Source organism: Idiomarina sp. OT37-5b (assembly GCF_002968395.1).
GTDB lineage: Bacteria > Pseudomonadota > Gammaproteobacteria > Enterobacterales > Alteromonadaceae > Idiomarina > Idiomarina aquatica.
Genome location: NZ_CP027188.1, coordinates 2,453,874 through 2,511,544 on the forward strand (window position 1 = coordinate 2,453,874; position 57,671 = coordinate 2,511,544).

54 protein-coding genes (2 of these 54 cut by a window edge) are annotated in these 57,671 nt (G+C 51.3%); 34 read left to right on the forward strand and 20 right to left on the reverse strand.

Going from position 1 to position 57,671, the window contains the following annotated elements; translation table 11 throughout:
- Positions 1 to 1,031, reverse strand: the 5' portion of a protein-coding gene (gene tkt / locus C5610_RS11555) for a transketolase (RefSeq protein ID WP_105307281.1). It extends 967 nt beyond the left edge of the window; the window shows 1,031 of its 1,998 coding nt (coding positions 1-1,031); its start codon is at positions 1,029 to 1,031; the stop codon falls past the left edge of the window.
- 102 nt (positions 1,032 to 1,133) lie between these two features.
- Positions 1,134 to 2,279, reverse strand: a complete 1,146-nt coding sequence (metK, locus tag C5610_RS11560; protein ID WP_105307282.1) for a methionine adenosyltransferase — start codon at positions 2,277 to 2,279, stop codon at positions 1,134 to 1,136.
- Between the two features lie 120 nt (positions 2,280 to 2,399).
- On the opposite strand from metK, the gene C5610_RS11565 reads away from it, so the two are divergent.
- The 6 genes from C5610_RS11565 (at position 2,400) to C5610_RS11590 (ending at position 6,545) form a co-directional block, all read left to right on the forward strand.
- Positions 2,400 to 3,137: a 16S rRNA (uracil(1498)-N(3))-methyltransferase gene (locus tag C5610_RS11565; RefSeq protein WP_105307283.1), complete on the forward strand. Its 738-nt coding sequence runs from the start codon at positions 2,400 to 2,402 to the stop codon at positions 3,135 to 3,137.
- Positions 3,138 to 3,159: 22 nt separating this feature from the next.
- On the forward strand, positions 3,160 to 4,113 hold the full coding sequence (gshB, locus tag C5610_RS11570; RefSeq protein WP_105307284.1) for a glutathione synthase: 954 nt from the start codon (positions 3,160 to 3,162) through the stop codon (positions 4,111 to 4,113).
- A 52-nt stretch (positions 4,114 to 4,165) separates the two neighbouring features.
- Entirely contained in the window at positions 4,166 to 4,723 is a 558-nt protein-coding gene (locus C5610_RS11575) for a YqgE/AlgH family protein (protein ID WP_105307285.1), read from the forward strand.
- Entirely contained in the window at positions 4,720 to 5,133 is a 414-nt protein-coding gene (gene ruvX, locus C5610_RS11580) for a Holliday junction resolvase RuvX (protein ID WP_105307286.1), read from the forward strand. The genes C5610_RS11575 and ruvX overlap by 4 nt, the downstream gene beginning before the upstream one ends.
- A gap of 122 nt (positions 5,134 to 5,255) precedes the next feature.
- Positions 5,256 to 5,546 (forward strand): hypothetical protein, encoded by a 291-nt coding sequence (locus C5610_RS11585; protein WP_105307287.1) that lies wholly within the window; start codon positions 5,256 to 5,258, stop codon positions 5,544 to 5,546.
- Positions 5,547 to 5,555: 9 nt separating this feature from the next.
- Positions 5,556 to 6,545: a transglutaminase-like domain-containing protein gene (locus tag C5610_RS11590; protein WP_105307288.1), complete on the forward strand. Its 990-nt coding sequence runs from the start codon at positions 5,556 to 5,558 to the stop codon at positions 6,543 to 6,545.
- A 2-nt stretch (positions 6,546 to 6,547) separates the two neighbouring features.
- Here the strand turns inward: C5610_RS11590 and C5610_RS11595 are convergent, their stop codons facing one another.
- Positions 6,548 to 7,948, reverse strand: a complete 1,401-nt coding sequence (locus tag C5610_RS11595; protein WP_105307289.1) for a PhoH family protein — start codon at positions 7,946 to 7,948, stop codon at positions 6,548 to 6,550.
- A 148-nt stretch (positions 7,949 to 8,096) separates the two neighbouring features.
- Between C5610_RS11595 and rapA the strand changes: the two genes are divergently transcribed.
- From rapA to C5610_RS11610, 3 genes are read left to right on the forward strand one after another with little or no spacing between them, the layout of a single operon-like run.
- Positions 8,097 to 10,754 (forward strand): RNA polymerase-associated protein RapA, encoded by a 2,658-nt coding sequence (gene rapA / locus C5610_RS11600; protein WP_105307290.1) that lies wholly within the window; start codon positions 8,097 to 8,099, stop codon positions 10,752 to 10,754.
- A complete protein-coding gene (gene rluA, locus C5610_RS11605; RefSeq protein WP_105307291.1) occupies positions 10,755 to 11,414 on the forward strand; it encodes a bifunctional tRNA pseudouridine(32) synthase/23S rRNA pseudouridine(746) synthase RluA in 660 nt (219 codons plus the stop codon).
- A gap of 50 nt (positions 11,415 to 11,464) precedes the next feature.
- Positions 11,465 to 12,268 (forward strand): DUF3530 family protein, encoded by an 804-nt coding sequence (locus C5610_RS11610; protein WP_105307292.1) that lies wholly within the window; start codon positions 11,465 to 11,467, stop codon positions 12,266 to 12,268.
- Here C5610_RS11610 and djlA read toward each other — a convergent pair.
- From djlA to C5610_RS11625, 3 genes are read right to left on the reverse strand one after another with little or no spacing between them, the layout of a single operon-like run.
- Positions 12,265 to 13,101 carry a co-chaperone DjlA gene (gene djlA / locus C5610_RS11615; RefSeq protein WP_105307293.1) on the reverse strand — a complete coding sequence of 279 codons (837 nt, stop codon included), beginning with the start codon at positions 13,099 to 13,101 and terminating at the stop codon, positions 12,265 to 12,267. The two genes, C5610_RS11610 and djlA, sit on opposite strands and share 4 nt — an antisense overlap.
- Complete coding sequence (gene murU / locus C5610_RS11620; RefSeq protein ID WP_105307294.1) at positions 13,088 to 13,780, reverse strand: N-acetylmuramate alpha-1-phosphate uridylyltransferase MurU; 693 nt, start codon at positions 13,778 to 13,780, stop codon at positions 13,088 to 13,090. Before murU ends, djlA begins: the two co-directional genes overlap by 14 nt.
- Positions 13,777 to 14,781: an aminoglycoside phosphotransferase family protein gene (locus C5610_RS11625; RefSeq protein WP_105307295.1), complete on the reverse strand. Its 1,005-nt coding sequence runs from the start codon at positions 14,779 to 14,781 to the stop codon at positions 13,777 to 13,779. Before C5610_RS11625 ends, murU begins: the two co-directional genes overlap by 4 nt.
- A gap of 188 nt (positions 14,782 to 14,969) precedes the next feature.
- Between C5610_RS11625 and C5610_RS11630 the strand changes: the two genes are divergently transcribed.
- Genes C5610_RS11630 through C5610_RS11660 form a run of 7 tightly spaced genes read left to right on the forward strand, consistent with a single transcriptional unit; the run spans position 14,970 to position 23,542 of the window.
- Complete coding sequence (locus C5610_RS11630; protein WP_105307296.1) at positions 14,970 to 17,213, forward strand: LPS-assembly protein LptD; 2,244 nt, start codon at positions 14,970 to 14,972, stop codon at positions 17,211 to 17,213.
- Between the two features lie 11 nt (positions 17,214 to 17,224).
- Positions 17,225 to 18,523, forward strand: coding sequence for a peptidylprolyl isomerase SurA (gene surA / locus C5610_RS11635; RefSeq protein ID WP_105307297.1), 1,299 nt, complete (start codon positions 17,225 to 17,227; stop codon positions 18,521 to 18,523).
- Between the two features lie 12 nt (positions 18,524 to 18,535).
- Entirely contained in the window at positions 18,536 to 19,525 is a 990-nt protein-coding gene (gene pdxA, locus C5610_RS11640; protein WP_105307298.1) for a 4-hydroxythreonine-4-phosphate dehydrogenase PdxA, read from the forward strand.
- Complete coding sequence (rsmA, locus tag C5610_RS11645) at positions 19,518 to 20,333, forward strand: 16S rRNA (adenine(1518)-N(6)/adenine(1519)-N(6))-dimethyltransferase RsmA (RefSeq protein ID WP_105307299.1); 816 nt, start codon at positions 19,518 to 19,520, stop codon at positions 20,331 to 20,333. Before pdxA ends, rsmA begins: the two co-directional genes overlap by 8 nt.
- A complete protein-coding gene (apaG, locus tag C5610_RS11650; protein ID WP_105307300.1) occupies positions 20,326 to 20,700 on the forward strand; it encodes a Co2+/Mg2+ efflux protein ApaG in 375 nt (124 codons plus the stop codon). Before rsmA ends, apaG begins: the two co-directional genes overlap by 8 nt.
- Before the next feature lie 2 nt (positions 20,701 to 20,702).
- Positions 20,703 to 21,512, forward strand: coding sequence for a symmetrical bis(5'-nucleosyl)-tetraphosphatase (locus tag C5610_RS11655; protein WP_105307301.1), 810 nt, complete (start codon positions 20,703 to 20,705; stop codon positions 21,510 to 21,512).
- A 29-nt stretch (positions 21,513 to 21,541) separates the two neighbouring features.
- The gene (locus C5610_RS11660) at positions 21,542 to 23,542 is read left to right on the forward strand and encodes a methyl-accepting chemotaxis protein (protein WP_105307302.1); all 2,001 of its coding nucleotides are present in this window, start codon (positions 21,542 to 21,544) and stop codon (positions 23,540 to 23,542) included.
- Between the two features lie 63 nt (positions 23,543 to 23,605).
- Here C5610_RS11660 and tyrS read toward each other — a convergent pair whose 3' ends face one another.
- Positions 23,606 to 24,811, reverse strand: coding sequence for a tyrosine--tRNA ligase (tyrS, locus tag C5610_RS11665; protein ID WP_105307303.1), 1,206 nt, complete (start codon positions 24,809 to 24,811; stop codon positions 23,606 to 23,608).
- A 216-nt stretch (positions 24,812 to 25,027) separates the two neighbouring features.
- On the opposite strand from tyrS, the gene C5610_RS11670 reads away from it, so the two are divergent.
- Together C5610_RS11670 and C5610_RS11675 are read left to right on the forward strand one after the other, a co-directional pair.
- A complete protein-coding gene (locus tag C5610_RS11670) occupies positions 25,028 to 26,344 on the forward strand; it encodes an OapA family protein (RefSeq protein ID WP_105307304.1) in 1,317 nt (438 codons plus the stop codon).
- Entirely contained in the window at positions 26,344 to 27,465 is a 1,122-nt protein-coding gene (locus C5610_RS11675; RefSeq protein WP_105307305.1) for an anhydro-N-acetylmuramic acid kinase, read from the forward strand. Before C5610_RS11670 ends, C5610_RS11675 begins: the two co-directional genes overlap by 1 nt.
- Before the next feature lie 4 nt (positions 27,466 to 27,469).
- Here the strand turns inward: C5610_RS11675 and pepQ are convergent, their stop codons facing one another.
- The 3 genes from pepQ to C5610_RS11690 all read right to left on the reverse strand — a co-directional run bounded on the left by pepQ (position 27,470) and on the right by C5610_RS11690 (position 29,998).
- The gene (gene pepQ, locus C5610_RS11680; protein WP_105307306.1) at positions 27,470 to 28,789 is read right to left on the reverse strand and encodes a Xaa-Pro dipeptidase; all 1,320 of its coding nucleotides are present in this window, start codon (positions 28,787 to 28,789) and stop codon (positions 27,470 to 27,472) included.
- 73 nt (positions 28,790 to 28,862) lie between these two features.
- Positions 28,863 to 29,213, reverse strand: a complete 351-nt coding sequence (gene erpA, locus C5610_RS11685; RefSeq protein ID WP_105307307.1) for an iron-sulfur cluster insertion protein ErpA — start codon at positions 29,211 to 29,213, stop codon at positions 28,863 to 28,865.
- Between the two features lie 62 nt (positions 29,214 to 29,275).
- The gene (locus C5610_RS11690) at positions 29,276 to 29,998 is read right to left on the reverse strand and encodes a DUF6776 family protein (protein ID WP_105307308.1); all 723 of its coding nucleotides are present in this window, start codon (positions 29,996 to 29,998) and stop codon (positions 29,276 to 29,278) included.
- A 97-nt stretch (positions 29,999 to 30,095) separates the two neighbouring features.
- Here C5610_RS11690 and C5610_RS11695 point away from each other — a divergent pair, with 97 nt between their 5' ends.
- The 4 genes from C5610_RS11695 to hemL all read left to right on the forward strand — a co-directional run bounded on the left by C5610_RS11695 (position 30,096) and on the right by hemL (position 34,640).
- Positions 30,096 to 31,790 carry a chloride channel protein gene (locus tag C5610_RS11695; RefSeq protein WP_105307309.1) on the forward strand — a complete coding sequence of 565 codons (1,695 nt, stop codon included), beginning with the start codon at positions 30,096 to 30,098 and terminating at the stop codon, positions 31,788 to 31,790.
- Between the two features lie 18 nt (positions 31,791 to 31,808).
- Positions 31,809 to 32,240, forward strand: a complete 432-nt coding sequence (hemJ, locus tag C5610_RS11700) for a protoporphyrinogen oxidase HemJ (protein ID WP_105307310.1) — start codon at positions 31,809 to 31,811, stop codon at positions 32,238 to 32,240.
- Between the two features lie 71 nt (positions 32,241 to 32,311).
- Entirely contained in the window at positions 32,312 to 33,325 is a 1,014-nt protein-coding gene (locus C5610_RS11705) for an aspartate carbamoyltransferase (RefSeq protein ID WP_105307816.1), read from the forward strand.
- A gap of 25 nt (positions 33,326 to 33,350) precedes the next feature.
- Positions 33,351 to 34,640 carry a glutamate-1-semialdehyde 2,1-aminomutase gene (hemL, locus tag C5610_RS11710; RefSeq protein WP_105307311.1) on the forward strand — a complete coding sequence of 430 codons (1,290 nt, stop codon included), beginning with the start codon at positions 33,351 to 33,353 and terminating at the stop codon, positions 34,638 to 34,640.
- Here hemL and mrcB read toward each other — a convergent pair.
- Genes mrcB through pepB form a run of 3 tightly spaced genes read right to left on the reverse strand, consistent with a single transcriptional unit; the run spans position 34,626 to position 40,682 of the window.
- On the reverse strand, positions 34,626 to 36,893 hold the full coding sequence (mrcB, locus tag C5610_RS11715) for a penicillin-binding protein 1B (RefSeq protein WP_105307312.1): 2,268 nt from the start codon (positions 36,891 to 36,893) through the stop codon (positions 34,626 to 34,628). The two genes, hemL and mrcB, sit on opposite strands and share 15 nt — an antisense overlap.
- On the reverse strand, positions 36,890 to 39,361 hold the full coding sequence (hrpB, locus tag C5610_RS11720; protein WP_105307313.1) for an ATP-dependent helicase HrpB: 2,472 nt from the start codon (positions 39,359 to 39,361) through the stop codon (positions 36,890 to 36,892). The genes mrcB and hrpB overlap by 4 nt, the downstream gene beginning before the upstream one ends.
- 34 nt (positions 39,362 to 39,395) lie before the next feature.
- The gene (gene pepB, locus C5610_RS11725) at positions 39,396 to 40,682 is read right to left on the reverse strand and encodes an aminopeptidase PepB (protein ID WP_105307314.1); all 1,287 of its coding nucleotides are present in this window, start codon (positions 40,680 to 40,682) and stop codon (positions 39,396 to 39,398) included.
- Positions 40,683 to 40,739: 57 nt separating this feature from the next.
- Between pepB and sfsA the strand changes: the two genes are divergently transcribed.
- The 7 genes from sfsA (at position 40,740) to panC (ending at position 46,506) form a co-directional block, all read left to right on the forward strand.
- Entirely contained in the window at positions 40,740 to 41,447 is a 708-nt protein-coding gene (gene sfsA, locus C5610_RS11730; protein ID WP_105307315.1) for a DNA/RNA nuclease SfsA, read from the forward strand.
- A gap of 118 nt (positions 41,448 to 41,565) precedes the next feature.
- Positions 41,566 to 42,015 (forward strand): RNA polymerase-binding protein DksA, encoded by a 450-nt coding sequence (gene dksA, locus C5610_RS11735; RefSeq protein ID WP_105307316.1) that lies wholly within the window; start codon positions 41,566 to 41,568, stop codon positions 42,013 to 42,015.
- The gene (gluQRS, locus tag C5610_RS11740) at positions 42,008 to 42,880 is read left to right on the forward strand and encodes a tRNA glutamyl-Q(34) synthetase GluQRS (RefSeq protein ID WP_262339872.1); all 873 of its coding nucleotides are present in this window, start codon (positions 42,008 to 42,010) and stop codon (positions 42,878 to 42,880) included. Before dksA ends, gluQRS begins: the two co-directional genes overlap by 8 nt.
- 149 nt (positions 42,881 to 43,029) lie before the next feature.
- On the forward strand, positions 43,030 to 44,337 hold the full coding sequence (gene pcnB / locus C5610_RS11745) for a polynucleotide adenylyltransferase PcnB (protein ID WP_410054418.1): 1,308 nt from the start codon (positions 43,030 to 43,032) through the stop codon (positions 44,335 to 44,337).
- Complete coding sequence (folK, locus tag C5610_RS11750; protein ID WP_105307318.1) at positions 44,330 to 44,851, forward strand: 2-amino-4-hydroxy-6-hydroxymethyldihydropteridine diphosphokinase; 522 nt, start codon at positions 44,330 to 44,332, stop codon at positions 44,849 to 44,851. The genes pcnB and folK overlap by 8 nt, the downstream gene beginning before the upstream one ends.
- Positions 44,851 to 45,648, forward strand: a complete 798-nt coding sequence (gene panB / locus C5610_RS11755; RefSeq protein WP_105307818.1) for a 3-methyl-2-oxobutanoate hydroxymethyltransferase — start codon at positions 44,851 to 44,853, stop codon at positions 45,646 to 45,648. The genes folK and panB overlap by 1 nt, the downstream gene beginning before the upstream one ends.
- Positions 45,649 to 45,663: 15 nt before the next feature.
- The gene (panC, locus tag C5610_RS11760) at positions 45,664 to 46,506 is read left to right on the forward strand and encodes a pantoate--beta-alanine ligase (RefSeq protein WP_105307319.1); all 843 of its coding nucleotides are present in this window, start codon (positions 45,664 to 45,666) and stop codon (positions 46,504 to 46,506) included.
- Here the strand turns inward: panC and panP are convergent.
- The 6 genes from panP to mpl are packed head-to-tail and all read right to left on the reverse strand — an operon-like array spanning position 46,480 to position 52,539.
- Complete coding sequence (gene panP, locus C5610_RS11765; protein ID WP_187346270.1) at positions 46,480 to 48,159, reverse strand: pyridoxal-dependent aspartate 1-decarboxylase PanP; 1,680 nt, start codon at positions 48,157 to 48,159, stop codon at positions 46,480 to 46,482. The two genes, panC and panP, sit on opposite strands and share 27 nt — an antisense overlap.
- Before the next feature lie 12 nt (positions 48,160 to 48,171).
- Positions 48,172 to 48,849, reverse strand: coding sequence for a tRNA (guanine(46)-N(7))-methyltransferase TrmB (locus tag C5610_RS11770; protein WP_105307320.1), 678 nt, complete (start codon positions 48,847 to 48,849; stop codon positions 48,172 to 48,174).
- Positions 48,846 to 49,622 carry an ABC transporter permease gene (locus C5610_RS11775; protein ID WP_105307321.1) on the reverse strand — a complete coding sequence of 259 codons (777 nt, stop codon included), beginning with the start codon at positions 49,620 to 49,622 and terminating at the stop codon, positions 48,846 to 48,848. Before C5610_RS11775 ends, C5610_RS11770 begins: the two co-directional genes overlap by 4 nt.
- A complete protein-coding gene (locus tag C5610_RS11780) occupies positions 49,619 to 50,551 on the reverse strand; it encodes an ABC transporter ATP-binding protein (protein WP_105307322.1) in 933 nt (310 codons plus the stop codon). Before C5610_RS11780 ends, C5610_RS11775 begins: the two co-directional genes overlap by 4 nt.
- Before the next feature lie 3 nt (positions 50,552 to 50,554).
- Entirely contained in the window at positions 50,555 to 51,190 is a 636-nt protein-coding gene (locus tag C5610_RS11785) for a flavin prenyltransferase UbiX (RefSeq protein WP_105307323.1), read from the reverse strand.
- Entirely contained in the window at positions 51,187 to 52,539 is a 1,353-nt protein-coding gene (gene mpl / locus C5610_RS11790) for a UDP-N-acetylmuramate:L-alanyl-gamma-D-glutamyl-meso-diaminopimelate ligase (RefSeq protein ID WP_105307324.1), read from the reverse strand. The genes C5610_RS11785 and mpl overlap by 4 nt, the downstream gene beginning before the upstream one ends.
- Before the next feature lie 138 nt (positions 52,540 to 52,677).
- Between mpl and C5610_RS11795 the strand changes: the two genes are divergently transcribed.
- From C5610_RS11795 to C5610_RS11815, 5 genes are all read left to right on the forward strand, one after another.
- The gene (locus tag C5610_RS11795; RefSeq protein WP_105307325.1) at positions 52,678 to 53,661 is read left to right on the forward strand and encodes a class 1 fructose-bisphosphatase; all 984 of its coding nucleotides are present in this window, start codon (positions 52,678 to 52,680) and stop codon (positions 53,659 to 53,661) included.
- An 88-nt stretch (positions 53,662 to 53,749) separates the two neighbouring features.
- Positions 53,750 to 54,277 carry an inorganic diphosphatase gene (gene ppa, locus C5610_RS11800; protein ID WP_105307326.1) on the forward strand — a complete coding sequence of 176 codons (528 nt, stop codon included), beginning with the start codon at positions 53,750 to 53,752 and terminating at the stop codon, positions 54,275 to 54,277.
- Positions 54,278 to 54,283: 6 nt separating this feature from the next.
- The gene (locus C5610_RS11805; protein WP_105307327.1) at positions 54,284 to 54,994 is read left to right on the forward strand and encodes an ABC transporter ATP-binding protein; all 711 of its coding nucleotides are present in this window, start codon (positions 54,284 to 54,286) and stop codon (positions 54,992 to 54,994) included.
- On the forward strand, positions 54,987 to 56,216 hold the full coding sequence (locus tag C5610_RS11810) for an ABC transporter permease (RefSeq protein ID WP_105307328.1): 1,230 nt from the start codon (positions 54,987 to 54,989) through the stop codon (positions 56,214 to 56,216). The genes C5610_RS11805 and C5610_RS11810 overlap by 8 nt, the downstream gene beginning before the upstream one ends.
- Positions 56,217 to 56,221: 5 nt before the next feature.
- Complete coding sequence (locus C5610_RS11815; protein ID WP_105307820.1) at positions 56,222 to 56,701, forward strand: DUF3299 domain-containing protein; 480 nt, start codon at positions 56,222 to 56,224, stop codon at positions 56,699 to 56,701.
- Here the strand turns inward: C5610_RS11815 and C5610_RS11820 are convergent, their stop codons facing one another.
- Positions 56,702 to 57,671: the end of an EAL domain-containing protein gene (locus C5610_RS11820; protein ID WP_105307329.1), read on the reverse strand. It continues 1,274 nt past the right edge of the window; only the last 970 of its 2,244 coding nucleotides appear in the window; its start codon lies off the right edge, out of view — the gene reads right to left on this strand; it ends in the stop codon at positions 56,702 to 56,704. It abuts the gene before it with no gap.

Here is a 57,671-nt window from a genome sequence, read left to right on the forward strand (position 1 = left end):
TAATCGACAACCTGTTGCTCGAAGTCCGTCGGCAACTCACCATTTAGACGGCGCTTCAATTCCGCCGCCAGTTGCGGGAATTCCTGTTCGTAAGCAACCCAGCGTTTGTTCCAGCTAGCTTCAACAGCGTCACCGCGGTCTTTTGCTGACCATTGCTGATAGACATCGGCCGGAATTTCGAACGGCCCGTAGTTCCAACCCAGTTTTTCACGAGTCGCTGTAATTTCATCATCGCCCAGTGGCGCGCCGTGACAGCTCTCTTTGCCCTGTTTGTTTGGTGAGCCAAAACCAATCACGGTTTTGCAGATGATCAGGGTCGGCTGATCCTGATTTGCCTGCGCCTGCTCAATGGCATCACTGATGGCGCCGGCATCATGCCCATCAACATCACGAATAACGTGCCAGTTATAGGATTCAAAACGCTTCGCGGTGTCATCGGTAAACCAGCCTTCAACTTCACCGTCAATGGAGATGCCGTTGTCGTCGTAAAACGCGATCAGCTTACCCAGTCCCAGCGTCCCCGCCAGCGAGCACGCTTCATGCGAAATACCTTCCATCAGGCAGCCATCACCGAGAAACGCGTAGGTGTGGTGGTTAATGATTTGATGACCTTCACGGTTAAACTGGGCCGCCAGCACTTTTTCTGCCAGAGCCATACCGATGGCATTAGCAATACCCTGCCCCAGTGGTCCGGTGGTAGTTTCGATACCGGGTGTATAACCGTATTCCGGATGGCCCGGCGTCTTCGAATGCAGTTGGCGGAATTGTTTAAGATCATCAATACTGAGGTCGTAACCGCTTAAGTGCAGGAGCGAGTATATGAGCATTGAACCATGCCCGTTCGACAGGACGAAACGATCGCGGTCAGCCCAATGCGGATTATTCGGGTTGTGTTTTAGATAATCACGCCACAACACTTCGGCAATATCCGCCATGCCCATGGGCGCTCCGGGATGGCCAGACTTGGCTTTTTGTACAGCATCCATACTTAGAGCACGAATAGCATTGGCGAGATGACGACGGTCAGACATGAAAAACCCCCAAACGGTGAGATGCGAATTCAGATGCGCGTATTCTCCACATTTCGGGGGTTACAAGCAAATTTAATGCGTATTTTCTAGCCGCCGGCGCGGTTAGATATCGGCTTTAAGAATCTCCGCTTTGTCGGTCTGTTCCCACGGGAATTCATCGCGGCCAAAGTGGCCGTAAGCCGCAGTTTTACGGTATATCGGCTGTTCTAAGTTGAGCATTTGAATAAGGCCGTAAGGGCGTAGATCAAAGTGTCGGCGAACCAGCGCAATCAGCGTTTCCTCATCGTACTTAGAGGTGCCGAAGGTGTCGATGCTGATTGAGGTCGGCTCGGCCACGCCGATGGCATACGAAACCTGAATTTCACAGCGTTCAGCCAGACCGGCTGCGACCAGGTTCTTCGCCACATAACGTGCGGCATAAGCAGCACTGCGGTCTACTTTCGACGGATCCTTACCGGAGAACGCGCCGCCACCGTGGCGTGCCATACCGCCGTAGGTATCAACAATGATTTTACGGCCGGTCAAGCCACAATCACCCATCGGGCCGCCAATCACGAAGCGACCGGTCGGGTTGATATGAAACTTGGTGTCTTTGGTAATCCACTGCTGTGGCAGCACCGGCTTCAGGATCTCTTCCATCACAGCTTCTTTCAACTGATCCTGGGTAATATCTTCGCGGTGTTGGGTCGACAGTACCACGGTATCGATACCAACCGGTTTTCCGTTTTCATAGACAAACGTCAGCTGGCTTTTCGCGTCCGGACGTAACCACGGCAGGGTACCGTTCTTGCGCACCTCAGACTGACGCTGCACCACGCGGTGTGCGTAGGTAATTGGCGCCGGCATCAACACCGAGGTTTCATTCGACGCATAACCAAACATCAGACCCTGGTCGCCGGCCCCCTGCTGTTCAGGATGCTCTCGATCAACCCCTTGGTTGATGTCCATACTTTGTTTACCAATCGCATTGAGTACGGCACAAGAATTGGCATCAAAACCCATGTCTGAATGCACATAACCAACGTCTTTGATGGTATTACGGGTCAGTTCTTCAATATCAACCCAGGCGTTCGTTGAAATTTCACCGCCCACCAGTACCATACCGGTTTTTACATAAGTCTCACAGGCAACCCGAGCGCGCGGGTCATCTGTTAAAATGGCATCAAGCACCGCATCAGAAATCTGGTCGGCAATTTTATCCGGATGTCCCTCAGAAACTGACTCGGACGTGAACAGGTGACGTGACATATGTCTACCATTCCTTTATTTTGATTAAAGCTACTAGTACTAAAACGGTAATGTAACCGATCAACAATTATTTTTCTACTTCTGGACGTCTAAAAGTCCACTTCGTTATGAGAAATGTCAATGAGACTGCCAAGACTGTATCACCCTGACGCTTTGGCTATCGGCGTCGAGGTCGAGTTATCGGCCGATGCCTTTCAGCACAGCGTGAAGGCATTACGGATGAGTAGCGGACAAACGGTTTGTCTGTTTAATGGTGACGGCTTTGAGTATCAAGCCGAACTCACCGAAGTGAGCAAACGCAACGCCAGCGCCCGCCCGATTCAGAAAACCGAGAACCCAACGGAGTCGCCGTTGCAGGTGCACTTAGGACAAGTCATTTCCCGTGGCGACCGCATGGATTTTGCGTTACAGAAATCGGTCGAGCTCGGCGTCACTGAAATTACTCCGCTTTTTAGTGAGCGCTGCGGTGTTAAATTATCCGGCGAGCGACTTGAAAAGAAACGCCAGCAGTGGCAAAAAGTGGTTATCTCTGCCTGTGAACAATGTGGCCGCAGTGTGGTTCCCACCGTGCACCCGGCACAGGCTATGGAAACCTTTGTTGCCCAGGTCGAAGGGCAATTGAAGTTGACGCTCGACCCCTATGCTCCGGCGCCGTTAACGGAACTTATTGCGGGCAGAACGATGACTTCAGCGGTATTGATCATCGGCCCGGAAGGCGGCTTTAGCGACCAAGAGGTGACTCAGGCTGCCCATCATGAATTTAAACCGATACGTTTGGGGCCGCGTATACTACGCACCGAAACCGCTGCTTTGACTGCGCTGAGTGTACTGCAGTATCAAATCGGCGACCTCGCCTAAACACAGTCAAAAAGGATAAGGCATGAAAACGCTTGCTATGGTGATGGATCCCATCGCCGAGGTCAAAACGCACAAAGACACCAGTTTTCGATTGTTGCTTGAGGCTCAAGCACAGGGATATCAATGTTATTACATCGAAATGGGCGACCTGTTAATCGATAACGGCCAACCGTTTGCGCTTACCCGAACCGTTCATGTTACCGATCGCAGCAGTGATTTTTATCAGCTCGGCGAGGATGAAAAGCGGGCATTGGGCGACTTCGATGTCATTATGATGCGCAAAGATCCGCCGTTTGACAGCGAATTCCTGTATGCCACCCAGATTTTGGAGCTGGCGGAGCGTGACGGTGCGCTTGTCGTCAACAAGCCTCAAAGTTTACGTGACTGTAACGAGAAGCTTTATACCAGCTGGTTTGCGGAATTTACCACCGATACCATCGTCAGTGCTAACGCAGAGGTGTTAAAGGCATTTCATAAGCAGCACCAGGAAGTGATCATGAAACCCCTCGATGGCATGGGTGGCGCGTCCATTTTCAAAGTCGGTGCGGATGGTGCCAATTTAGGCGTCATTATCGAAACATTGACACAGAAGGGCCGCCGCTACGCCATGGCACAGAAGTACTTACCGGCCATTAAGGATGGTGACAAACGCATCCTTATCATTGACGGCGAACCGATGCCTTATGCGCTGGCTCGCGTGCCTTCGGCGGGCGAAACCCGGGGTAACTTAGCGGCCGGCGGCAGTGGCCGCGCCCAGCCGTTATCAGATTCAGACTGGGCTATTGCCAACGCCATCGGTCCGGAACTTAGTCGACGCGGACTACTCTTAGTAGGTCTGGATGTGATTGGTGATAAAGTCACGGAGATTAACGTAACCAGCCCGACCTGTATGCGCGAAATAGAGGCCGCTTACGACATCAATATTGCCGCCAAATTGTTTGCCGCAATTGACAAAAAGTTATCGCAGCAACATTGAATTTTGCACCATCGCACCGATATCTAAGGTATCGATTGTTAAGGAGTCACCGATGGAAAGCTTACAGAATCATTTTTTGATAGCCACGCCGACAATGGACGATCCGTTGTTCAAGCGCAGCGTAACCTATATCTGCGAGCATAACGAAGACGGTGCGATGGGTTTAATCATCAATCAACCCGCGAACCTCAAGGTCAACAGCTTGTTGGATAAGCTTGAAATCGTTTATCCACAAACCTCCGAGCAACTGACGGGTCCGGTTTTTACCGGTGGTCCTGTCGGCCAGGAGCGCGGCTTTGTTATCCATCCACCGCAGGATAACTGGCGCAGCAGTTTAAAGCTCAGTGACGATATTATGGTGACTACGTCGCGCGATATTTTAGAAGCGCTCGGCTCATCTGCGGCGCCACTGAAATTTTTATTGACGCTCGGTTACGCCGGCTGGGAAGCCGGACAACTGGAAAAAGAGCTCGCCGAAAACGCATGGCTGTCGATTCCTGCAGACCCGGACATTCTATTTAATACGCCCGTTGCAGAGCGCTGGCAGAAAGCCACCGAAAAACTGGGCTTTGATGTTTGGCAGCTTGGTCCAGACGTTGGTCACGCATGACCTTACTGGGCTTTGATTTTGGCACCAAAAGCATCGGCGTTGCAGTTGGACAAACCATTACTGCAACGGCATCCCCATTGGCGGCCTTAAAAGCCCGTGACGGAGTTCCTGACTGGAACCAACTGGAGCAACTGTTAAAAGAATGGCAGCCCGAGCAGGTGGTGGTTGGGTTGCCGTTAAACATGGATGGTAGCGAACAACCACTTACCCAACGAGCCCGCAAGTTTGGCAACCGAATACATGGACGCTTTGGCGTGAAGGTTGTTTTTCAGGATGAACGTCTAACCTCAACCGCTGCTCGTGAACAACTGTTCAGCGACGGCGGTTACCGAAACCTCAGTAAAGGAAAAGTCGACAGTCAGGCCGCCCTACTGATCGTTGAAGATTATATGAGCTCGCTCAGCGATTAACACTTGCGATAGTTTCGTTGACGCTGTATTGGTTAATCTTTAATAATTCGTTATAGTTGCAACGTTAACTCGTGCTCGATTAAGCATTCATTCTGATTTTGTCTTTCGATAGGAGCAAGCTCGTGTTCGGTAACGAAGAACCTTACACTGTAACCGGCAATACCATCATGCTGAAAGATGAGAACAAGAAATTGTTACTCATCACTAATGATCGTTATAAAAACATACTGGTTACACGTTTTGGCGTAGAAATGTCCGATTGGGGACCAGAGCGACGTCCGGGCGTAAAAATTATCACTCTGCAAGAGTTATTTAAACGCGATAAGACGTACTTCTTTGTCCGTGCTGGCGGGGTAGAATACCAAGTGGATCTTAAGTTTGAAGAGAATCCCATCACCGAAATGAAGTTCTGACGAGAAACAATGAACGGCCGCCGGTTGCATCATCAAAAGATTGGGTTCGCTGGCGTGTTGTTGTTGATCACACTAACGTCACTTCCGGCTTTTTCTCAGCAACAGTCCTTTGAACGCACACAGCAAGATCAACAGTTGCAGTTTTCTTACCAGTGGCAGGAAGCTACTGGCACTTCTCGCTCACTGAGCTTCAGTTCCGACCGTCAGCCATTCTTAAATTCCTTTCAACGCTTTCGTAACTATAATTTAAAAAGAGCCAATCGAGAGCTTTACCAACAACTAACTCGGTTTATTAAACAACAAAACTATCGAGGCGTAGAAGTCACCCTGTCGCCACGTCAGCAGCAGCTTTCCATTGCGGTAAAAGAAACTCGCCAACGACACTTGCAACAACAGTACCAGCAACAAGCTCAGCGTGTCCGCAGTTATTATCAACAACAGTGGCAAGACTATCTAAGCGCTAACTATTATCGTTATTTACGTTTACCGTCCGGTGAACAGGGGATCATTCCTGATGCGGTTCAGATAGCCGCTCAGCAACAAAGCCTGTTTAACCCGTTGATCGAACAAATCGGCCATGCGCTGCGCGATAACAGCCGCCGTAGCTATACCGATTATATTGCTCAGTTTATCCAGGCCATTCCTTATGACGCCCAAGAGGACGGCATCAATAATCGCGGTGACGGTTATTTGCCGCCCAATCAAGTGCTCTACTACAATCAGGGCGATTGCGACAGCAAAGCCGGATTGATGGCGGCCCTACTCAAGCCGATCATTCCACAAGCGAAAATGGCGATTGTTTACCTGCCCGGACACGCGTTGTTTGCCATCAGTATGGCCAGCACAGCGGCCGATGCGACCATTGAGGACGGTGGTACGAAGCTGGTATTGGTGGAAGTTGCCGGCCCGGCCATCATGCCTGCCGGCAACATCTCAGCGCAAAGCCAATTTTACATCGACAGCGGTCAGTACGTCGTTGTCCCGTTAAGTGGCGGTTAACGCTATAAATGCTCTTCCGCGAACTGAGCCAATTTACTGCGGACTACGCCATTCAGGTTAATCGTTGCACTGCCGGGATAATCTTTAAAGCGCTCCACAATGTAGGTTAGGCCTGACGTAACCGCTGTAAGATAATAACTGTCGATTTGCGCCAGGTTGCCGGAAACCACCAACTTGGTGTTCTCACCGCACCGCGTGATCAATGTTTTTAACTGGGATGCGGTCAGGTTTTGCGCTTCATCCAGAATTACCACCGCATTTTGAATGCTCCGTCCCCGCATAAAGTTAAGCGACTTAAACTGGATGTTCGCTTTATTCATGATGTAATTCAGACTTGAGTCCATGCTTTCGTCATGGCGATGCAGCACTTCCAATGAATCCGTAATGGCCGCCAGCCAGGGCGCCATTTTCTCTTCCTCTGTGCCCGGCAAGAAGCCAATGGATTCAGCAATTTCCGGCGTATTGCGGGTGACAATGATTTTCTCGTAGATGCCCTGCTCGACCACCATTTCCAACGCAGCCGATAACGCCAATAGGGTTTTACCGGACCCCGCCGGTCCGGTCAGTACCACCATATCCATATGCGTATCAAGCAGTGCATGCAATGCCATTGCCTGGTAGATGTTTTTAGGCCGGACGCCCCACGCATCGTAGGCCATCATCCGTTCATAGCCAAGATCCTGCAAGGTGACCGTTTTATCGTCATAGCTATCGACACGACTGGCAAAGGTATGGGTTTCATCGATGATGTACTCATTATGAAACACCTGCGGCAACACATCCCGGGACACGGTATGATAAGCATCACGCCCTTCCTGTTGTGTTGATACTTCCTTGACTTGCTGCCAGAAGTCGCCACTGAACTGATAAAAGCCTTTGCTCAACAGGCGAATATCATCGATCAGTTGGTCGGTGCGGTAATCTTCGACAAACCGCATCCCCGCACCTTTGGCCTTAAGGCGCATATTGATGTCTTTGGTCACCAGCACCACTGCCGCTGGCGACTGTTTGCGCTGAATCTCCAGTGCCGCCTGAATAATGCGGTGATCGTTTTCTTTTAACGACAACACCGAATCGTTCTGTTCCAGTTCGTAATCCGGAAAAATAGCTAAGGTGCCATTGGCCTGATGATCACCCTGCACTCGGGTTAACGGCACACCGTCGATGATTTGTTCCGGGCTTGCCTCTTTTAACACTTCCTCAAGCGATCGAATGGCTACCCGCGCTTCACGGCTCACATCCTTGTGGCGATCTTTTATGTTATCGAGTTCTTCCAGCACCACCATCGGAATGATGACATTGTGTTCGTCAAAATTAAGAAAGGCGAGTGGGTCGTGCAGAAGGATGTTGGTGTCAAGAATAAAGGATTTACGAGCGGTCGTTGAAACGGATTTTGAGGTCATCGCATCACCCTAGTCATAGTCGGCTTTATCATTATTCTTTTCTTACAGCTTAGACTAAAATTCATGACAGAGTGATGACACGATTGTTTTTTTTAGCCTCGACCATTACCATTTGCGCCCTCTTAATGGTTAGCAGTAAGGACGGATAGTGAGCGAGTTCAGTTTAGGTCAGCGTTGGTTAAGCGAAACAGAAACAAGTTTGGGGTTGGGTATCATCACCCACATCGATGGCCGTCAGGTAACGGTTATGTTTCCCAGTAACGGTGAAAGCCGAATTTACGCCAGCCATGACGCACCACTGGCTCGTCTGCAACTGTCCGAAGGTCAGCAGGCCAAACACGCTGATGACTGGTCGTTTACCATTACGGACGTGAAAGAACAAAGCGGCCTGTTAATTTACTTCGGTCAGCGTCTCGACGACCAATCCGAGGTGATGGTACCGGAGTCACAATTGTCCCATCAGATCGACATTAACCCGGCGCTGACGCGTCTGGTTGCCGGTAACGCTGACCGCCATGACCTTTACCTATTACGCAACCAGGCCAGTGAATTCTATGCGCGCTGGCAACAAAGTCCGGTCGCCGGCTTGCTCGGCGCCCGGATCGGTCTGTTACCGCATCAATTGTACGTGTCGCACACCGTCGCCGAACGCTACCATCCGCGCGTTTTGCTGGCGGATGAAGTCGGCCTGGGGAAAACCATTGAAGCCGGTATGGTCATGCAGCGCCGCCTGTTAACCGGCCGCAACCACCGGGTATTGGTGATTGTACCAGAGTCACTTCGCAATCAATGGCTGGTCGAGATGCGCCGGCGCTTTGCACTAACGTTCAGCGTGTTTGATGAAGAACGTTGCCAACAGCTGAGCGACGAAGGTGCCAACCCATTTTTTGCTGAACAGCTGATTATCGTCAGCGACCAATTTGTCGCCGCCGGTGAATGGCAATCGCAACTGCAGCAGGCAGAGTTCGATTTACTGGTTGTGGATGAGGCACACCATATGCAGGCCGGAACGGCTGGCTATGAACATACCGAAGCGTTGTGCCAAAACATCAGCGACGTTTTACTGCTGACGGCAACACCAGAGCAGGAAGGCAGTGAAGGTCATTTCCAGCGTTTACGATTGCTTGACCCAAACCGTTTTAACAGCCTTGACGATTTTCAACAGCAACAAAGCCATTACCGCGAGCTCGCCGAACAGGCCTCTCAGCTAACAGGCGAAGCCCTCGATCAGTTGCTCGACCAGCACAGTACCGGTCGTGTTATGTTCCGTAATCGCCGCAAACACATTGGCGGCTTCCCGCAACGGCATTTGCACAGCTACGCCCTACCGGAATTCATGCCGGAAAGTGGTGAACCCTGGTGGCTTGAGGACCCCCGGGTGAGCTGGCTAATGGACTTTTTAAAAGCACAAAAGCCCCATAAAACCCTATTGATTTGTCATTCGGCCGAACAGGTGCTCGATTTATCGGAGGCTCTGCGGGTAATGGCCGGCGTTCATGCCGCCGTGTTCCATGAGGGGATGTCGTTGCTGGAGCGGGATCGTGCTGCGGCCTTTTTTGCCTCGGACGAAGATGGCAGCCCAATCCTGTTGTGTTCAGAAATTGGTAGCGAAGGACGTAATTTCCAGTTTGTGCAGCATCTGGTGCTGTTTGACTTACCCGAAAACCCCGATTTACTCGAGCAGCGCATTGGCCGTCTTGACCGGATTGGCCAGCAAGGCGATGTACACATTCATGTGCCATATTTACAGCACTCCGACGAAGCGCTGCTATTGGATTGGTACCACTTGGGCATGAACGCGTTTGAGCAATGCAACCCTGTTGGGCGGCAGGTTTACGAAGCTGAGCGCGATGCTTTACAACGCGCTCTGAATAGCGCCGAGAGCCTGCCAGACGATTTATTGCAGCGAACCCGCAACTACCACCAGCAACTGGTGCAGGAAACCGAGGCTGGCCGCGATAAGTTGCAGGAACTCAACGCTTGCCGCCCAGAGGCAGCAGCACAACTGATTCAGCACATTAACAACGATGCTGATGCCGACGCACTGTATGACTTCATGGAATCATTCTGGGATCGTTTTGGCGTTAATACCGAAGTACTGGACGAGCACCGTATGTTTGTGAAGCCCAGTGAGCATATGCGAGTACCGGCGATTCCCGGCTTAGCCGAAGACGGCATGACCATCACCGTCGATCGGGACACCGCGTTGGCCTTTGAGGACATTGAATTTTTAAGCTGGGATCATCCTCATGTGCAAGCAGCAATCGAACTGCTCACGACCGAAGACTTTGGCAGTGTCTGCGTCGCACGCTTACAAAATAAGGCGTTACCGGCAGGTGCCTGGTTCCTGGAGCTGGACTACGTGACAGAGGTGCCACGCTCGGATAACATCGCAGCACAGGAATTTTATCCACAACAGCGGCTACGTATTCTGCTGGACAGCCAGGGGCGCGATTTGAGTGACAAAGTGCCACGCGATGCACTGACGCAGCAAGCCAGCTTTTTGGATAAAAAGACCGCACGCCAGATCGTTCGCCAGTTACGCGACAGCGCGCAGCAGTTTATTCAGCAACAGCAGCCTACCGCCGAAGCATGGTTGCAGCAACGTATTGAACAGGCGTGCGAGCAGGCACAACAGCGCCTTTCACAGCAGAAACAACGCCTCGTCGCGCTGAAGGAAAAAAACCCAGCCGTGCGTGATGATGAAATCAACGCAATTGATGCTCGCCAGACCGCGGTAATGCAGGCGTTGAAGCAGCCAACGTTATCGTTGTTCGCCATTCGTATCCTGGTCAACCAACCGTAAATGGCGTTATTAAACTACACACCACCACAGACACCCTATCTGACGGTGGTGTACCGTGACGAACAGCTACTGGTCATCAATAAGCCCAGCGGGCTACTCAGTGTCCCCGGGCGCGCACCGGAGCATTTCGATTCGGCGTATACCCGGGTCACGCGGGTGCTGCCGGAGGCAAAGTTGGTACACCGGCTGGATATGGCCACCTCTGGCATCATGGTTTTTGCGCTGGGTAAACCGGCACAAAGCCATCTTAGCCGGCAGTTCCAGCAGCGCCAGCCGGTGAAGCGTTATCACGCCCGTGTATTTGGAATACCGCCGGCTCAATCCGGCGTTGTTGATTTACCGCTTGCCTGTGACTGGCCCAATCGTCCGCGTCAACAAATCGATTACCAGCAAGGCAAGGCCAGCCAGACGTTGTACCGGGTCATGAACCATGATGATCACAGCACGCTGGTGGAACTAACCCCCTATACCGGACGCTCACATCAACTTCGTGTGCATATGCTGGCGCTTAACTGCCCCATTCTTGGCGACAAGTTTTACGCACACGACGAGGCCTTTAATATGGCGCCGAGGCTGTTGCTGCATGCCCATCAACTGAGCCTGTTTCATCCACAGTCCGAACAATGGTTGACGTTTACCTGCCCGACGCCGTTTGCGTAAAAAAGCTCGGCTGCGACTCAAGACTGCCGCGTTGCATCCGATAACAAAGCATGAACACAAAATCTGTCATCGCTGTAATGGCCACGCTGTGGCTCAGTTCGACATTGGTTCCTCCAGGAGCCGATGCAAACGATGATTTGCAGCGTTACCTGCCCCCGGATCAATTGCGCTGGCTCGAGCATGAGGACAATCGCTATTTGGCCTTATACCAACCGGCGCAAGTGAATTTTGTGCGTGGACGGCTGCTCAGCATGCCTGACTGGCCATTGCATCCTCTGCAGTCTCCTTGGGTTCGTCACAGCTATGAGCAGGCACCGATACTGGGCTGGCATAGCTGGGCACTGGTACCGCCCGAAATGGCATTACAGACTCACCAGTTGCAACAACATAACCCAGCGTCTGTTCACCCACAGCCGGTCGATGAGGCTTTTTTTGAACCATACATTGCGGCGTTGCAAACCCGTATTCAAAGACTGTCGACGGAGTTTTCCGATAACCCGGGTTTTACCCTTTGGGTGATGGAAGGAATTACCGCTGCGATGGCGGTCAAGTTGATTCAACAGCAACCCGAACTGATGCCGGACGCCTTAGTGGTTATCGATATGTACTTGCCGCAACCGCAGTTGAACCGGTCGTTATCCGAACAGCTGGCGAAGTTGCAACTGCCGGTGCTTGAACTCAGTACGCCGGAGGCCAACCAATGGGTGACCAGTAGCCTTGACCTGCGCCGCCAGTACAGTCAAAAACATCAACAAGTGAACTATCGTCAACGCCCCCTTCTGAGTGAAGGAACATCAGGGCAAAGAGAGCTTACCAGCACCCTAAAAGGTTGGCTTAAATACCACGGTTTTTAACGCATACCTCGTTTTTGTTTGATGGTTTCGTAAGCTGCCTGAATATCCTGAGCGCGTTCCTGAGCTTGCTTCATCACTTCTTCCGGTAAACCTTTAGAAGCCAGCTTATCCGGGTGATGCTGTGCCATCAGTTTGCGATAGGCTTTTTTGATTTCCGCGTCAGATTGATGCGCTGAGACCCCCAGAATCTCATAAGCATCTTGCACATCATCGGCACTGCGCGACGCGTTCTGAGTTCGACCCTGGCGCTGTTGCTGCTGGCGTTGATTGAAACGAAAGGCCGCTTTTTGCATCATCAGCCACTGGTCAATTTGGAACTTGGTAAAGCCCAGCGTTTTACCAACGTTTATCAGCACTTCATGCTCTGCCTTATCCAGCACACCATCATTGAGCGCCAGCGCCATCAACTGCTCCATAAACAACTGCAGGACGTCGCGGTTACCGTAAAAGGCTTGTTTAAATTCACGCACTACCTGCTGTAATGGGAAGGTGTCGTGTTTGCCTTCACGAAACGCCGATTGCGCTTCAGTGCGAGCATCACCGCTGAGTTTTAGCCGATCCATTAAGGCTGAAGCCTGTGCAATATCACGCTCGGTCACTCGTCCTTTAGCCTTAGCCAAGTGCCCCATCACCGCAAACAAGGTATACAGGAAGGTGGCATCTTCGGCCGCCGTTCCGGCCCGAAAAAGGAACTGCCCAAAACCACCTTTGCGGGTAAAGTCTTCTGCCATTCCGCGATCAAACCAATGCCCAATCAGGGCGCCCAATATGGCGCCGGGGATCCGCAGAAATAAATAGCCGGCCAGTGCACCTATCACTTTACCCCAAATCATCTTCACCTCGTAGCTGTGTATCAAGTTGCGCTAACCGCGCGGGCGTGCCTACATCTACCCAATGTCCCTCGGTGACAACCGTTGCTGCCATCTTCCGCTGCTCAATCGCTGCATCAAACAGCGGCCTTAACGGCAGTTTCTCAACCGGTCGGTGGCGAAACCAATCGGGACTGTACAAACCCATTCCCGAATAAGTGTAACTCGCTTTGCCATTATCGGCGCGGCAAAGCCGGCCCTGCTGCACGGAAAAATCACCCTCTGGGTGATGCGGCGGATTCTCGACCATCAGTAAATGAGCAAGGTCACCGTCGCCCAATTGTTTCGGTAGTCGGCTGAAGCAGATATCTGTCCAGATGTCGCCATTAATCAACCAAAACGGTTCCTGCCCAAGCAGTGGCAACGCATTTATGATGCCACCGGCGGTTTCTAAACCTCCCGCGGGTTCTGGTGAGTAATGAATGGCCAGATTCCAGCGCGACCCATCACCAAGGTTGTGCTCGATTTTTTCTCCCAGCCAGGCATGATTAATAACGACCTCCCGAATCCCCTGCTGCGCCAGTTTCTCCAGATGATACTCGATCAACGGCTTGCCATTAACCGCCAGCAACGGCTTCGGCGTGTGGTCCGTTAAAGGGCGCATTCGCTCGCCCCGTCCTGCGGCGAGAATCATTGCTTTCATAGCGACTGCTGCCACGCTGGCATGACCCGTTGTTGTAACCACTCGCGATACTCACTCAAGTCGGCATAACCGGCGCTAACTCGGCTCAGATAACCGAGCGTTCGTGGCACATCCTTAAGATATCCCGGTTTATCGTCGCGATGCGCCAGCCGCGCAAAAATGCCGGCCGCTTTGGTGTGGCGTTGCAATCCCATCCAGTCAAACCAATGTTGCCACTGTTGCTCGTTCACGTTGGCGGCCAATTGCTGGCTATCGATCAATCGCTGGCGCAATTGTTGTGACAATTCCAGCACCAGTTCGTCCGGCCACTCAACATAGCAGTCGCGTAACAACGAAACCGCATCATAGGTCACCGGACCGCGCACAGCGTCTTGAAAATCAATCACACCTAACTCGTCATCACCCAGCACCATCAAGTTGCGCGAATGATAGTCGCGATGCACCCCGACCTGCGGCTGTTGCAGCGCGTTATTCACCATTTTTTGCGTAAACTGCGACCATACCTGCTGATCATCATCCGTCCACTCCAGCTTTAGATGTGTCTGCAGTAGCCAGTCTTTGAACAGCGCGAGCTCCCGTTGCAACAAAGCTTCGTCATAAGCTGGTAATTCGCCCAATTGCGTATGGGTGACTGACATAACGTCGGGTAATATAGCCAGTGCCGCTTGATAATATTGACGGGCATTACGCGGATGCAGTTTCGACAATAACAAAATATGACCGAAATCAGACTGCAGCATAAAGCCGTGCTCGCGATCAACAGCGAGAATGGACGGTACCGGGATATTCGCCGATCGGTAAGCGTCAGCAACAGCAATAAAAGGCGTCATATCTTCTTTCTGCGGTGGACAGTCAACCGCGATCAGGCTTTGCCGTCCATCCGACGCTCTAAAATAACGACGAAAACTGGCATCACCGGACACTACTTCTAACTGCGACTGCGGCACGCCGGTCTGAGCTTCGCACCATGCCTTTAAGTCAAGTTCACGTTTATCTTCCAAGCCGTCCTCCGAAGTAAAAATCGCTCATACTGGCGGTCTATCAAATAGCGGAATCAAAAAAATTGCTATATCATAGCATTCGCGCACAACAAATATTAAAGCCTTACAATAATTAAACGGATTAACCATTGCCAGCTAGCGATACATTCACGTTTTCCTCTTTTTTCCGCCTGTGTTCAGTGGCTCTCATGGCCACCCCCATCAGTGTGGCGGCTCAGGACACGCCCCCCCGTGCTACGGGACTGTGTCCGCCTGCACCGCAAGCGTTTGATTTTGGCCTGACCGACGAGGAACAGTCGTTCACACCCAGTACGATCAGAGTGTCTTCTAACACGGCGAAAATATACAGCGACGAAAGCGCCTATTTTAGTGGCGATGTGATCATTCAGCGCAATAATCAATGGTTAAAGACGCAAAGCGCTCAAATCAGCCAGCGGGACAACACCATTGACGCCGAGGGTGGTGTTCAGTTTACCGATGGCTATATTAATGTCACTGGTGCGTCCTTTAATTTTGACGGCGACAACGAGCTGGCCAAACTTAACCAGACTCAATATCAGATGGCCTCCACCAATGCGCGTGGTAAGGCACAACGGCTCGAAATCTCGCCCACTCATGTCAGTTTGTTCGGCTCCAGTTTTACCACCTGTCCGACGGACGATCCTGCCTGGCAGTTGACCGCTAAGCGCATAGAAATCGACGAGCAAAGTGATTTTGGTAAAGCTTGGGGCGCCAAGCTTGAGCTGTTCGATATTCCGGTTTTTTATCTGCCGTATTTCACGTTCCCGGTTAATGATAATCGCAAATCCGGTTTCCTTTATCCGACCATAGACTCGTCATCGCTCAATGGTCTTGAGGTTGAAGCCCCATACTACTTCAATCTGGCACCGAATATGGACGCCACCCTCGCGCCGGTGTACATGAGTGAACGCGGGGTGATGCTGAAAACCGAATACCGCTACTTATTTAATGAGCATGCCGGACAACTGAATTTGGAATATCTGGGCAACGATCGGGCGCGCCCCGATAATGCCGATCGCTACCTGTGGCACGTTAATCACAGTGCCCGTTTTTCTGACAACTGGACGGGTTATGTCGACGCCACACAAATCAGTGATGACAACTATTTAAATGATTTTGGCAGCGACTTTGCCGGACGCGCCGATACGCACCTGTACCGAGTTGCCCAGGTCGATTACCGGGTACCCAACTGGCATTTACGCTTGCGTAGCGAAGACTACGAATTACTGGGTCAGTACCGCAGCCCATACCGGACGTTACCACAAGTCAGTCTTAACTATCAGAGCAGTCAGTTAGAAGGTCTGCGTTTCGACTGGTACAACGAACTGACGTATTTTCAGAATCAAGAGCAAACCGCTAACTACGCAACCCGTGCGCACAGTGCACCGACCCTTGGCTACTGGCTGGAAGCGCCAGCGTTTGATGGCGAGGCCGAACTCACCTATCTGGTCACTCATTACCGTCAGCAAAGCACCAACCCAATGTTGGATGAACAGGTGACCAGAGCTCTGCCTCGAGCTCGCTTGCGTGGCCGCATGCATCTCGAGCGTTATTTCAGCAAAGGCGGCGGAGAGTTCCGACAAACGTTAGAGCCGCAGTTGCAATACCTCTACGTTCCGTACGAGAACCAGCAAAATATCGGCATTTACGACACCACCCTGATGCAGGACGATTATAACGGTCTGTTTCGGGCACAGCGCTTTTCCGGGCTGGATCGTATCGCTGAAGCGAATCAGGTTACCTATGGGGCGAGCAGCAGCTTATTTAACGCGAACGAGCGCGAAGTATTGCGCGTCAGTCTTGGTCAGATTTACTACTTTGATAACAGCCGTACCCAGTTGCTTGATTCCCAATCACAGGTAACCTCTAGTAACTCTGAGTGGGTTGCAGATGTAAACTGGGCATTGGATTCGCAGTGGAGCTTCCGAAGTGCAATTCAATACGACACGGAACTAAACCGGACGCGCAAGAGTCAGACCGCGTTAGAGTACCGCATTGACGACAAGAACCTGGTGCAAATAAACCATCGCAAAGCAACCAATATTCTGAATAACGATATTGAACAGATGGGCACACAAGCCGTATGGGAAATCAGTAAACAGTGGCAAGTTGCGGCAAATGTGTATTATGACTTGAGTAATGACCGAGTAAATGATGCTATTGTGGGCGTTCAGTACAGTAGTTGTTGTTGGGCGTTACGGTTATCAGCGTATCGTCGCATCAACCGCGACTTAGAGCCTGGCAATGCCGCTGCCGGTATGATGAATATCAGCGGTAACCCTGCTGAGTTTGACAACGGTGTTAGTTTACAGTTTATCATCAGCGGTCTTTCGTCAGACAGCAGTAGCTTAATCGACATGCTTGAAAAAAGCATTTATGGCTATCGTCGGCCTTTTTATCTTAGTAACTAGTGGTAGGTATAATGAAATATTTGTTGACTCTCTTTTTGGCGGTCTCAAGCATAGCCGTTAGCGGCTTTATCGCGACACCGGCCAAGGCGCAGGAAACGCTCGATCGCGTCGCCGTTATCGTCGATGAGGGCGTCATCCTGCAAAGCCAAATTGAACAAATGATGCAGCAGGTTAAAAGCGGCGGAAACTTTGACGCCGACAATGCGCCCAGCGATCAGGTATTGGAAACGCAGGTTACCGAACGCCTTATTTTGCAAGAATTGCAGTTGCAAATGGCTGAGCGTATGGGGGTAGAAATTGGCGAATCGCAGTTAGAGCAAGCTATCGATGGTATCGCTAAAGAACGTGATAAAAGCGTCGAAGAGTTACGTGCCGAAGTCACTGCTTCAGGCATCAGCTGGCCGACTTTCCGTGAGCAGATTCGTAATGAACTGATCATTTCTCAGGTTGAGCGAGCAGCCGTACAACGTCGTGTCAGCATTACTCCACAAGAAGTCGGCAACCTGGTTGAATTAATAGAAAATAATAGCCAAACACAAACAGAATATCGTTTGAGCCAGATTCTTATCGCCAGCCCATCGGACGCGTCACAAGAAGAACAAGCAACGGCGAAACGTCGCGCTGACGCGGTAATGAAACTACTGAACGAAGGCGAAGACTTTTCTGATCTCGCCATTCGCTCATCATCCGGCAGTAATGCACTGGACGGTGGTGACTTAGGCTGGATGACGGAGAACACCATGCCAACGTTGTTCGCCGACGTGGTCAAAGGCAAAGACGTTGGTGCCATTGTTGGTCCGTTACGCAGTGGTGTTGGTTTCCATATTCTTAAGGTCGCCGATAAACGCGGTGAGCAGAAAGTCGAAGTACAGGAAGTGAAAGCCCGCCACATCTTGATCAAGCCGTCGGTCATTCTTTCGGACAAACGTGCGCAGGAAATGCTTAACGAGTTCCGCCAACAGGTTGAAAGCGGTGAGAAGACCTTCGACGAACTTGCTCGCGAACATTCGGCCGACCCTGGTTCAGCCTCTCGCGGCGGTGATTTAGGCTGGTCACGCCCAGACCGTTATGCCCCTGAGTTCAAACAAACCGTTGAAACCATCGAGCAGGGTGTCATCAGTGAACCGTTCCGTACCCAATTCGGCTGGCACATTGTCGAGGTTACTGATCGCCGCACCTTGGATGCTACTCAGGAAAGTAAGCAAGATCGGGCCTATCAGATGCTGTTCGCACGTAAATACCGTGAAGAGCTGGACAACTGGCAGCAAGAGATCCGCGATCGGGCTTACGTTCGCAAAGTCGTCAACTAGAGGACAGCGCCAATGCTTCCGGTTTTGGTCTTTACTCCCGGCGAACCCGCCGGGATTGGTCCTGATCTCGCGGTAATGATAGCGCAGCGGCAATGGCCCGCTGCGATTGTCGTTTGTGCCGATGCCCATTTACTCCAGCAACGCGCACGAGAACTCAATGTCGATCTTGCCATTGAGTATTACGATGGTACCCGACCACAACAGCCAAGTCCCGCCGGAACCTTACTGGTTGAGCATTTACCCGTGGCTGAACCTGTCACTGCCGGGCAGTTGAATGTCGCTAACGGGCACTACGTGGTGGATACTCTGGCACGCGCGTCAAAAGGCAATTTGAACGGCGAATTTGATGCCATTGTGACCGGCCCGGTACATAAAGGTATCATTAATGATGCTGGGATAGCCTTTTCCGGCCACACTGAGTTTTTTGCCAACCTTGCCAACAAGAACGATGTCGTTATGATGCTGGCAACGGAAGGACTACGAGTTGCATTAGTAACCACTCACATACCGCTAGCCTATGTTAATAAGGCAATTACTCCCGAAAGACTCACGCAGATCTTGCGTATTTTACACCATGATTTGTGTCATAAATTCGGCGAGAACAACCCGAGAATATTAGTTTGCGGTCTTAACCCTCATGCCGGTGAGAACGGCCACTTGGGTCGTGAAGAAATCGACGTCATCCAACCGGTTTTGGAACAGCTGCGCAACGAGGGCATGGACTTACAAGGTCCTTTACCTGCCGATACAGTGTTTCAACCGAAGTATCTTGAGGGTGCAGCGGCTGTGGTTGCCATGTATCATGACCAAGGCTTGCCCGTGCTAAAATACAAAGGCTTTGGCAACGCGGTTAACATCACCCTTGGCCTACCCTTTATCAGAACATCCGTCGATCATGGTACCGCTTTGGATATGGCTGCAACCGGACAGGCTAACCCAGGCAGTTGCCTGCTGGCGATTAACACCGCAATCGACATGGTAAGAGCATCACACAATGAGTAAAACACATCTCGGCCACCGCGCGCGCAAACGCTTTGGCCAAAACTTCCTGCATGATCAGAACATCATAGAGCAGATTGTTGACGTAATTAATCCTCAGCCGGGTGAGAACCTGGTTGAAATCGGCCCGGGTCTGGCCGCATTAACCGAGCCAGTGGCTGACCGCAGTGGTCACCTGAACGTCATCGAGATCGACCGTGACCTGGCCGACCGACTGGAGTCCCATCCATTCTTAGCGCCTAAGCTTAACGTGACTCGTGGCGATGCAATGAAAATCGACTTTAACCAGTTCACCAACAGCGAAAAACCCTTGCGCGTGTTCGGTAACTTACCATACAACATCTCTACGCCACTGATTTTTCACTTACTTAAGTACACCGCCAGCATCAGCGATATGCACTTTATGCTGCAAAAAGAAGTCGTTGACCGCCTCGCGGCAGAACCGGGCTCCAAGACCTATGGCCGCATCAGTGTTGCGGTGCAACAAGCGTGTCGGGTAACACCGGTAGTAAACGTCCCTGCGGGCGCGTTTAACCCACCTCCAAAAGTCGAATCGGCGGTGGTCAGACTCGAGCCATACGCGCAAAGTCCTTACCCGGTCACCGATCGCGAACAACTGCATGCACTTTGCCTGCAAGCCTTTAATCAGCGACGCAAGACCATCCGCAATAATCTAAAAGGGTTGCTGTCCGAGGCACAACTGACTGAGCTCGATATCGATCCTGGTGCTCGACCTGAAACACTGAGTGTGGCAGATTATTGTGCTATGGCTAATTATCTCTCTGAGCAGAGCAACGTCCGCAATGACTAAAACCAACATCGACATCAAAGTTAAGACGCAATACCTGCCGGCACAATCCGTGCCGGACAATGGTCAATACGTCTTTTCGTACACCATCACAATAGTGAACAACTCACCCATTCAGGTTCAGTTACTCAGCCGCGAATGGCATATTGTTGACGCCAACAACAAGGTAACACGGGTCGCCGGTGAAGGCGTTATTGGCCAAAAACCGTTGATCGCCGCCGCTGACTCGTTCAGTTACACCAGTGGCACCGTATTAGCGACCCCCATCGGTACGATGCAAGGTCATTACCTGATGGTTGATGCGAACGGTCAGCATTTTAAGGTTGAGATTCCTTCGTTTAGGTTAGCGATTCCGAATATACTGCATTAGTCATGAGTTTATACGTTGTAGGTGATATACAGGGCTGTTATCGCGAACTGATGCAGTTACTGGAGCAGGTAGGCTTCAGTTATCAAACCGACACACTTTGGTGTGTCGGTGATATCGTTGCTCGTGGTCCTGATTCCCAGTCTGCTTTGCACTTTTTCATGAATGCCCCTGACGGCGTGATAAACAGTGTGCTTGGCAACCACGATTTGAATTTGATCGGCATTTTGTTGGGCCAACGCCAGGCCAATCCTAACGATCAGTTAGACGCGATTCTATCGTCCCGCCAGCGTCTGGATTACATCGATTGGCTGCGACAGCTTCCGTTACTGCACCACAATAGCGAACACAACCTGGTTATCAGTCACGCCGGATTTTATCCCTGGTGGACGTTAGATGACGCAAAAAAAGGCGCTTTTGACGTAGAGCGGGTACTTAAGAATAACGATTTTGGTATATTTATAAAATCTATGTTTGGTAACCAACCCGACAAATGGGACTCAAGTCTTGCGGGTTTTGACCGATACCGTTTTATAGTCAATGCGTTAACCAGAATGCGTTACTGCACGGAAGAAGGCGTATTAAATTTCTCGGAAAAATCACATCCGAGTGACATCACGGATGAAAAGCTGCAACCTTGGTTTCACTACTATTCGCAGCCCTATCGTATCGCGTTCGGACACTGGGCCGCCCTGATGGGCGACACCAACGATGACAACGTCATCGGCCTGGACACAGGCTGTGTCTGGGGTAACCATATGACCTTGTGGGACGTCGACAATAACGTATTTTATCAACAGTCTGCCGTTTCATAACGAGCTTACGCTGTATTGAGGGGTTTTTCATGAAATTAACAGTCGCCACGCGAGTGATTGGCGGATTCGCCATCATAACCTTGCTTTTACTCATCATCAGTTTGAGTTCGCTGTTTAATATTAATAGCATCGGCTCATCGGTCGACCGCCTAAATGATAAAGCTGTGCCAGCCCTTGAGAGTGTGGCAAGTGTTCAGGTGGATGTACTGAGACTGGGCGCGCTGCAAACCGAGACCTTTTATGACGAAACCCTGGAACTGGTTGATACACATACCCAGGATCTTGAACAGACCCGCGACCAATTTCAGCAATCGTTAACCCGATTACGCGACCTTATCCGTGGCGAAGGGTATGGCGATCTTATTGCGCGAATGGAAGACGACGCACAGCAATACGTTGCGCTGGTCGAACGCCTATTTGAACAACAACGTCGCTATCTGGAGCTTGGTGACACGGCCCGGGCGCAACTTGATGAGTTGGCTTTCGCAATTGACGACGCGTCCATCATGTTGCTCGACGCCTCGGATATGACTCAAAACGCACAGGTTGCCGAAGTCGCCAGCACCATCGAAAAATCACTGGCGTCGCTCATCACCCTGATGTATGACCTGGGTAACGCTGATGATATCGATACCGCGCGCGTCATCCGTAGCGAAATTGACATCAATATCGATGCCTTGAAACCACGCCTCGACGACCTAGACGCGATTGCAAATGGCAGCTCAGAACAAATCGTTGATGATGCCATCAGTGTAACCAAGGATGCCATTTCACAACTGCAGGGCGCCGGCTCCTACCCAGACAACATCGTCAGCCAAAAACAAACGCGCATTGATGAGGCACAAACGCTTGCCGACTCCGAGCAAGAGCTTAATGCCTTACTTAATTTAGCGACGGAACTCCGTCAAGCGGTACGAAAAATTGCCGATGACTCACAAACTTCGGTGGCGTCCTCAATCAGTACATCAAGCTGGATTAATGGCATTATTACGCTGGTTTCAATCGCTTTGGCGGTACTGATTTCCTGGTTTACCGTGCGTAGCATTAGCGTGCCGTTAGGCAAAGTAAACCATATGCTGAATATTATGGCCGACGGTAACCTGACCGAACGGGTCAACTACCAGTCCGATGATGAGTTCGGCACGCTGGCGGTTAACACCAACAAGCTGACCGAGAACTTAAGAACGCTGATTGAAGGCATCGCTAACCGCGCGACGCAATTAGCCACCGCCGCTGAAGAGAGCTCGAGCGTTTCTGACGAAACCACCGGCGCTATCGAAGAGCAACGACGTCAAATTGAGCAAGTCGCCACCGCGACCCAGGAAATGAACAGTACCGCCAGCGAAATGGCTGACGGAGCCGACAAAGCCTTGGGTGAGATCCAGCATTCTGATGATGAAGCTAAACGCGTCCGCAAAATATCTGAGCAGAACCGTAGCACCATCGACAGTCTGGCACGTGAAATCCAGGGAGCATCAGAAGTCATCAATCAGCTGTCAGAGAACAGTAAGAACATTGGCGGTATTCTGGATGTTATTCGTGGCATTGCCGACCAGACCAACCTGTTGGCCTTAAACGCAGCCATTGAAGCGGCACGGGCAGGCGAGCAAGGACGAGGTTTTGCGGTTGTTGCCGACGAAGTACGTACGCTGGCAAGCCGTACCCAGGAGTCTACCGAAGAAATTCAACAAATGATTGAAAGTTTGCAAACCGACTCTACCCGTGCGGTTGAAGTCATGAACCGCGGTCGCGAGCAGGCCGAGCTGAGCGTCAAGCAAACCGACGAAGCCGCCGCCGCGCTGCAATCAATTACCGACTCCGTACACCAGGCTGCGGACAGCAGTAATCATATTGCTACCGCAGCGCAAGAGCAAAGCCGCACCGCTCAGGACATCAGTGAGCGCCTCGAAGCCATTGTGTCGATTGCGGAACAAACGGCATCCGGCTCGAAACAAACGGCACAGGCGTCCAACGAAGTGGCCAAACTGGCCGATGAATTACAAGACTCCATTAAGAGCTTTAAAGTCTGACGTTACACAAAAAAAAGAGCGCCGTTTGGCGCTCTTTTTTTTTCGTAGTCAATGGACAAAATACTAGGCGGTAAAAATAATCTTAGCGAAACGTCGCTTACCGACCTGGTAAACGCCGGAATCGCCTTCTCCACACACCATCTTGGTGTCAGTGATTTTTTCGCCGTCACGTTTTACCGCAGACTGTTTGATCATACGCAGGGCATCTGACGTCGACTTAACCAAATCGGCCGCTTTTAATGCATTGGCGATCGGCATTCCGTCAGCCTCTATTTTTACTTCAACTTCGGGAATATCGTCAGGGATCGCATTCTTTTGAAAGCGTTGTACGAAATCTTGCTCAGCGTCTTCGGCGGCCGCTTCGGAGTGGAACCGTGCAATAATTTCTTTAGCCAGCAGGACCTTGATATCACGCGGATTTTTACCGGCTTCAACATCCTGTTTAAACTGCTCGATCTCGGCCAATGGGCGGAAACTCAACAACTCAAAATAGCGCCACATCAGTTCATCTGATATCGACATGATCTTACCAAACATGTCATTGGCCGGCTCGGTAATGCCAATATAGTTATTCAGCGACTTCGACATCTTTTGCACACCGTCGAGACCTTCGAGCAATGGCACCATAATGACGGTTTGCGGCCGCTGACCTTCTTCTTTCTGCAACTCTCGACCCATCAACAAGTTAAAGCGTTGATCGGTGCCGCCAAGTTCGACGTCGGCTTTTAACTCAACCGAATCCCAGCCTTGCACCAATGGGTACAAAAATTCATGTATCGCAATCGACTGATTTGCCTTGTAGCGCTTCTTGAAGTCGTCTCGTTCAAGCATCCGCGCGACGGTCTGACGGGCAGCCAGCTTGATCATATCGTCCGCGCCCATCTTACTCATCCACTCTGAGTTGAAGCGCACTTCTGTCTTTTCCGGATCAAGGATTTTGAAGACCTGCTCTTTATAGGTTTCGGCATTGGCTAGCACCTCTTCCTGAGTGAGCGGCTTACGGGTAACGTTTTTGCCCGTTGGATCGCCAATCATGCCGGTGAAGTCGCCAATCAGAAACACCACTTTATGGCCATAATCCTGAAAGATCCGCAGTTTATTAATCAGTACCGTATGTCCCAGATGAAGATCGGGAGCGGTTGGGTCAAAGCCTGCTTTAATCACAAGCGGCTTATTCTGCGCGAGTTTCTCCGCTAACTCACTCTCGATCAGTACTTCCTCAACGCCGCGAGTAATTTCCGCGATCGCTTCTTTTACCTGAGCTGCCATTCAGTGATTCTCCTGCGCGGTTGGGCCAAATAAAGTGTAAAAGTCATAGTTTACGCCATAAAACCGCTGGTTTTAAGCACCCTAAAACTGGTATTCTCATTTTTTTCGTATTATCCTCAATTCATGCATGGAGATGCTCAAAAATAATACAACAAGGTGAGTGGTTACCGCATTCGGTATTTCATCCAAAACAAAAGAGTAGAAGTGCGCTAAATTATGACGTCAAAAGTAGTTTCCCGAATTAGGCAATTGCTCAATGAATTGCCACATTCTCATCGTGTCCTGATCAGTGCGATCAGCGCGACACTCTTTTTATTGTTGGTGATTCCTTCCGAGCCCGCAACCGCATCAAAAAACTCGAAGTCTCCCGAGCAATTGATGCCCGGTAAACGCTACCAACTGGATTTAGCCTTCGAGAGTACACAAGCTGAGGGCGAGGCCAGTACCAATCAACTCAGTTGGCAAAGCTACGAAATTAAGCGTGGTGATAACCTCGCTAAGATTTTTGACAAGCTGGGTTTTACCGCACAACAACTCTATCGGGTAACACAGTCCGGTGATGACGCTGAATTATTAAAGAAGGTACATCCGGGCGATATTTTGCGGTTAGCCACGGACGACGCCGGTGAGTTGGTGCAGTTGGTGTTTGAAGTCAATGACATCGACACGCTGATCATTACTCGTCAAAGTGATCGCTTTGTGGCCGAAGTCGAAAAGCGTGAAATTGAGACGCGCACCGAGTTTACTCATGCGGTTATTGACTCCAGCTTCTGGAACGCCGGCATTAACGCGGGTATGACCGATAATCAGATTATGCGTGTGGCCGATATTTTCGGCTGGGACATCGACTTTGCCCTAGACCTACGCCAGGGCGACGAGTTCAGTGTTTTATACGAAACCCAATACGTTGACGGTGAGTTTGTCGGCTACGGCCGCATCCTTGCTGCAGAGTTCGTTAATCGCGGCGATAAATTCCAGGCGATCCTGCACGATAACGGCAATTATTACACCCCTAACGGGCGTGCCATGCGCAAGACCTTCCTGCGCTCACCGGTGAAGTTCACTTATGTGAGCTCTAACTTTAACCCTAAGCGTTTACACCCGGTCACCGGTCGGGTTCGTCCGCACAATGGGACCGATTACGTGGCAGCGGTCGGTACACCGGTAATGTCAGCCGGCGACGGTAAAGTCATCAAAGCCAGTTATAACTCGTTAAACGGTAACTATGTATTTATTCAGCACGGTGAAAGCTACGTCACCAAGTATTTGCATTTAAGCCGCAAACACGTACGTACCGGTGACCGCGTCAAACAGGGACAGATTATCGGCCGCGTCGGTGCAACCGGACGGGTAACCGGAGCTCACTTGCATTATGAGTTCCTTTATAACGGTGTCCACCGCAACCCGCGTACGGTCGAGCTGCCGAAAGCGCAATCGCTGTCTGAAGCCGAACTGCCGTCGTTCCGTCAGCACGCGGATCAACTGGTCGCAGTGCTGGAAGATAACAAGCGAGTTTTCCTCGCCATGCGCTAATGAAAGAGCGCTATATCGGTGTTATGTCAGGGACCAGCGTCGATGCCATCGACGCGGTTCTCTGCCACATTAATGAACGCGGTGACGTCAGCTTCGAAGATGCCTTCAGCCTGCCCATCGCTCCACCCTTGGCAAAACGCCTGCATGCTGCAATGACGCCGGAACGGCATTCGTTGCCGGATTACAAGCAACTGGAATACGACTACTCCAAAGCCGTCGTCGAGACAATAAATGCGTTACTGCAACAACGCCAGTTAAGCCCTGGTGATATCGCGGCGGTAGGCTGTCATGGCCAAACATTATGGCATCAACCGCCCAGCCATGAGCACCCGGCACCCTTTTCGTTGCAATTGATTAATGCGCCCTACATTGCCTTTCACTGCGGTATCGATGTCATCAGCGACTTTCGGCAGAACGATATCATTGCCGGTGGGGAAGGAGCGCCATTGGTTCCGGCTTTCCACTTTGCTGCGCTGACACCGCACACCGGCTCGAATTGCGCGGTACTTAACCTCGGCGGCATTGCTAATATTACCTGGCTGGGCGAATCCGAAGCGGACGTCATCGGTTTTGATACCGGTCCTGCCAATACCCTGTTAGACGCCTTTTACCGTCACCGCGTTAACGACAGCGGTTTTGATGTTGACGGTAAATTAGCCGCGTCCGGTCGATGTATAACACCTTTGTTGTCAAAACTGCTGGCCGATCCGTACTTTTCACGAACACCCCCCAAAAGCACTGGCCGCGAAATCTTTAACCTGAAATGGCTGAACCGCTACTTACAAGGCGACGAGAGCGTTGCCGATGTGCTGCGCACGCTGGTTGAGTTAAGCGCGTATTCAGTGATGGCGGCATTGCGTTTCTTGCCACAGCCCCCCGAACGGCTTATCGCCTGTGGCGGTGGGGTCTACAACCCGACTCTCATGCAGGCTCTGCAGCAACAACTGGGGGCGGTTAAATTGCAAAGCATTGCCGACTTTCAGCTCGACCCACAAGCGATAGAAGGGATGGCTTTTGCATGGTTGGCCTGGTGTTATGAGCACAAAAAACCGGGCAATCTGCCTGCCGTAACAGGAGCACAGCGCCCGGTTATTTTGGGTACGAAAACCTACGCGAGTTAAGTGATTACTCGGCGCCTAACGCTTTGAACGCGTCCCGTGTCAGGTTTTCATTGTTGCCTTGTTCGCCAACAACAATACTGTCTTCAATGCGTACACCACCGTATGGACGCAGTTCATCCACTTTTTTCCAGTTAATGTCAGCACTTCCGGCGAAATCTTCCAACAACTGGTCGACAACATATAAGCCCGGTTCAATGGTAAACACCTGACCCACTTCGATGTCCCTTAGCAGACGCAGGAACGGGTGGCGTTGACTGCGTTCGTAACTGTCACCTTCTGCAGACTTCAAGAAGCCGCCGACATCATGGACTTGCAGACCGATAAAGTGACCCAACCCGTGAGGCATGAACGCTGACGTAATTCCTTTATCATAGGCGCTCTGAGCATCAATCGTGATAAATTCAAACTGCTCTAAAATGCGGGCAATTTTCAGATGCATCGATACGTGCAAATCGTAGTAGTTCACACCCGGTTTGATCTCGTCCAGCAACTCCTGTTGTGCAGCATCCATTGCCGCCACCAAGTCGGCATAAAAGCCAGGCTCACGTGCGTAGCTGCGGGTAATGTCGGCACAGTAACCTTTATATAATGCCCCGGCATCGATTAGAAACGATAAGCTTTCTCGCGGTGGTACAACGTCATAAACATCGTAATGTAAGATCGCCGAATGGTCATTCAGTGCGACAATACTGTTGTACGGCATTTGGGTTTCGCGCGCATCAATGGCCGCCAGATAGTCACTGTATATCGCCAGTTCACTTTTGCCGGCAAAGAACGCCTCTTTTGCCGCAATGTGCGCTTTGGCCGCCAAATGATTGGCTTCGCGCAGGTTTTGGATTTCCCATTCGGTTTTGATCGCGCGGGTAAAGTGCAGGTGGTCAATCAAATCCTGTGGATTGCGCGCTTTGACATTCCAGTCGCTGACCGGCTGGGCAAAATCTTCTCCGATAAAGGCGCTGGCCGCCAGCTCATCACCCAAATCGTCTGTTAACTTGCTCAGATCATCGATGATTTTGAGTTCAACATGCTGTTGCCAGTCTTCAGCGGGAATTTTTGCTTGAGAGTGCCAAAAATCACGTGCCTGAAACAGGTAAACCGTCGGTTTACCCGAGCCTTTGCGGTAGAAAATTGCGCTTTTTGGACTTTCCAGTACCGGCACCCAATACTTAAACAATGGGTTTACCTTGTATGGAGCGGGATTATCGTCCAAAAAAGCAACCCGCGGCTGGCCGGCATAAATCAATGCAGATTCGTAGCCAGTATCCGCAAGCGCTTGGTCAAAACGCTCGGTAACGGTTTTTAAATGCTTAGCGTATAAGCTCATAGAACACCCTCAAGCTTAAAAAATGTGAGAGCATTCTATACGATCCGAAGTGAGAAATCAGTACCGCTACTGGTTAGATGGAAAAGCTGGAGCCGCAACCACAGGTTGTTGTAGCGTTGGGGTTTTCAACGAAAAAGCGTGAGCCCTGCAAACCTTCTTCATAATTGACGACTCCGCCTACCAGATACTGCAAACTCATCGGGTCAACCACCAGGGTGACCCCTTCTTTATCGATTTGCATATCTCCGGGGTTCACTTTTTCGTCAAAGGTGAAGCCATACTGAAAGCCGGAACAGCCACCGCCGGTCACGAACACGCGCAACTTCAGCGCTGGATTTTCTTCCTCAGCGATCAGTTTTTTTACTTGATTAGCTGCTTGTTCCGTAAACTCGATGGGCATCGCTTGTTCAACTGAAGCCGACATGAAACCTACCTTTGGTTAATGTGCGATAACGAATGCAATTTTCTCGTAGTTGAGTATTTTGGTCAAGTATTGCTCTCGCTGCGAAGGCTCTCACGCCAAAAAAAAGTGCGTTGCAGACGGCCGTCGCCGCCTTTGGTCAGTGTTGCTGTGACTTCAATGCGTTCAGGCACCAAACCTTTCGGCAAAAAGAAGTCGCCCTCATAGAGACTAAAGTAACGCATCACAAAATTGTGCTCACTGGTCGCGATATTGGCCAGCTTTAACAGGTCATAACGTTTCTCTTTGCCGTCAACGCGCCCGATCAGCTGTATCGCAATTTCACCTTCCACAAACTGCCGCCGTTGTTCCACCTGCAATAACGCCAGAGAAAAGTGGTAATGTCGTTCCGCCGGATTTTTATCCAGCGCCAGCGACTCGATGACCACCCCGCTTTGCTGCAATTCCGGCGCCATAATCTTTTGATAAAAAGCGACATTTTCGCGCAAATTATAGTTTTCTTCCTGTAACTCACTGAGCTGACTTTGCAGACCCTGATTGGATGACTTTTCAATATCAAGCTCGACTTCCAAAACGTTCCGTTGATATTCAAACCGATCCAACTGTTGATAGAGGCGCTGCAACTGTTGCTGCTGCTCTGCGACCTGTTGCTTGAGGTGATGAGCATGCCAGACCCCGACCTGATAAGCGCTAATGCTCAGCAAACACAACAAGGCAATCACCGCCAAAGCCACCGGCAATCGCCCGAAACGCTGCTGCAGGTAAGTTATGTTTAGAAATTTTTTCATTAAAACCCGTCTGTTCTCAATGCCTTATGAAACGAATATGTTAAGCTAATTAACACCTTACTGACCTATTACAGCGCTCCGTTCAGGAAACCTTTGGATGACCCGGGTACAAGCACTTAAAAAAAGTTTGCGTAAACAACTTGCCGCCCCCACAACCACCATTGCGATCTGCTTATTGGGGTTACTTGGCGGTATTGCCGCCGCCCTGGTCATTGTTGTTTTTCGCTTTGCCATTGAGCAAGGCGCCTATGTTGTCGGTAATGTCAGCCATTGGCAACAGCCTTTATCCAATTTTACCCGTTTTGCCTTACCTATCGGTGCCGCATTACTGATTTTTCTGCTGTTCAGCCTGTCTCGCTCTCGCCGCGTTCGAATGGGTATTCCTTACGTCATTCACCGCATGAAGCAACATTATGGCATGTTACCGTGGCAGAGTACGGTAAACCAATTTTTTGGCGGTATTATTGCACTGGTTGCAGGCTTTAGTGTCGGTCGCGAGGGACCCGCCGTGCATCTGGGCGCGGCCGCCAGTACCTGGGTTGGTTATCACGTCGACACCCCCAAAAATGCCATCCGCACGCTGGCCGCCTGTGGCATTGCTGCTGCTATCGCGGCGTCCTTTAATACACCGATTGCCGCGATGGTACTGGTGATGGAAGTGGTGCTGCGTGAATACAAAGTACATATTTTTATCCCGGTCATGTTAGCAGCGGTCGCCGGCTCACTGATTACCGAGCAAATTTTCGGTCCGGCTGCCGAACTGGCGATGCTGAGCGGCACTGATCTGCCTAACATTCAGCTCCCCTGGGTGGTAATCCTAGGTGTGATTTTGGGCATCAGCGGCGTCATCTTTAAAAAGCTCATGCTCGATGTCATGAACACGGTGAAGGATATGTCATTGCTGACGCGCCTGCTGTTTGCTGCGTTTATCACCTCACTGTTAGCGCTCATTATTCCATCAAGCTTAGGGCCCGGACTGACGGCAATCCAACAGGTGGTGCAACATCAACAGGAGCTGTCACTGTTGTTCACCTTGCTATTGGCCAAACTGGTTGCCAGTGCCATCGCTCTCGGTATGGGTATTCCCGGCGGCTTGATTGGTGCGGTATTCGGGATTGGGGCTGTGGTCGCGGCGCTGTTCACTGGGTTGGTTAACCAGTTCGAACTGCAACAATTATTGCAATACGATACCTTTATTTTGCTGGGTATGGCCGGCATTCTGGCAGCCTGTATTCATGCGCCAATGGCTGCGTTACTGGCAATCGTTGAGCTTTCCCGTAGCGTCGAAATCATTATTCCTGCAATGCTGGTGATTGTACCTGCATACCTCATCTCGTCTCAGCTGTTTAACTCAAAATCGATTTTTATTGCTCAGCTTGACGCTCAGGAACTGCCTTATCAAATCCCGCCGGTTGCCGTTGCCCTGCAAAAAACTGGTGTTGAACACGTCATGGAAACGGACTTTAAGTTGCTGCTGGAGCCAACCCAAAATGAGTTACTGGACGTACTCGAAAATGCCTCAAACCAAACCGTTGTGGTTATGAACGTTGATGAAGACAACCAACCGGTTTATCGCTTAGTCACTTATGATATCGGCGCCGGCGACAGCCCTTCACTGAACTACATGCCGATTAACGGTTTAAAAGTGACTTCGACGCTGGCTGAAGTCTGGGATGAGCTCAGTGGTGCCCGCCGTGGCGCCGTCTATGTTTATGATCAAGAACAAGGCGAACCCTGTGGTATTGTTACCTGGGAAATCGTTCGTAAAGCACTGCAACGGGAATTATCCTAAACCTTCAGGAGTCGATGAATGAGCTGGATTTTATGGGTTAAAGCCCTGCATATTGCGTTTATGGTGGCCTGGTTTGCAGGCATTTTCTACTTGCCCAGACTGTTTGTTTATCACGCCATGAACAATCACACGGCCGTTGATGAGCAGTTTAAGGTGATGGAGCGCAAGCTGCTTTATTTTGTTACCCCATTCGCGCTGTTAACCCTGATATTTGGTTTGCTACTGATTTACGCTTATGGCAGCGCCTGGTTTGCTGCCAGTGGCTGGATGCACACCAAACTGCTGTTGGTCACTCTGTTGTATGCCTATCACGGCTATTGCTTTAAGTTACTGGCCGACTTTAAACACAACCGTAATCGCCGCAGTCATCGCTTTTACCGTGTGTTCAATGAAGTGCCGGTGCTGATCTTGTTCGCCGTGGTTATTTTGGCCGTGGTTAAGCCCTATTAGATTCTTTTTAAGCGCGTTATTTGCTATAGTGTGCGCCCAGTGACTTTCGGCCACAAAGGGCGCACACCATGATGAATTTCACCGGCTCTAACATTCTTTCCGTTAATCAATTTGATCGCGACAGCATCGACTATATCTTTTCTGTCGCAGACAAAATGCAGCCCTACGCAAGGCGTAAAAAACGCACAAAAGTGCTGGAAGGCGCCATTCTGGGTAATCTGTTTTTTGAACCATCAACCCGGACACGGGTAAGTTTTGGCACCGCCTTTAATCTACTCGGTGGTGAAGTTCGTGAAACCACCGGCATGGAAAGCTCGGCTATCGCCAAAGGCGAATCACTTTACGATACCGCCCGAGTGCTCAGCAGTTACAGCGATGTGATTGCCATGCGCCACCCCAAAGCCGGTTCTGTCAGCGAGTTTTCCGAGGGTAGCCGTGTGCCTGTCATTAACGGTGGTGACGGCGCCAACGAACACCCCACTCAGGCGTTACTGGATCTTTATACCATCGATAAAGAGCTTGCCTACCACGGCCAGGGGATCGACGGCATGCATATTTGTATGATTGGTGACCTGAAGTATGGTCGTACCGTTCACTCGCTGTCTAAATTGCTGTCGATGTATAACAATGTCCGCTTCACGCTGATTTCACCGCGCGAACTGGCTATGCCGGACGGCGTCCTTGATACCCTGGACAATGCCGGCCACCGCTATACCGTCACAGAAAAAGTTGATGGTCTGGTCGATGCTGATATCGTCTATCAGACCCGCATCCAGCAGGAGCGGTTTGCATCGCCGGAAGACGCTGATCAGTATCGCGGTAAATTCCGTTTAAATCAGGCCATTTACACCAAACACTACAAACCCAACACCGTGATTATGCACCCACTGCCACGCGACTCGCGGTCTGAAGCAAATGAATTAGACAACGATTTGAACCAAAACCCAAATCTCGCCATCTTTCGTCAGGCAGATAATGGCGTATTGATCCGAATGGCTCTGTTTGCACTAACTTTAGGCGTCGTTGATCAAGTGGAAAAATATGAGCGCGACGTGAACTGGTACAGCGAAAAGAGCCAGCTTTAAATCCATCGGTAAGGAAAGATTAACTATGAGTCGTTCTGAAGAACTCTTTCAAAAAGCCCAACTGAGTATCCCTGGCGGAGTTAACTCCCCTGTTCGTGCGTTCAACGGCGTTGGCGGCAGCCCAATTTTTATTGAACGTGCCGAAGGCGCGTACATGTTTGACGCGGACGGTAAACGCTACATCGACTATGTCGGCTCCTGGGGACCTATGATTTTAGGCCACAACAACCCGGCGGTACTTGATGCAACGATTGCTGCAGCCCAGCGCGGCCTAAGCTTTGGTACGCCCACCGAAGTCGAAATTACCATGGCCGAAAAAATTAAAGATATCGTACCTTCTATCGAGAAAGTACGCATGGTTAACTCTGGCACCGAAGCCACTATGACGGCCATTCGTTTGGCTCGCGGTTATACGAAGCGCGATAAAATTTTGAAGTTTGAAGGTAACTATCACGGTCATGCTGATGCGTTGTTAGTCAAAGCCGGCTCGGGCGCCCTGACATTAGGCGTACCAAACTCACCGGGTATCCCAGAAGATTTCGCCAAACATACGCTGACCGTTGATTACAATAACATCGATTCTGTGAAAGCGATTTTTGAAGAAGTGGGCGATCAAATCGCCTGCATCATTGTCGAGCCGGTAGCGGGCAATATGAACTGTATCCCTCCGGTTCCGGGTTTCCTTGAGGGACTGCGCGAGATTTGTGACCAGTACGGTTCGATACTTATTTTTGATGAAGTGATGAGCGGCTTTCGTGCGGCGCCTGGCGGCGCTCAGGAACGTTACGGTGTGACCCCGGATCTCACTACCCTGGGCAAGGTGATCGGTGGCGGTATGCCGGTTGGCGCTTTTGGGGGCAAGAAAGAGGTCATGGACTATATCGCGCCGACCGGACCTGTTTATCAAGCAGGTACACTATCCGGTAACCCGGTCGCCATGTCCGCTGGTTTAGCGGCGTTGTCTCAGTTGAACAAACCAGGCCTATACGATCAGTTGTATGCTCGTGTTGATCAATTACTGGATGGTATGCAGGCACTTGCCGATGAGGCTGGCATTCCATTCACTACCAACCGCGCCGGTTCGATGTTTGGTTTCTTCTTTACCACAGACAAGCAAGTAACCACTTACCAACAGGCAACTCAATGCAATATGGAGCATTTCCGCCGCTTCTATCATCTGATGTTAGAGCAAGGCGTGTACTTGGCGCCATCGGCATTTGAAGGCGGCTTTATGTCGGCAGCTCACTCCGAGCAGGACATCAATGACACCCTGGCCGCTGCAGCAAAAGCGTTTGCTGCATTAGCCGCCGAATAGACGCTCCAACCAGCTTTTCTCATCAACGTCGGCATCGCAATTGATGTCGTCGTTGAGTGGGATTGGCGGCGCCGGCACCGTCACTGCCTGCGGACACTGAGACGGAATCCGCACGCCCTTCGTTGCATGGAAGCTCTGCAGGCGCACATCACCTTGAGGCCTTAATGACATCGGTTGTGGCGGTGCTTGACGGTAAATCTCACGGTTGATCATCAGCGCCCCGCTGCTGCCGGTAAGCCCTGTCGGACTATTATCATCGCGACCAAGCCAGGTTGTTATAACGTGCTCACCATCGATGCTGACAAACCAGCTGTCTTTATAGTCATTGGTGGTGCCGGTTTTACCGGCCACGGTTGCACCACCCAAGGTCTCCTGTAATGCCGTCGCGGTTCCCAACGACACCACACCCGCCATACCGTAGCGAATCATATAGCTGACTGCCGGCGTATACACCGCTTCTGGCTCAGCGACATGAGATTCATACACACTGAGTCCATCGTGGGTGGTAATACTGGTGATGGCTTTCAGCGGCTGATAACGGCCGTCGTTAGCGATGGTCGAATAGATACGGTTAACAGCCAGCGGGGATAGTTCCACGGCGCCGAGCGTTAACGACGGATAATCGTTTATGGGCGTAGTAACTCCCATTGCCTTTAAGTAGTTGGCGAGTGTCCGCGTGCCGACTTCTAAACCAATACGAACCGCCGGTATATTTCGGGATTTCACCAGCGCTTGGTACATCAACATATCGCCCAGATAGGTTTTGTCGTAGTTTTCAGGCTGCCAGCGTTTGCCATTTTCATCTTCCAATATCACCGCTTCATCAACCACGCGGCTGCCCAAATGCATACCATCTGCGACTGACATGGCCGACGCATAAATCACCGGCTTCATCAGCGAACCAATCGGCCGCAACGCCATCAACGCACGGTTGTAACCTTGTCCGTCGTTGTTTGTCGAGCCAACCATTGCGCGGATATGGCCGCTGCGATAATCGCTGATCACCACGGCGCCCTGCAGACCATCGATAGCCCGTCCCGGAATGCCGTTACGCAACACCTTCTGAGCCGTTGACTGTAGGTCGACATCCATCGCCGTATAGATTTTTAGACCCACCTCATGCCACTCAGGAGGGAGCACAATTTCTCCCAGTTCGCGCCGTATCAGATCCAGGTAGTGAGGGTAGCTCTCTTCAACCAATCGGCGGCTTTCACGCACTTCAATTGGCGCCTCCACGGCAGCAATGTAGCTGTCTTTTGCCACTAGATCATTTTCGTACATCATCCGCAAAATGGTGTCACGCCGTTGCTTGGTACGCTCCGTATAACGTCGTGGGTCGTAGTAGGAAGGGCCTTTTATCATCGCCACCATTAAGGCCGTTTGAGCCGGTGTTAATTCCTGTATCTGACGACCAAAATAATATTGGCTGGCAAGCCCCACACCATGTATTGCATGACGACCATCCTGACCAAAATACACTTCGTTTAGGTAGGTTTCCAAAATCGTGTTTTTATCGAAACGGTAGTCGATGACCAGCGCCATCATCGCTTCATGAAACTTACGCCATAACGTTTGTTCACGCGTTAAATACAGATTTTTAACCAACTGCTGGGTCAGGGTAGAACCACCCTGCACCGTTCGCCCGGCTTTGATGTTCGCGACCAGCGCACGCATCACCGACCACGGCGAAACGCCAGAATGATGATAAAAGTTACGGTCCTCGACCAGCAATAACGTTTCGATGAGCAAGTTGGGAACAACTTCCAAGCCGACCAGCAAACGATCTTCGTTGTCCAGAGGGTTAATGCGACCGATCAGTTGCGGTTCCAGACGCAGTTCACGCAATGCGACACCGCTGGGCCATTCCCGAATGGATTGAATTTGAGCGCCGTCAAAACGCACCTCAACACGCTTTGACATTTGTGCGCCGTCGGCAAACTCAAACGGCCGCCGGTGCACCATGACCAGATTGTTAGCGTGTGAGTAATAACCGGTTTCTTCCGTACTGCTGCTGCGCTGATAACTCAATCGTTCGAGTTGCTCTATCAGTTGTTGCTTACTGATGTGCTTCCCCGGAAACAGGCGGGTTTCTGAAGCGTACACCAGCGCCGGAGCCTGATAACGCTCAGACGCAAATACCCGCGACAAACTGGCATCAAGGTAGATGAGGTAGCCAACGATGACAAATGCCAGCGCCAGTCCCAGTTTTAACGAGGTAATCATTATGTAGCGAAGCCAGGGTCGTTTTATCATCGTAACTGTCTTTTCGTTTTCAGGGTTGCTTCGGCGCTTAACGGATCATCCGGCCAGGGATGCTTCGGGTAACGCCCGCGCATTTCTTTTTTCACTTCCGGGTAACCATTTTGCCAAAAACTCGCCAGATTCTCGGTCCGTTGCAGTAAACGTCCGGCTGGCGACAACAAATCCAGCGTCAACGGCTGGCGGCCGTCGAGCAAGGTGGGCGATACCGGCTCGCCGAACGCTTCTTGTAACTTCACTTCAGCACGTGGTTTTATCCCCTGTCGTGCTTCCGTTAAATTAGGATATTGAATGAGTACCTGACGACCACTGGGTGCGCGCCAGGTTGACGGGCAAAGCCGCTCAAGTAACTGCTGTTGGGAATAGTCAAGCCAGTGGCGAACGGCGTCATGGGGGTCCCAACGTTGTAAATCATTCAGTGATCGCAGCGCCGACCAAAACGGCAGCGCCCAGTCTTCCAGGTTGTCCAATAATGACTCCGGCGTCGGCAACGTCACCTGAAAGGCACTGCGAGCCTCTTCGACATGCTGATAAAGATAAAAACTGCGATGCCAGAGTCGCGTTGCTGCATCCGTCCAATTCAATGCCTCAATGCCCTCGCGTCGCAGCCACTGTATCAACCCCATATGAATGTCCTGTTGCGCCGGCGCACGGTCCAACCGCTGCCGTTCCAAGAGCAGTTGTCCGAGCCGCTGCTCCTGGATCAGTGCCGCATGACGCCCCGCGGCAACATCAACAAACGCGTGTTCCGTAATCGCTACCGCAGGATGCTGAATAAGTTCAGCTTTTTGTAACGGCGCCAACAAGGCTGCCTTGTGAAAGCGCACGTCTTCAGCAAGCCTGATGGTTAGCACCAGTGACCACTCACTCACCGGCTTCTCGTCCACCACCTGCAACCGCACCCCAGAGACCAACTGCACACTATCCGGCGTAACGCGTTTCGCCACTCGTTCAGGAAAACCGTACAAAAGATACTCGGTTATTGCGCCCCAGTCGGCCATGGATGTTACCTCCACGGCCAGTTGCTTGCACCAAAACTGCTGTCGCTGGCGCCACCGTTTAAGCTGCTTTGCTTGTGCTAAATGCCGTTCCACGGTTTCTATCAACGCCTGAGCGCGATAGGGTTTTGCCGGTTCCTCTAAAGTGGCCAGCGTACAAGCCAGCGCAAACCGGGTTGCCGAGGGAGCTGCCACAGCCGCCAATGCGACCCGTGCCAGGCGAATATCAGCCCCCATAGTCACAGCCTGTCGGCCAACTTCGGTCAGTCCGCCCTGCTGGGTACACAGTCCCAGTTGTTCCAGTACCTCAATGGCGTGTCCTGCATGCGCTTGCGATGGCTCGGACAACCAGCAAAGTTCATCGACGGAACTGCCCCACAGCGACACTTCTGCAACCAACTGCGTAAGATCCTGAGTTGCCACATCAGGCTCTGCGTAATCACTAAACCCGTGCTCATCGCTTTGACTCCAGAGCCGGTATACGCTGCCCGGATTTTGCCGCCCGGCGCGACCGGCACGCTGAGTTGCAGACGCCTTGGACAAATAGCGGGTCAATAATTGTGCAGTCGCATAGTGTGGTCGATACCGACTGACGCGTTCCCGGCCACTGTCGATGACGGTGTCGATACCATCAATGGTCAACGATGTTTCCGCCACATTGGTGGCCACGATAATCCGCTGCACGGGGTCGGCACACAACGCTCGCCGCTGCTCAGCCAGTGACAACTGCCCATGCAAGGGTAAACACGGAACCTGAGTTCGCGCACTCAGTTCCTGAATGATGCGCTGAATCTCCCGCACTCCCGGGACAAACACCAACACGCCTTTCTCAGCATGCGCCAGCGCCTCGAGTGTTACCGCAACCAGCCGCTCTAGCCAGTCATCCCGGCCCGGTGGTCGATAGTGAATGGTTAACGGGTATTGTCTGCCCTCGCTCTTCACCACCTTTACCGGCTCTGCCAGGGCCTGTTGTAGCCAGGCCTGAATAGGCTCAGCCGGTAAGGTCGCCGACATAATCATGAGCGACAACTCCGGGCGCAGCGTTAAACTGTCCAGCAATAAGGCCAAGCTCAGATCGCTGGCCAGATTACGCTCATGAAATTCGTCAAATAGGACGGTATCGATGCCATTGAGTTCAGGATCATTTTGCAACCAGCGTACCAGTACCCCTTCGGTAATCACCATCAGCCGTGTCGACGCACTCCGCTTTTGTTCACCGCGAATACTGTAGCCGACGGTGTCGCCCACCGACTCTCCGAGTTGTTCGGCTAAATAATTGGCGACATTCACCGCAGCTAAACGCCGCGGCTGCAGCATCACCATGGTTCCAGTATGTTTCGAATGGAGTAACTGCAGCGGTAACCAGGTTGACTTACCGGCACCAGGAGGAGCTTGGATAACCACTCGAGCAGCAGGAAACTGCTCGAGTATTTCATCAATGACTTGTGCTATCGGCAGAGTCATACAACCACATTACCTCTCACCGATAACGGCTCAATTAACCACGTAACGTTGCTGCAATGGTGCGTACACCCAAAGCGGTCGCACCGGCCGGCCACATTGCGGTTGCGGATTTCTGATAAGCACCGGCTAAATCGAAGTGCAACCAGCCTTTACCGTCGTTTGGCGCAAAGCGCAGCAGAAAGCCCGCAGCATTACTGGCACCACCGGCACCACCACCTTTTTGCGGTCGGCTATTTGCCGTGTCCGCAAAGGCTGAAGGACAATTTTCAGCGTGCCAACGATTTAACGGCAATCGCCATAATAGTTCGTTTTCCTGGCGGGCAAAGCGCAGGGCTTTTTCCGCAGCTTCATCATCAACACTGAATAATGCGTTATATTCATTACCAACCGCCATTTGAGCGGCGCCCGTGAGCGTAGCTGCATCAATCACCTGCTTGGCACCGGCCTCGCCAGCAGCCTGAAGGCCATCCGCGAGCACCAGGCGGCCTTCCGCATCGGTATTAACAACTTCGACCTTGAGGCCGTTCTTATAGGTAATAATATCACCCAACTTATAGGCGCGGCCGTCAATCATATTCTCCGCACAACAGAGGAACAGCTTGACGCGCTTATTTAAGCCCTGACGAATCGCCAGTGATAACGCGCCGCTGACCGTTGCAGCACCGCCCATGTCACATTTCATCGACAGCATACCTTCGCTGGGTTTAATACTGTAACCACCCGAGTCGTAGGTAATGCCTTTACCAATGAGCGCTGACTCTACCGGCGCATCAGCATCACCGGTGGGGTTATAATCCAGTACCAGCATGGCCGGCTCGTGCTGACTTGCACGGCCGACCGTGTAAATGCCCATCCAGCCGGCAGCTTTCAGTGCTTCACCTTTGATCAGCTCGTAAGAGACATGGTCGGGTGCCAGTTCACTCAGATGTTTCGCCACCCGCTCAGCCAAGCTCACTGGGTAGATTTCTTCCGCCGACAGGTTAACCAGTTCACGGGTAAAGCGGAATACATCATTGACTTGCTGGAGTTCATCAGCCACCTCGGCACTCCATTGCACCGAGTTGGTCGACAATGTCGACGTGTAGCCTAATGATAACGCCCATTGCCGCTCTTTATCCCAGCCTGGCCCCTGTACACTCAATGACGTGATACCCTGCGTATCCAACTGTCGCCCTGCTTTTTGTATACGGCGTAAGTTTTCTTCCTCATTATCGCCAATCACAATATGCGCGGCATCATCCTTAAAGGCTAATAACGCTTTTTCAGCAAGGTAGTTAACCGGCATTTTATCCGTCAGGTAAACCGATAATGCGCTGGACATAGCACGTCTCTCCTTATAGTTTGTTGCTGCCAATACTTTAGGTTTATGAGGTTGCGAATGCAATTTAACAAGCCCCTCAAACATGGGGTTTTACGCAAACGTTACAAACGCTTTCTGGCAGACATCGATTTTGGTGATGGACATATTACCACAGTTCATTGTCCCAATACCGGCGCAATGACCGGATGTGCTGAACCGGGTTATGAGGTGTACTGCAGTGACTCAGAAAATCCAAAACGGAAATACCGTTACACTTGGGAGTTGAGTTTAACCCAGGACAAAGACTGGATTGTGGTGAATACCCAACGCGCCAATGCCTTGGCTGGTGAAGCTCTGCGTAACGGTTTCATTGAGCCACTTAAGAACATCCGTGAATGGGTGGCGGAACAAAAATACGGCGAACAGAACAGCCGTATAGACTGGCTGGGCAAAAGCGACGATAGCCCGTTGTGCTTCGTCGAGGTGAAAAGTGTCACCCTAAACGAGGGCGGCCATGGCTTCTTTCCGGATGCGGTCAGTGTCCGTGCTCACAAACACGTTCAAGAACTGATGCAGATGCGTCAGCAAGGCCACCGTGCGGTGTTGCTGTTTATGGTCATGCACAGCGGTATTAATGACGTTGCTCCGGCGCAGCACATTGATCCGAAATACGCACAGCTCTGTATTGAAGCTGCTGACGCGGGGGTTGAATTTTACGCGGTCAAAACCCACATCAGTGACGCGGCGATAAAACTGGACCGACAAATACATTTTCAGTTGCGGTAATAGATCGTTTCTGCTATATGTACCGTCCTTTTTTGAACTGACGCTAAACTGACCATGTCGTGGTGGCTCAGGAGCGACTCAATCGCGCAGCGATGTTTAATCATTTAGGAGAACCATGATGCCAGAAGGCAAGAAAAAAACGCATGGCATCCTGGCGCTGGCCGGGCTAGAGCCTTACCAAGAGAAGCCGGGCGAAGAGTATATGAACGATGAGCAGTTGACTCATTTTCGCAAAATACTCGAAGAGTGGCGCCGTCAACTCCGCCAGGAAGTTGACCGTACCGTGCATCACATGAAAGATGAAGCGGCAAACTTTCCAGATCCGGTTGATCGGGCAGCGCAGGAAGAAGAGTTCAGTATTGAATTGCGTACTCGCGACCGCGAACGTAAGTTGATCAAAAAGATTGAGAAAACACTGCAAAAAATTGAAGAAGACGATTTTGGCTTCTGTAATTCTTGCGGTATCGAGATCGGCATTCGCCGCCTCGAAGCACGTCCAACAGCGGATCTCTGCGTTGACTGCAAAACGCTGGCGGAGATCAAAGAAAAACAAATGACCGGTGCCTAACCAGCCCGTTCCTTTGCACCAGTCCTCCGAATACCGGGGTCGGTTTGCGCCGACCCCTTCAGGTCCACTCCACTTCGGCTCGTTAGTAGCCGCGCTCGGTTCCTATCTTGACGCTAAAGCTCATCAGGGCAAATGGTTGGTGCGCATCGAAGATGTCGATAAACCACGGGCCGTAGCTAAGGCTGATTCGGTCATATTGCAGCAGCTCGAGCAACATGGTTTATGCTGGGACGAGAGCGTTATCTATCAAAGCCAACGTGACCAACGTTACCGTCTGGTTTTGCAACAGCTTGGCACAGAACTCTATCACTGTGATTGCAGTCGCCAGCAGATCCGTGCCCGGGGCGACTGTTATGACGGTTACTGCCGCGACAGGCAGCCTCGTTCGACGCCTTACGCCGTACGTTTTAAAAATGATGATCCGGTCACGCGCCTGGATGATCGCTGGCATGGTCTCGTTGACGCCAGCAGTGACTGCGTCCGTGAGGATTTCATTGTGCGTCGTCGCGATGAATTGTTTGCTTACCAATTAGCCGTCGTCGTCGACGATATTGATCAAGGCATTACCGATATTGTGCGCGGTTCAGACCTGCTGCAACCGAGCTTCTGGCAGTTAACGTTGTGGCAACGGTTGAGCGGTCGGCAACCACGGTTAATGCACTTACCACTGGTTACCGATGCCGAGGGGCGCAAGCTGAGCAAACAGAATCACGCGGCTCCCATCGACTCCGCGAACGCCTTAGAGAATCTAAAAAAGGCGGCTACCGTTCTGGGGCTCGGCGAGATTGCAGCAGATAACATCGACGATTTTATTAAAAAAGCGATCATCGCTTGGTCTAAACAGTGGCGAATCGGTGCCAACTGACGGTACAATATTACAACAATTAAATGAACAACCATTGATGATTAGGGAGAACCATCATCATTAAGAAACTGACTGAACTTGCGCGCCGCGCATTTTCTGATAAAAAAAGCACAGCTGTGAAAGGCTCTGTGTTACCGCCAATGCAAGTTATACCTCGTGATCAACACCCGATTTCACGTAAAGACATCAGTCCCAATGCACTGAAAGTGTTGTATCGACTCCACAATGCGGGCTTCGATGCTTACCTGGTCGGTGGCTGTGTACGTGATTTATTACTGGGCATCCAGCCGAAAGATTTTGACGTTACCACTAACGCAACACCTGAGCAGGTTAAGCGACTGTTTCGCAATTGTCGTTTGGTCGGCCGCCGTTTCCGGCTTGCGCACATTCTGTTTGGTCGCGAAATTATTGAAGTCGCGACCTTCCGTGGCCATCACAATGGCGACGACGACGAGCAGGAAAAAATCGCCAAACAGGATGAACACGGACAACTGGTGCGCGATAACGTTTACGGCACCATAGAAGAAGATGCCGAGCGTCGCGACTTTACCGTTAATGCGTTGTACTACAATATCGCCGACTTCAGTATTTACGACTTCGCCAATGGCCGTAACGACATCGAGGCGGGTGTCATTCGTATGATTGGCGACCCCGAAACGCGATACCGTGAAGATCCGGTAAGAATGTTGCGGGCAGTTCGCTTCGCGACCAAATTAAATATGGCCTTATCCAAAGAGGTCAGTAGCCCTATCCCGGCGCTTGCGGGTCTGTTAAAGAACATCCCGCCGGCACGACTGTTTGACGAGTTCCTGAAATTATTCATGGCCGGCAAAGCGCAGCCTAATTTTGACATGCTGTGCGAATACCAGTTATTTCAACAGTTGTTCCCGATCCTTAAGAGCTATTTAGATGCCGCCGACGCACCGCCGGTTAACATGCTGAGAAAGGCTTTTGCCGACACCGACCAGCGCGTACAAAATGAGCAACGAGTGACTCCGGCCTATTTGATTGCCGTACTGTTATGGTGGCCGTTGCAAGCTCGCCGAGAACAGCTTGAGAACGAAGGTGGATTGCCCCCCATGGACGCGCTGAACGTCGGTAGTGCCGACGTCTTCCACCGTCAGTCACAAACCATTGCCATTCCCAAGCGCTTCAGTTTAACCGCACGGGATATCTGGCAGATGCAGCTACGACTGCAAAACACCCGTGGTACGCGTGCGCAAAAAGCACTGGAACAGAAAAAGTTCCGAGCCGGATATGACTTCCTGATGCTGCGTAAAGCCTGCCATGCCCCGTTGCCCGGCGAAGATATAGAAGCGCTGGCAGAGTTCTGGACTAAGGCTCAGAATAATCCTGCTGCGGTGACCAACGGCAAAGCACCCGCGGGCAAAAAGCGCAGTCCCCGCCGTCGACGTGGCGGACGCTCGCGCAATAAGCGACCACCGGCAAATGACTAAAGCTCTGGTCGCGCTGGGCGCCAACCTGGGTAACCCCCGGCAACAGGTCATCGACGCGCTGCTCGCATTAAGCCGCCATCCGGCGCTGGATGTACTCGATGTCTCATCACTGTACAGCAGCGCACCCATGGGCCCGCAGGACCAGCCTAATTATATCAACGCCGTGTGTGTGGTCGACTCAGCTTTAGCGGCGTTTGATACGTTACAGTTATTACACCACATCGAAGATCAATTTGGACGTCAGCGCATTCGGCATTGGGGCGAGCGTACCCTCGACCTCGATCTGTTGGTGTATGGTGACACCTACTCCGACGATGAAGCAATGAGGTTACCGCACCCGGGATTGTATGAGCGCGAGTTTGTGCTTTATCCTCTTGCGGAAATTCAGTCTGACTGGATCTTACCCAATGGCGTCAGCGCCATTCAGCAGGCTCGGCAAGTTCCGAAAAATGGGTTGCGCGTGGTATTCTCCCGGGATGACTTGCTAAAAACACTCACCGAAGGAGGACAATGATGGCAGCAATGACAATTTCAACGTTGCAAAAAATGAAGCAACAGGGTCAGAAAATCGCTTCTCTGACGGCCTATGATGCGAGCTTTGCAAAGCTGATGACCTCCGAAGGTGTCGACTTTATGCTGGTCGGCGACTCTTTGGGTAATGTGGTACAAGGACTGGATTCAACCGTGCCGGTACAAATGAGTGAGATGGTGTACCACACCCAATTGGTACGTCGTGGCGCACCGCAGGCGTTTGTCATGAGTGATATGCCCTTTATGAGTTACGCGTCGCCACAACAAGCGTATCAGAATGCTGCGCAGTTGATGCAGGCTGGTGCGAATATGGTCAAACTTGAAGGCGGCAGTTGGCTCATTGACACGATTAAAGGCCTCACAACACGCGGCATTCCCGTGTGTGCGCACCTGGGTCTGTTACCCCAGTCAGTTAACGTACTCGGCGGTTACAAAGTTCAGGGCAAGGAACAACAGCAAGCAGACAACACCCTGGATCAAGCGCTGCAGCTTGAGCAGGCCGGCGCACAACTGTTGGTGCTGGAATGCATTCCTGCTGCTCTTGGTAAACGCATCTCTGAGGCGTTGACGATACCCACGATCGGCATTGGCGCAGGCCCCGATACCGACGGCCAGATTTTGGTCATGCACGATATGCTGGGGATGAACAGCGACTACCTTCCTAAGTTCGCAAAAAACTTTCTTGCCGAAAGCGGCTCCTTAGCCGGCGCGTTTCGAACTTATGTGGAACAAGTTCGTGACGGTAGCTTCCCGGCCGCTGAACACTGTTACGGTTCTTAATAACGGAGAGCGCTTATGCGACTGCTGAAAAACCTTGCCAGCCTGCGCCAATGGCGCAGTCAACAACAACGGACTGTGGCACTGGTACCTACCATGGGAAACCTCCACGAGGGACACCTGTCGTTGGTAAAAAAAGCACAACAGCAAGCCGATGTGGTGGTAGTCAGTATTTTTGTGAATCCGATGCAATTCGGTGCAAACGAAGATCTTGACAGTTATCCAAGAACTTTGCAGGCTGATTGTCAGGCGTTAGAGCAACTTGGTGTTGATGCGGTTTTCACGCCGCAGGTTGACGATATGTACCCGCGCGGACTGGAAGCACAGACCCGTATTGAGGTCCCCGGGATCAGTGACATCCTTTGCGGCGCCAGCCGCCCCGGTCATTTTGTCGGCGTAGCCACCATTGTTTGTAAACTGTTTAATATGGTGCAACCCCAGGTCGCCGTATTTGGTGAAAAAGACTTTCAACAGTTGCAGGTTATTCGGTTGATGACGCAAGATCTGAGTCTGCCCGTTGATATTATTGGCGTACCGACAGCCCGAGAGCCAAGCGGTTTAGCCATGAGTTCACGCAACGGTTACCTCAGCGAGGCGCAAAAACAGCAAGCCGCAAGCATTTACCGGACGTTGCAGCAACTTGCCCAAAAACTCCAGCAGGGATCACCGCAAGACGCCCAGCGCTGGGCTGTTGAAGAGCTGAGCCGTACGGGGTTTGAGGTCGATTATGTTGAGATTCGTAATGCCGACAGCCTTCAGCCAGCCACGGCCGCTGACGCTAAATGGGTTGCCCTGGTTGCCGCTAAACTCGGTTCGACACGTCTGATTGATAATCTAGTGATCGCTAACGATCATGCCTAGTTCACGCATTTCCGTGTGCAAGGCTCCCCGTAGGCTGGTCGCTTTCTCTGCGATCTCACGTTGTTCCTGAATAATTTCCTGCAACATCGCCTCGGTGGTCAACGGGTTCGCTAATACAACCCGGAATACGACACTTGGCTCGTGATAATATTGTGCCGGCGTCAGTTTGGTTCGGGAAACAAAGGAGCGACCGCTTTCACGCTGCCGTTTTTGCACGTAACGTGTCAAGGCATTAAGGTGTGGCGTTAGTCGCTCGACTTGCTCCTGATTAGCGCCAGCCAATGCTTGTTTAACTTTTTTCGGAACAAAACGGTAAGTTAACAGGCACAGCTCAGGTTCCGTAATCACTTCGAAATCATCCTGCGCCCGAATCAGATCGGCGAAGTAACGGGCTTTTTCGATACTATTATTGATCAATAATTCATAACCTCGACGGCCAATCACGTGCATCGCCGAGAACACCATCATTGCCATCCCGGCTCGTGAGCCTTCCATCGAGTGTGACCCCAAATCTTTAGAGCCCTGACGAATAATATACTCGGCATGGTGCTCAATCGCTTTAACCAGCGAAGGGTTTTTAAATAACACCATACCCGCGCCCATCGGCACGTACATCTGCTTATGCGCATCAATGGTAACGCTATCGGCTTGTTCAATGCCGTTCAGTAAACCGCGATGTTGATTCGACAACAAGGTAGCCCCACCCCAGGCCGCATCGACATGAAAGTGAGTGTCATAGTCACGGGCAATGTCAGCCATCTCTGCCAGTGGATCAATATGGCCGGTCTCGGTAGTACCTGCCACACCAATGATGGCTAACACACGACCACCTTCCTGCTGGACTTTTTCACAGGCCTGACGTAACGCATCCACCTTAATTCTGTTGTTCTCGTCGGTAGCAACAGACACCAGGTTACGTCGACCGATACCGAGCACATCCGCGGCTTTTGCCAACGAGTAATGACCTCGTTCAGAGACCAATACCACCAGTTTTTTATAACCATAGTGCGCTAACCCTGCCGCCAGCCCTTCTGCCGCGATCCCGGCAAAATCACCATCCGGCTTTAACAGACGGTTGCGTGCAACCCATAGCGCGGTCATGTTGGCAACGGTTCCACCCGAGCAGAATGCGCCCAGTGAATGTTGTGCACTGTGCATCCAGCGGTTGTAAAAACCGGCGTCCTGTTGATAGACCAAATGATGAAGCATACCAATAACGTTGCGCTCCAGCGGCGTAAACGCTTTTGATGTTTCAATCTTCACCAGATTTTGGTTTAGACCAACCATCAGCTTGGCCAGTGGCAACAAAAAATACGGCAACGCTGAGGTCATATGGCCGATAAATTTAGGCGACGCCGTATGCACCGAATGCGCGACCAACTTATTCAGCAGAAACTCGGTATGCTCAGAAACAAACTGAGGATCTTCAGGAATGTTGGCCTGTTCAAAGTCACGCTCAATTTCCTGCAGAGGCTTTTCCCGCGCAACAATATGTTCACCCAGAAAACCCATCAAGTTTTCCGACAAATGTTTTTCAATTTTTCCTAAGGTCGAGTCAGGTGCCTCCGGTATCGTAAAAATACGATACAAAGCTTCCTGATTGACCTCAGCAATTTGTTTATTGTCGTGATGATTGGGCGCAGTTTGACTCAACGTAATTCTCTCTTAAAGCGACTGGCCAAGATCGGCCTGTAATTCCCACAGCGACTGTCCGCTGTCTTTATATTTACGTTCGAACGGTGTCATTGGCTCAAGCCGTTGCGGATCGAGCAAGGCAATGTTGGAACGAAAATCGGACAAGCTTAAAGCTTCCGCGACTTCCAGTAAATAGGTGCTCCAGTTTGAGCGCAGGGTAAACTGGCCACCGAACTTAAGCAGGTAAGGCCAAACTGGCGATCCATGCCAGCGCCGGCTGACATGAGCCGCTTTTGGCCAAGGGTTGGGGTACAGCAAAAAGTGATGCTGCACAGGCCAGTCGGCCTGTTCAACCAAGCGCCAGAAGTCCATTAAATCGGCTCGGACCACATAATAACGCTGACCACGGCCGCTACGTTCGTAACTGCTGTGCTTTTCCAATCGATGGGCCGATTTATCCACACCAATCACTAACGCATCAGGATAACGCTCTGCCAACACTGCCGTGCTCTCACCAACACCACAGCAAGAGTCCAGAATTACCGGCCCCTGCCACGCCATCACCTTCGCGTGAATATCGTCAAACGCCTGCTGATTGTGAGCCTGAATCGGCTTTTTGAATTCACTCTGTAAATGACGCTGAACGATTTTTTTTAAGTCCTCATGTGGACCTGTTTGGTTTGAGTGAACCGGACGAGCTTCGTTCACGAGCGAATTCCTATGCCTTTTTCCAACAAATAGTAGGCCAGCCCGAAAAAGACCAGATTAAAACCCACCAATACCGTCATTGCGGTAGCGATACCGACATCGGACTGCCCCAGGAAGCCGTATCGAAATCCGTTGACCATGTACAAAATTGGATTGGCCATCGACACCTTCTGCCAGATTTCCGGCAGCAGACTAACCGAGTAAAACACGCCGCCTAAATAGGTTAAAGGGGTTAATACGAACGTCGGTACAATCGAGATATCATCAAACGTTTTACCAAAGACACCATTAATGAGACCGCCCAAGGCAAACAGCGTCGACGTCAGTACCACCGTGAGGACCACATAACCAAAATGCGCCATCTGGATATCGACAAACGCGAAAGAAACCAGCGTGACAATGACGGCTACGATCATGGCACGCGCCATACCGCCCCCGACATAACCGAGAATAATGGCTACGGTGGGTACCGGCGACACCAGCATCTCTTCGATGTTGCGCTGAAACTTGGCACTAAAAAAGGACGATGCCACGTTGGAATAGGAGTTGGTAATCACCGACATCATGATCAACCCGGGTACGATAAACTCCATGTAGCTAACGCCACTCATGGTGCCGATACGCTCACCGACGATACTGCCGAAAATGATGAAATACAGCGTCATGGTAATGGCCGGAGGCACCAGAGTCTGTACCCAAATACGCAAGAAGCGCGTGCACTCTTTTATCCAGATCGTTTTTAACGCGATGATATTTGATGACATATGGCTCATGCGTTGTTACTCCCTTTGCCACGGCCTTTCTCGACCATCGACACAAACAGTTCTTCCAGCCGGTTCGCCTTATTACGCATTGACAACACTTTGACGCCAGCTGCACTCAATTGCTCAAAAACCTTGTTTAGGCCGGCGTTTTTATCGACATCCACTTCCAGCGTATTGTTGTCCTTCCAGCGGTGTGCGAACCCCGCAATCTGCGGCCTGGAATGTTCTTCCTCCAGGTCCAGTACAAAAGTTTCTGTATTTAACTGCGCCAACAACTGTTTCATTGAGGTGTTCTCAACAATCCTGCCGGCATCGATAATACCGATGTTGCGGCACAGCATTTCTGCTTCTTCCAGGTAATGGGTGGTCAAAATAATGGTAATACCCTCGTTATTGATCTTGGTGAGGTAATCCCACATTGACCGGCGCAGCTCGATATCAACCCCGGCTGTCGGCTCGTCCAGGATCAGGAGTTTGGGTTCATGCAACAGCGCCCGTGCGATCATTAACCGGCGCTTCATGCCGCCGGACAATGACCGCGCGGGTTCATCCCGTTTATCCCAAAGCCCTAACTGGCTGAGGTACTTTTCTGCCCGTTCATGCGCCAGCTTGCGTGGCACACCGTAATAACCAGCCTGATTGACCACGATCTGTCGCACCGTTTCAAACTGGTTAAAATTGAACTCTTGTGGTACCAAACCGATTTGACGCTTAAGGTCGGCAAGCTGCGTATCCAGGTCATAACCAAACACTTTGACACTGCCACTGCTTTTGTTAACCAGCGACGAAATAATACCTATCGTGGTGGATTTACCCGCGCCGTTTGGCCCCAGCAATGCGTAAAAATCACCCTCATCCACGGTCAGGTTGATACCTTTCAGGGCTTCGAATCCACCCCGATAAACTTTTCTTAACTCGTTAATCTCTAAAGCTTTCATCGTTTACGATGACTCCTTTGCATAGCCCCAGCGGCCGACCAGGGATTGCTCGATACCCAGATGATCCAGTAGCCGCGCTACCATAAAATCGACCAGCTCATCAATCGATTGCGGCTGATGATAAAATCCAGGCGCGGCCGGCATAACCGTCACGCCCATCTGGCTAAGCTGTAACATATTTTGTAAATGTAAGGTCGAGAACGGCGTCTCCCGCGGCACGATAATCAACTGGCCTCGTTCCTTCATCACCACGTCCGCGGCTCGTTCTATTAGTGTGTTACTGCTACCGGTCGCAATGGCTGACAAGGTACTGGTTGAACACGGGCAAACGACCATGCGTTTCGGCGCCGCCGACCCAGAAGCAACCGGTGAAAACCAATCTTCTTTACCATACACCTTTAATTGATCCGCGGCGGGCGGACACCCGCGTTCATCAAAATAGGCGGTCAATTGCTGTAGCGCCTGATCCGGCGATGCCGACAGTTTCAGTCCCTGTTCGGTTGCCAGCACAACTCGGGCAGCGCTCGATATCAATAACAGCACCTGCTGTCGTTGTTGCAGCAAACATTCTATCAAACGTAGCCCGTAAGGGGCACCTGAAGCGCCGGTCAAGGCCACCGTTACGCGATCATCGGTCATAGTGAATCTCTTTGTTTGAGTGTGTCGATGAATCGTTGATGCAAGCCATCAAAGCTGCCGTTACTCATGATGATAACCGCATCTCCCGGCTTTACCGAGGAAACTAACTGTTGCATCAGTTGTTCAACCGAGTTGGCAATGGTCGCATCCGTCAAATAATCCGCCAGCGCCCAGCTTAATGACGGGGGCTGCAGTACAAATTGCTGGTCGGCAACGGCCAGCGCATGTTGCAATTGTTGCGCGTGTACACCCAACTTCATGGTGTTGGAACGCGGCTCCAGTACTGCCACGATGCGTCCCGGATGATGCGCCTTTAATCCAGCAAGCGTGGTTGCAATGGCCGTGGGATGATGAGCAAAATCATCATAAACCTTGATGCCTTGAACATCGGCCAGTAGCTCCATCCGACGTTTTGGCGACTTGAAGGATTGCAGTGCCTGCGCGCTCGTCTTCACGTCGATCCCGACATGACGCGCGGCCAACATTGCCATTACCGCATTACGAACATTGTGCAGGCCGAGCAATGACCACTGGACACTGGCCACTGTCTGGCCACCATGATCCAATAGCTCAAAGCGTGAACCGTCATCACCGTGCGCAAGCAGATCCCAGTCAGCGCCCGCGCCTACGCGCACCACGTCGCTCCAGCAACCTTGCGCCAGAACGTCTTCTATTACTGCATCCGCAGCAGGAACGATCACTTGTCCGGAATCCGGCACGACCCGCAGTAAATGCGCAAACTGCCGTTGTATCGCCGCTAAATCGGGAAAAATATCCGCGTGATCAAATTCAAGATTATTGATGATCAGGGTATCGGGACTGTAATGAACGAATTTGGAACGTTTATCGAAAAAAGCCGTATCGTATTCGTCCGCTTCGATGACAAAGAAGTCGCTGTCGGTAACCCGCGCGCTGATACCAAAGTTTTCCGGCACACCACCAATCATAAAACCCGGGTTATAACCCGCATCTTCCAGTATCCAGGCCAGCATGCTGGCCGTGGTGGTTTTACCATGAGTCCCTGCAACGGCCAAAACCCAGTGATGTCTTAGCACTTCTTCATGCAGCCATTGCGCGCCGGAAACGTAGCGCAAACGATCGCGCAACACTTTTTCGACCTCAGGGTTACCCCGACTTAGCGCATTACCAATGATGACTAAGTCAGGACGCGGCTCTAAATGCGCTTCGGCATAACCAGACTGCAGTTGAATGCCCAACGCCTCAAGTTGTGTACTCATGGGTGGATAGACATTAGCGTCCGACCCACTGACCTGATGACCAAGTTGTTTTGCGATGGCAGCAATGCCGCCCATGAAGGTTCCGCAAATGCCGATAATATGAATATGCATGAGGTTGTTACTGATTTAAGCCTACTAATAATCTCCGAAGTGTACCATCGTACGTCACATAGAGCAGGATTTTTGCACGAAAATGCGTTATCATTTGCGCCCTGTTAACACACAGTGACCAGGCAAACAGGGGCAACCATGAAACGTTTACTGCCAACGCTTCGCGAAGACAAAACCAGCGAATCGCTTATTTCCGTTATAAACACGATACAGATCGCTGCAAAAGAGATCTCTTTTCGCTTACACCAAGGCGCACTTGCCGGGGTGTTAGGCTCTACGCTGGATGAAAATATTCAGGGCGAAACCCAAAAGAAGTTAGACGTTGTTGCTAACCAGCTTTTAAAAACCCTGCTGCTTGAGTCACCCAATGTGCATGCGATAGCCTCAGAAGAAGAGGACTCCATTGTCGTCAGTCCAAATTCAGGCCATTATTTGGTCGCGTTTGACCCGCTCGACGGTAGCTCCAATATCGACATCAACGGTTCGGTGGGAACGATTTTTTCTATTCTGCGCAAGCCTGAAGGCGAAGACACTGGTGAATCCATGTTTTTACAGCCCGGTAAAGCGCAGGTAGCTGCGGGTTACATCGTTTACGGCCCGGCGACCATGATGGTGCTGACCACCGGTAAAGACGTGCGTACCTTTACGTTGGATCAAACCGTTGGCGAGTTCCTACTGACCAAAGAGCGTTCGGAGATTCCCCGCGCAACCAAAGAATTTGCCATTAACATGTCCAATCAACGCCATTGGTCTCCCGCCATCCGCGATTACATCAGCGACTTGCTGAAAGGCGAAACCGGTCCGCGCAAAAAGAACTTTAATATGCGTTGGAATGCGGCCATGGTTTCGGACGTTCACCGCATCATCACCCGTGGCGGTTTATTTACCTATCCCTGGGATGCGCGCAATGCGGCAAAACCGTTTAAATTACGGCTGATGTACGAAGCCGCACCCATGGCGCTGCTGATAGAAAAAGCCGGCGGTAAAGCCAGTGACGGTTATCAGCGTATTTTGGACATCGTTCCAACGGACATTCATCAGCGCGTCGGTGTGGTATTAGGGTCGGCTCAGGAAGTGGACAAATGCCTGGAGTACCATGCCCAGCATCCAAAACCATTTTAACAACGGTGAATACGGGGTTGCGCGTGATCCGGCACAAGCTATAATCGCGCAACAGCCTTAAATTTTTAATCATTAAACAGGAAGTACTATGAGCTTAGGAAACGTACCTGCGGGCAGCAACTTGCCTGACGAAGTTAATGTTATCATTGAGATCCCGGCTAACGCTGATCCGATCAAATACGAAGTGGATAAAGACACCGGTACGCTCTGGGTTGACCGTTTTATGGCGACCCCGATGTTCTATCCATGTAACTATGGTTTCGTTAATCAAACCTTATCTCTGGACGGCGACCCGGTTGACGTGCTGGTACCAACACCTTACCCACTGCAACCCGGCTCGGTGATCAAATGTCGTCCGGTTGGCGTGCTGAAAATGAGTGACGAATCGGGTGAAGACGCGAAAGTGATCGCCGTTCCAGTCAGCAAGCTGTCGAAAGAGTACGACCACATTCAGGACGTTAATGATCTGCCGGAATTGCTGCGCTCTCAAATCACTCACTTCTTTGAGCGTTACAAAGAACTTGAAAAAGGCAAATGGGTCAAAGTTGAAGGTTGGGGCGACGTGAACGCTGCAAAAGAAGAAATCCAATCCTCTTTTGAACGGGCGCAAAAATAAGCCATTATGAGTACCGCTGCCGTTGAGCTGACTGACGTTAAGTTTAGTTGGCCCGCACAACGACCAACGCTGGATATTCCGCACTGGCAGGTTGAACAAGCTGGTACCATGCTATTGCGTGGCGCCAGCGGCAGCGGTAAATCCACTCTGCTATCATTACTGGCCGGAGTGAATACCCCTCAGCAGGGAAAAATCGAATTACTGGGTACTGACCTTGCCCGTTTAAGCGCGCGTAATCGTGATAAATTTCGCGCCGACCATATTGGTTATATTTTTCAGCAATTTAACTTGCTGCCTTATTTATCGGCACTCGACAATGTCTTACTGGGTGTCCAATTTTCAAAGCAACGCCGTCAACGTTTGCGCGAACCCGCCGAAAAGACCGCAAATGATTACCTGACTCGCTTAGGATTAAGCCAACGACAACAGCATCAGCCTGCGGCTGAGCTTAGTGTTGGGCAGCAACAACGTGTTGCCGCGGCACGCGCACTCATCGGGGCGCCCGAACTGCTGATTGCTGATGAACCCACCTCAGCACTCGATGCCGACCGACGGGACCGTTTTATTAACTTACTGCTTGAATTAAGTAACGCTAATGGCACCACAGTGATCTTTGTCACCCACGATGCATCGCTAGCCAAGCAGTTTCAGTTCTGCACCGAGCTGAGCGACATTAACCAGGTTACCAGTAGCTTAGCGGAGGCTGACGATGCTTAAGCTCGCCACGAAAAGCCTGCTTAACCGCAAAGTCAGTGTGTTGCTGACGGTTGTCGCCATTGCTGTCAGTGTTGCTCTGTTGCTGGCGGTAGAGCGCGTTAAAGAACAAGTTCAGGAAAACTTTGCCAACACGGTATCCGGTACCGACTTGATCGTAGGCCCACGCGGCAGCCAAACACAATTATTACTGGCCTCCGTTTTTCATATTGGCAGCATGACCAATACCATGAGCTGGGCCAGCTTTGAAGACATCGCATCACGGCGGGAGATCAGTTGGGCGGTGCCAATTTCCCTTGGCGACAGTGTGCAGGGTTTACCGGTGGTAGCAACCACGGACGGTTATTTTAAACACTATAAATACGCCAACCAACAAGCGCTGGAATTAAATCAGGGGCGCTGGTTCGAGGCTAACGAACAGGCCGTACTGGGTGCCGAAGCAGCGCAACAGTTGCAGAAAAACGTCGGTGACTCGTTGACCATCGCTCATGGTAGCGGAGGTCTCAGCTTCAGCGAGCATGATCAACACCCCATCGCCGTGGTTGGTGTGTTAGAACGAACCGGAACGCCGGTTGATCAGGCCGTATACGTTAGTCTGGAAACGATTGAAACGGTGCATGGCATAGAACAGCAACACAGCGATGAGCATCACCACGAACATCACCACCCGGCAGAATCCATCAGCGCCGCCTTGCTGGGTCTGAAGGTGAAGCCATTAGCACTTAGGCTGCAGCGCGAATTCAATACCTATGACGCAGAACCATTAACTGCTCTGATGCCAGGCCTAACCTTGCAACAGCTGTGGAAAACCCTGAACGTATTTGAGCAAACCCTGAATGGCATGTCAGCGCTCGTTGTTCTCATCGGGCTTATCGGCATGCTGACGATTTTACTGGCCAGTTTGCGCGAACGCCGCCGCGAAATGGCGGTCTTACGTGCTGTAGGCGCAGGTCCTGTGACGCTGTTTACGCTGCTGGTCACCGAAGCCGTTCTGGTAACCCTTGCTGCTACCTTGGCCGGACTGGGTTTACTCTATGCGCTACAGTGGTCACTACAAGGCGTGATTCACGCTCAAACTGGCATACTGTTCAGCTTAAATTTCCCCACAGCTGCCGAATGGTGGCGAATGGGACTCGTGGTTGTGGCTGGTTTTCTGTTAAGTTTGATACCCGCTTGGCGAGCCTATCGCCAGTCTTTATCCGATGGATTAACGGTGAAAGTATGACGTTGATGAAAAAATGGTTAAGTGCAGCTGTGATCAGTTCGGTTTTCAGCATGCCGGCACTTGCCGACGCAGAAAAAATTGGCTGGAAAGATTTGCTACCAGAAGGCTTTACGCCGCCGCCAGTACGCCCGCAATCCTATTATGACGCGAACCCCGAGGCGGACAAACAAACGCACTTAGATGCCCCCGTGGTAGAAGCATTAAACGGCAAAACGGTGCGTATTCCTGGCTATGTCGTACAATTGGAAGGCAATGCCGACGCCGTTACTGAATTTTTGTTAGTGCCTTACTTCGGTGCCTGTATTCATGTGCCGCCGCCACCGCCGAATCAGATCATTCACGTTGTCTACGAAGAGGGAGTGCCATACGAGCACACCTATGATGCAGTTTGGGTTGAGGGCACACTAAAAACAGAACGTACTGAGGGCGAGCTGGCTGTAACCGGTTACTCGATGACCGCCAGTTCGGTAGAGGTTTACCAGTAATCAGTTCAATTGTGACTCGCGAGTCAGGCTGACACAGTCTGACTCTTCACTGGCCAGCATCTTCGCCAGTTTATCCGCGGGCATTGGCCGGGCAAAATAATACCCTTGCGCTTCTGCGCAGTTCAACTGCTTGAAATAATTCAGTTGTTGCTCGTCTTCGATGCCCTCAGCAACTACCCCCAGACCCAGTCGGTGCGCCATATCGACGATGGTTTCAATAATAATACGACCGCTTTCTTCATCTGAATGATGAACAAAGGTTTTATCAATTTTCAGTCGATCGAGCGGCAGTTTTTGCAAGTAACTTAAGGACGAGAAGCCTACACCAAAATCATCGATGGCAACGTGTATACCCTGCCGTTTTAGTCGATAAAGAATGTCCGCAACAAAGTCCGGGTCTTCCATAACGATGCTTTCCGTAATTTCCAGCTCAAGACGATCCGGATTTACCTGATGTTGCTTTAATTGCTGCTCAATCAGTTCCGGAAAATCTCGCATACGGAACTGAGGTACGGACACATTGACCGCTATCCGGATATCGCCATAACCGCGTTCATCAAAGCGGCGGATTTGCTGGCAGGCTTCTTCTATCACCCAGGCACCAATATCAACAATCAAGCCAGAATACTCCGCTAACGGAATAAACTCCGCGGGACTGATAAAACTGCCATCGTCCTGCGGCCATCGCAACAACGACTCAACGCCGATGATACAACCGTTGCTTAAGTCGACCTGGGGCTGATACCAAACTTCCAGTTTGCGCGCGGCAAAATCGGCCCGCAGGCGTCGTACCATGTGCAGCCGATGCTGGGTCTCTTCTTCCATATAAGGACGGTAATAATTGAACCGTTCAAAGGAATTCTTCTTCGCATTTTTCAACGCGATGTAAGCCTGTTTTAAAAGCGCCTTACCGTTAGATCGTTCCGAATTATCGGCCGACGTGAAACCACAGGTAATGCTCAGCGGAATA

What these genes read in the sequence shown, in the direction of transcription:
- C5610_RS11630 (WP_105307296.1), top strand. Translation starts at nt 14,970, where the DNA reads ATGGCCACCCCCATCAGTGTGGCGGCTCAGGACACGCCCCCCCGTGCT.
- C5610_RS11695 (WP_105307309.1), top strand. Translation starts at nt 30,096, where the DNA reads ATGACCCGGGTACAAGCACTTAAAAAAAGTTTGCGTAAACAACTTGCC.
- C5610_RS11590 (WP_105307288.1), top strand. Translation starts at nt 5,556, where the DNA reads ATGAACGGCCGCCGGTTGCATCATCAAAAGATTGGGTTCGCTGGCGTG.
- dksA (WP_105307316.1), top strand. Translation starts at nt 41,566, where the DNA reads ATGCCAGAAGGCAAGAAAAAAACGCATGGCATCCTGGCGCTGGCCGGG.
- ruvX (WP_105307286.1), top strand. Translation starts at nt 4,720, where the DNA reads ATGACCTTACTGGGCTTTGATTTTGGCACCAAAAGCATCGGCGTTGCA.
- C5610_RS11670 (WP_105307304.1), top strand. Translation starts at nt 25,028, where the DNA reads ATGACGTCAAAAGTAGTTTCCCGAATTAGGCAATTGCTCAATGAATTG.
- C5610_RS11575 (WP_105307285.1), top strand. Translation starts at nt 4,166, where the DNA reads ATGGAAAGCTTACAGAATCATTTTTTGATAGCCACGCCGACAATGGAC.
- rsmA (WP_105307299.1), top strand. Translation starts at nt 19,518, where the DNA reads ATGAGTAAAACACATCTCGGCCACCGCGCGCGCAAACGCTTTGGCCAA.
- surA (WP_105307297.1), top strand. Translation starts at nt 17,225, where the DNA reads ATGAAATATTTGTTGACTCTCTTTTTGGCGGTCTCAAGCATAGCCGTT.
- pepB (WP_105307314.1), bottom strand. Translation starts at nt 40,682, where the DNA reads ATGTCCAGCGCATTATCGGTTTACCTGACGGATAAAATGCCGGTTAAC.
- pdxA (WP_105307298.1), top strand. Translation starts at nt 18,536, where the DNA reads ATGCTTCCGGTTTTGGTCTTTACTCCCGGCGAACCCGCCGGGATTGGT.
- apaG (WP_105307300.1), top strand. Translation starts at nt 20,326, where the DNA reads ATGACTAAAACCAACATCGACATCAAAGTTAAGACGCAATACCTGCCG.
- C5610_RS11785 (WP_105307323.1), bottom strand. Translation starts at nt 51,190, where the DNA reads ATGACCGATGATCGCGTAACGGTGGCCTTGACCGGCGCTTCAGGTGCC.
- mpl (WP_105307324.1), bottom strand. Translation starts at nt 52,539, where the DNA reads ATGCATATTCATATTATCGGCATTTGCGGAACCTTCATGGGCGGCATT.
- erpA (WP_105307307.1), bottom strand. Translation starts at nt 29,213, where the DNA reads ATGTCGGCTTCAGTTGAACAAGCGATGCCCATCGAGTTTACGGAACAA.
- C5610_RS11775 (WP_105307321.1), bottom strand. Translation starts at nt 49,622, where the DNA reads ATGAGCCATATGTCATCAAATATCATCGCGTTAAAAACGATCTGGATA.
- mrcB (WP_105307312.1), bottom strand. Translation starts at nt 36,893, where the DNA reads ATGATAAAACGACCCTGGCTTCGCTACATAATGATTACCTCGTTAAAA.
- C5610_RS11655 (WP_105307301.1), top strand. Translation starts at nt 20,703, where the DNA reads ATGAGTTTATACGTTGTAGGTGATATACAGGGCTGTTATCGCGAACTG.
- ppa (WP_105307326.1), top strand. Translation starts at nt 53,750, where the DNA reads ATGAGCTTAGGAAACGTACCTGCGGGCAGCAACTTGCCTGACGAAGTT.
- C5610_RS11660 (WP_105307302.1), top strand. Translation starts at nt 21,542, where the DNA reads ATGAAATTAACAGTCGCCACGCGAGTGATTGGCGGATTCGCCATCATA.
- pepQ (WP_105307306.1), bottom strand. Translation starts at nt 28,789, where the DNA reads ATGAGCTTATACGCTAAGCATTTAAAAACCGTTACCGAGCGTTTTGAC.
- hrpB (WP_105307313.1), bottom strand. Translation starts at nt 39,361, where the DNA reads ATGACTCTGCCGATAGCACAAGTCATTGATGAAATACTCGAGCAGTTT.
- murU (WP_105307294.1), bottom strand. Translation starts at nt 13,780, where the DNA reads ATGAAAGCAATGATTCTCGCCGCAGGACGGGGCGAGCGAATGCGCCCT.
- hemL (WP_105307311.1), top strand. Translation starts at nt 33,351, where the DNA reads ATGAGTCGTTCTGAAGAACTCTTTCAAAAAGCCCAACTGAGTATCCCT.
- C5610_RS11815 (WP_105307820.1), top strand. Translation starts at nt 56,222, where the DNA reads ATGAAAAAATGGTTAAGTGCAGCTGTGATCAGTTCGGTTTTCAGCATG.
- C5610_RS11690 (WP_105307308.1), bottom strand. Translation starts at nt 29,998, where the DNA reads ATGAAAAAATTTCTAAACATAACTTACCTGCAGCAGCGTTTCGGGCGA.
- C5610_RS11795 (WP_105307325.1), top strand. Translation starts at nt 52,678, where the DNA reads ATGAAACGTTTACTGCCAACGCTTCGCGAAGACAAAACCAGCGAATCG.
- djlA (WP_105307293.1), bottom strand. Translation starts at nt 13,101, where the DNA reads ATGATTTGGGGTAAAGTGATAGGTGCACTGGCCGGCTATTTATTTCTG.
- panB (WP_105307818.1), top strand. Translation starts at nt 44,851, where the DNA reads ATGGCAGCAATGACAATTTCAACGTTGCAAAAAATGAAGCAACAGGGT.
- C5610_RS11610 (WP_105307292.1), top strand. Translation starts at nt 11,465, where the DNA reads ATGAACACAAAATCTGTCATCGCTGTAATGGCCACGCTGTGGCTCAGT.
- C5610_RS11780 (WP_105307322.1), bottom strand. Translation starts at nt 50,551, where the DNA reads ATGAAAGCTTTAGAGATTAACGAGTTAAGAAAAGTTTATCGGGGTGGA.
- C5610_RS11595 (WP_105307289.1), bottom strand. Translation starts at nt 7,948, where the DNA reads ATGACCTCAAAATCCGTTTCAACGACCGCTCGTAAATCCTTTATTCTT.
- sfsA (WP_105307315.1), top strand. Translation starts at nt 40,740, where the DNA reads ATGCAATTTAACAAGCCCCTCAAACATGGGGTTTTACGCAAACGTTAC.
- panC (WP_105307319.1), top strand. Translation starts at nt 45,664, where the DNA reads ATGCGACTGCTGAAAAACCTTGCCAGCCTGCGCCAATGGCGCAGTCAA.
- folK (WP_105307318.1), top strand. Translation starts at nt 44,330, where the DNA reads ATGACTAAAGCTCTGGTCGCGCTGGGCGCCAACCTGGGTAACCCCCGG.
- C5610_RS11805 (WP_105307327.1), top strand. Translation starts at nt 54,284, where the DNA reads ATGAGTACCGCTGCCGTTGAGCTGACTGACGTTAAGTTTAGTTGGCCC.
- C5610_RS11675 (WP_105307305.1), top strand. Translation starts at nt 26,344, where the DNA reads ATGAAAGAGCGCTATATCGGTGTTATGTCAGGGACCAGCGTCGATGCC.
- metK (WP_105307282.1), bottom strand. Translation starts at nt 2,279, where the DNA reads ATGTCACGTCACCTGTTCACGTCCGAGTCAGTTTCTGAGGGACATCCG.
- C5610_RS11810 (WP_105307328.1), top strand. Translation starts at nt 54,987, where the DNA reads ATGCTTAAGCTCGCCACGAAAAGCCTGCTTAACCGCAAAGTCAGTGTG.
- C5610_RS11705 (WP_105307816.1), top strand. Translation starts at nt 32,312, where the DNA reads ATGAATTTCACCGGCTCTAACATTCTTTCCGTTAATCAATTTGATCGC.
- gshB (WP_105307284.1), top strand. Translation starts at nt 3,160, where the DNA reads ATGAAAACGCTTGCTATGGTGATGGATCCCATCGCCGAGGTCAAAACG.
- rluA (WP_105307291.1), top strand. Translation starts at nt 10,755, where the DNA reads ATGGCGTTATTAAACTACACACCACCACAGACACCCTATCTGACGGTG.
- C5610_RS11565 (WP_105307283.1), top strand. Translation starts at nt 2,400, where the DNA reads ATGAGACTGCCAAGACTGTATCACCCTGACGCTTTGGCTATCGGCGTC.
- tyrS (WP_105307303.1), bottom strand. Translation starts at nt 24,811, where the DNA reads ATGGCAGCTCAGGTAAAAGAAGCGATCGCGGAAATTACTCGCGGCGTT.
- hemJ (WP_105307310.1), top strand. Translation starts at nt 31,809, where the DNA reads ATGAGCTGGATTTTATGGGTTAAAGCCCTGCATATTGCGTTTATGGTG.